The organism is Fibrella aquatica, from assembly GCF_041321135.1.
GTDB classification, from domain to species: domain Bacteria; phylum Bacteroidota; class Bacteroidia; order Cytophagales; family Spirosomataceae; genus Fibrella; species Fibrella aquatica.
On the sequence record NZ_JBGGWF010000015.1, the window covers coordinates 1 to 57671 of the forward strand.

Below are 57671 nucleotides of genomic sequence, written 5' to 3' on the forward strand. Positions count from 1 at the left end.
GCCCTTCGACAGGCTCAGGGTGACAAGAACGTAAAGAATGTAGATGACGAACTTGGATAGGCTTGTCACCCTGAGCCTGTCGAAGGGCCTACAGCGCGGAGCCTACAGCGCGAAGCCTAGCTCACGGAACCTACCACACCCACCACGAAATATTCTACAAGCTATCCCCTACCGTGTCATCCGATACAGTAGCAAGGCCGCGCGTTGAATTAGCAGTGGGTATTCTTTTAGATTGATGGATTCTTCGATGCTGTGCGCGCCTTTGCCGGAAGCCCCCAACCCATCCAGACAGGGCAGGTATTGGGCTACGAACGAAACATCACCTGCACCACGCGAACCGGGGTCACCGGCCACAACCGGGCCCAACCCCATGTCGCGACTAAGTTGGTCGACTTGTTTGCGAAGGGCCTCGTTGGCGGCAGTAGGTTCCATAGACGGTATGCCGTCACTAAACGTGATCGTTGCTTTGGTAAGCGGCAGACTTTTATCGACGATCTCACGCATGCGGGTGCGGGCACTTTCTTTTTGCGCTTCGCCCAGAAAACGCAGGTCGCCTTTTACCAGTGCAGAGCCAGCAACGATATTGGTTTTGCCGACGGTTTCGGCCTTAGCCGTTTTGTCGTCGTAACGTACCTCTGAGCCGCCCACCATCAGGCCGGGGTTGAAGGTGAGGTTAGGCTCCTGCCCCAGCGCCCTCCGGAATTCGGTCAGAATACGCGACGCTTCGTAAATGGCCCCGTAGCCCAGATCGTTGAAGATGCGCGACGAATGACCGGTACGGGCTTTCACGGTCAACGTCCAACTACTCGACCCCCGCCGACCGGTTGTTACGGTGCGTAGTCCCTGTGCCGTTTCAAAAGCCAAAGCCACGTCGCAGCGTTTGGCGCGCTCAATAAAATCCCGCCGACTTTCTGATCCACCCGAACTCTCTTCGTCACCAGTGAAATAAACCGTGATCGATGTATCGTCGAGCAGTTTCTGAGCGTGTAAGGCTTTCAGGGCGGCAATCACCAGCACGTCGCCACCTTTGATGTCGTTCACCCCCTGGCCCGACGCGGTTGAGTCGTTTTCCCGTTTGAATGGCTCCATCGGCAGGCTTTTCTCGAAAACCGTATCGAGGTGACCGATCAGAAAGAGTTTTTTGCCGCGCTTGCCCTGCCGGGTGGCCACCAGATGGCCGGCGCGGTTGAGCGAATCGGGCAGGGTGACCCACTCCGTTTTGAAGCCGAGTTTATCCAGTTCGTCGGCCATCAGCTTGCCTACGGTTCTCACCCCTTCTTTGTTCAGTGTGCCGCTGTTAATGTTCACAACCTTTTCCAGAAACGCTTCCGTTTCGGGTTGCTGCTTCCGTACGGTGGCCAAAATGCTTTTCTCTGCCGTCGACAGCGTTTGCGCGAAGGCACCGGAGCTAATCAGAATGATAAAGAATAAACCAACAATTTTTTGTGGAGACATGAGTAAATAGGGGAGTTTGTGACAGCATATTAGCGAAAAACATCATTAGATGCTTATTCTATGTTGCTTCGCACAGTACTGTATGGCCGACGCCTGACCCATTCGCCAGACGTGCCCGATATCCCAAAGCCAAACCAACCGCTCCACCATGAGAAATCTTCTCCTATTCGTCGCCCTTTCACTCGTCACTAGCTCACTCTTCGCCCAAAATCCGGCCTGGAAAGGCAAAAAATGCGCGGTGGCACTGACCTACGACGATGGATTGCAGGTACACCTCGACAATGTAGTTCCCGCTCTGGATTCGCTGGGGTTTAAAGGCACATTCTACCTGTCGGGCAGCTTTCCGGGTGTAACCGCGCGCATTGCTGATTGGAAAAAAGCGGCGACCCACGGGCACGAACTCGCCAACCATACGCTGTTTCACCCCTGCACCGGTGGCCCCGGTCGTGAGTGGGTGAAACCCGACCGCGATCTGAGCACCTACACCATGCCGCGCATTGTGGATGAGATCAGAATGACGAATACCCTGCTGGAAGCCCTCGATGGCAAGACGCAGCGCACCTTTGCTTACCCCTGCGGTGATCGTACCATTGGCGGCGAAAATTATTTCGACAAGGTTAAAAACGACTTTGTTGCGGCGCGGGGCACCGTCAGTGAAATGCGTAAATCCACAGATGTAGACTTGGCCAATGTAGGTGCCTATGGCATCAACGGGCAAACGGGCGAACAAATGATTGCGCTGGTAAAGCAAGCCATGGCCACCAATTCGGTGCTGGTGTTCCTCTTTCACGGCGTGGGGGGCGAACATAATCTGAACGTAGCTCTGCCCGAACACCGCAAGCTGCTCCAGTTCCTGAAACAGCACGAAAACGAAATCTGGATCGCTCCATTCATCGATGTGGCGCAATCAGTGAAGCCGAAGACAAAGTAGCGCAGACGAACGGTTAGTATCAGGCCCTTGTAGGTGCGTAAACAGCTTTTTCTAATGCCTACAATTCATATAGACTAAAATAGCAACGTTGCGCCGTACCTTTGCGCTATGAAATCCGCGTTGGCTCTTTTTCTGGGCGTGCTCATGCTAGCTGGCAGTCTGTTTCCGCAGACCGACGTGGAAGAGGTGTTCAAAATACCCGGCCTGATTGCCCACTACAAACTGCACAAGCAGGCGGCGGGAAACAACTTCGATGTCTGGCAGTTTCTGGACCTGCATTACAACACAGCGTCGAAACATGCCCAAACACCGCATGAGGGCACTAAACTGCCCATGTACAATCACCTTTCGGTGGGTTTCGTCTTTATCATTTCGCAGTTACATTGGCTCCCTTCAGCTTATTCGGGCCTGATTCTGCACGTACCTGGCCGATTCTCCTACGAGAATCTGTACTCCTTCCAGTCAGCATCCTGGCTGTTTCAACCGCCCCGCTTAGGGTAACTCCCCGTTTCGATTAGTAGGCCATGCTGACCTGTGTTCACGACACGGGCTCGGCTTGTTGGCCTTTATCTATCAACGAGTTACCCGTTTATGCTGCAAAAAATCATTCAGTTCAGCGTCCATCAGAAACTGATGGTGGCGCTGGGTGTCGTGGCGTTGATTGCCTGGGGGAGTTATGCCCTGCGCCAACTGCCCATCGATGCCATTCCCGACATTACCAACAATCAGGTTCAGGTCATCACGCAGGTACCGTCGCTGGCCGCCCAGGAAACCGAGCAGTTCGTCACCTTCCCCCTCGAATCGACCCTCAGGAACGTACCTGGCGTTACCGAAATCCGGTCCATCTCCCGCTTCGGGCTGTCAGTCATCACCGTGGTGTTCGACGATGATACGCCCACCTTCCAGGCCCGGCAACTCGTTACCGAACAACTCAAAGCCGCCGAATCGCAACTTTCTGCCGGTACGCCGCAACTGGCCCCCATTACCACGGGACTAGGCGAAATTTATCAGTACGTAATCCGACCTAAAGAGGGCTTCGAGACCAAGTACACCGCCACCGACCTACGCACGATTCAGGACTGGATTGTAAAACGGCAACTGGCGGGCGTACCCGGCGTGGTAGAGGTCAGCAGCCTGGGCGGTTATCTGAAAGAATACGAAGTACAGATCGACCCTGAACGGCTACGGGGCATGAGTACCACCCTGACCGAAGTAGTCGACGCCATATCGGCCAACAACGCAAATACGGGCGGCAGCTACATCGAAAAAGGGCCGGAAGCGTTCTTTATCCGGGGCGAAGGCATGGTAAAAACGCCGGAAGAGATTGGGCAGATTGTGGTCAGAAACGAAGGCCCGACGCCCATTCTGGTCCGTGATGTAGCCCGCGTCGGCGTTGGCCATGCAGTGCGCTACGGAGCCATGACCCGCAACGGCCACGGCGAGGTAGTGGGCGGTATCGTGCTGATGCTCAAGGGCGCATCGTCGGAAAAGACGATCGAAGGCGTGAAGACGCGCATTGCCGAGATTCAGAAAAGCTTACCGACGGGCCTCACCATCGAACCGTTCCTGGACCGCAAAGTCCTCATTGACAAGGCGATTCATACCGTAGCCAAAAACTTGCTCGAAGGTGGCCTGATCGTGATGGCTGTGTTGTTGCTATTGCTGGGTAACTGGCGGGCGGGGCTGGTGGTGGCGTCGGTTATTCCGCTGTGTATGCTGTTTGCGCTGGGTATGATGCACGTCTTCGGCGTATCGGCCAACCTGATGAGCCTCGGGGCCATCGACTTCGGCCTGCTGGTCGACGGGGCGGTGATCATCGTGGAGAGCATGATTTTCCAGATCGTGCACACCCAGGCGGCACGTACCCAGTCGATGGACGAAATCGCACTGGATTCGTCGAGCCGGCTGATGCGCTCAGCGCTCTTTGGTCAACTCATTATCCTGATCGTGTACGTACCCATTCTGTCGCTGACGGGTATTGAAGGCAAGATGTTCCGGCCGATGGCGTTGACCGTGGGCTTTGCCATTGTGGGGGCTATGATCCTCTGCGTCACCTACGTACCCATGATGGCCGCCACGCTGCTGCGGAAAGACATAAAGGAAGAAGGCACACTGGCCGACCGGATCATGAAATTCCTGTACCGGCTATATGCGCCCCTGCTCAACGGCGCCCTGCGCTGGCGAAAAACTGTGCTGGCGTCGTCGGTAGTGTTGCTGGCCGGGGCAGTTTGGCTGTTTACCACGATGGGCGGCGAGTTTATCCCCAACCTCGACGAAGGCGATATTGCCATCAGCCTCACGCTGAAACCGGGCTCGTCGCTCTCGCAAACGGTAGAAACAACACGCCGTATCGAGACGATTCTCAAGAACGGTTTTCCTGAAGTCAATCAGGTGATTTCAAAGATCGGTACCGCCGAAATACCGACCGATCCCATGCCCATCGAAGCGGCCGACGTGATGGTACTGCTGAAAGAACCCGGCGACTGGACCACAGCGAAAACGAAGGAAGAACTGATTCAGAAAATGGAACGGGCGCTTAGCGTATTACCCGGCCTGAACCTGGAATTTACGCAACCCATCCAACTGCGGTTCAACGAGTTAATGACGGGTGTTAAATCAGATATTGCCGTGAAGATCTACGGCGAAGACCTGGGTACGTTGTTCACCAAAGCCAATCAGGCGGCGGCGAAACTGAAGTCGATTCCCGGCGTGGGCGATTTGAAAGTAGAGCAGATCAGCGGATTACCGCAAATGCTGGTGTCGTATAACCGGGCGCGGCTGGCGCAGTACGGCGTGTCGGTGGCGGGGCTGAACCGCATCCTGAAAACAGCCTTCGCGGGCGAAACCGCCGGGGTTGTGTTCGAAGGCGAAAAACGGTTCGACCTCGTCGTCCGCCTCGACAGCACCTACCGGCAGGACATCGACAACATCCGGCAACTGTATGTCGATTTGCCCAACGGGCAACAGGTACCGCTGGAGCAACTGGCCAACATCCGCTACCAGGACGCACCCATGCAGATCTCACGCGATAATGCCCGGCGGCGCATTACCATCGGCATCAACGTGCGGGGCCGGGATGTGGAGAGTCTGGTGGGCGAGATGAAGACGGTACTGGAACGCGACGTTCCCTTACCGGCGGGGTACAGCTACACCTTTGGCGGTCAGTTCGAGAACCTGATGAAGGCGAAAGAACGGTTGGGCGTAGCCGTGCCGCTGGCGCTGGTGCTGATCGGGCTACTGCTGTTTTTCACGTTCGGCTCGTTTTCGCAGGCGCTCATGATCTTCACGGCCATTCCGCTCTCGGCTATTGGCGGCGTGCTGGCACTCTGGCTACGGGGCATGCCGTTCAGTATTTCGGCGGGCGTGGGGTTCATCGCGCTTTTTGGCATCGCTGTGCTCAACGGCATCGTGCTCATCAGCTATTTCAATCAGCTTGAATCAGAAGGTGTCACCAATGTGCTGGAACGCGTAAAGCAGGGCACGGCGGTTCGTTTCAGGCCGGTGGTGATGACAGCGGCGGTGGCCTCGATGGGTTTTCTGCCGATGGCGTTGTCGACCTCAGCCGGGGCCGAAGTGCAAAAACCCCTCGCTACCGTAGTCATTGGCGGACTGGTATCGGCCACACTACTAACGCTGGTGGTGTTGCCAGTGCTCTACAGTCTGGTAGCAGCCCGAAAGGCTCGCTCTAAAGAACGGCTGGCCGACCCTGTTGAGTCGCAGGTGGTTCCGTGCATCCTCTGGCTATTGCTCGGCCTGGGCAGCATCGGCGTGGCACAGGCGCAGACGTCGGCTCCCCTCTCGGCCGAAAAAGCCATTGATGTAGCTCTGCGAACCAACGGCGCGCTTCAGGCAACGTACCTGGACATCAACGTGGCGGCGCAGTTGACAAAAACAGCCTGGGATATTCCCCGCACTACCGTGGATTACCAGCGTGGGCAGATTCAGTCATACCCGATCGACTACACCGTTTCGGTCATGCAATCGCTGGCCATGCCGTCGGTCTATGTGGCGCAGAGACGCGTTGGGCAGGCACAACAGCGGGTGGTTCAGCAACAGGTGGCCGTGAGTCGGGTCGAGCTGGTGCGGCAGGTACGTCTCACGTTTTATCAACTCCGGCTCGACTACGAACGGCTGAAGCTCCTGCAAGCCCAGGACACGCTCTACCGCCGGGCCGCCAAAGCTGCTCAGGTACGTTATCGAACCGGCGAAACCAACCAGTTGGAACGCGTAACGGCCGAAACCCGCCAACGCGACATTCAAAACCGGATAACGGTCCTGCAAACGGACCTGTCGATCGGGCAACAGCGGCTGGCCATTTTGCTGCAACAAACCGATCCTGTATCGATCGACACCACCGGCTCGCTGAAAGCCCGACAACCCGGCCCGCAACTCGCGCTGGACAGCAACCCGATTCTGGCCTTGCAGCGGCAACAGGTCGATGCCAGCCGGCAACAGATAAACCTGGAAAAGCAACGGTTCTGGCCCGATGTGCGGCTGGGTTATCTGTCGCAGTCGATCGAGAAAAAGAGCGGATTTGGCGTGTATCAGATCGGCCTGTCGTTGCCCCTCGTGCAGGCTCCTTTACGGGCGCGGCTGGAAGTTTCCAGGCTACAAAGCCAGATTGCCGAACGGCAGTTGGCCTATCAACAGCGGCGACTGACCGGCGAACTGGCTATTCGGGAACAGCAATACGGGCAGTCGCTCAACACGCTGGCATACTACGAAACATCGGCCCTGCCACAAGCCAGCCTGATTCTTCGCACGGCCGAAAAAAGCTACCTCAGCGGCGACATCGAGTACCTCGAATTTGTACAGAGCACCACACAAGCGTGGCTCATTCGCGAGCAGTACCTGGAAGCAGTTGCCCAATACAATCAATCCATCATTGAACAGGAAGCGCTGGCTGGTTTTGCCCCCACGGCTCCTTAACCAACATACCGTATGACAACGAATCTGATCACAATGCTTCTGGCCGGTATGCTCATGGCCGGACTGTTCGGCTGCTCATCAGCGCCCGATAAATCACCGGACAAACCGGCCGATGCCGCGTCGGACGCGGCCGGTACGGTGACCATCAGCGAGGCGCAATTCCGCGAAACAGGCATTCAACTGGGTGGTCCCGACACATTGACGCTGGGCAAAACCATTCAGGCAACGGGTAAACTCGAGGCCCCGCCCGACCAATGGGCCACCATCAGCGCGCCAATGGGCGGCTTTGTGCGGTCGGCGAAGCTGGTAGAGGGTGATTTCGTGCGAAAAGGGCAGGTACTAGCCGTGCTGGAACACCCTGACTACGTGAAACTTCAGCAGGAATATTTACAGGCCATTGCCCGGAGCCAGTTTGAACGGCAGGAACTGGACCGCCAGACGGAGCTGAATCGCGAGGAGGTGGGCGCCCGGCGAAAATTGCAACAATCGACGGCTGATTTTGCGTCGACGCGTGCCCTGCTGACGTCGCTGGAAGCCCAACTGGCGCAGTTACATATTCCGCTTGAATCGCTTCGCAAAGGGCAGATCAGCCGAACGATCCCGTTGATTTCGCCGATCAGTGGGTACGTCGATAAGGTCAACCTACGGCTTGGTCAGTTCGTTGGCACCACCGATATGCTGGCCGAGATTGTGGGTAAAGAACATCTGTACCTCGAATTACGGGTCTTTGAAAGTGATATCCGCCAGATCCGGGAGGGGCAGCAGGTACGTTTCACAGTACCTCAGCAACAGACCGGCGAGATGAAAGCAACGGTCTACCGGGTAGGGCAAGCATTCGATGCCCAAACCAAAACGGTGCTCGTCCACGCCAACCTGACCAGCGGCCAATACGACCGGCTCTTCGCAGGTTCATACGTACGCGCCACGATCCTGGCCGCGCCCCGGCAGGTAGTTGCGCTGCCGGACGATGCGCTGGTAAAAGAAGGAAATCAGACGTTTGTGTACGTCCGGGAGCCGGGTAGCGCGTCGGGTACGTACCGGTTTAGCATGGTCCCGATACGAACGGGCATAACCCAAAACCACCGTACGGAAGTTACACTACCAGCCACGCTTAACCCGGCATCTATCGTGCGGCAAGGCGCGTATTTCATTAGTGCTGAACGCGTTAAAACGGCGGGGTGATTTGGGCTGCGCAGTTAGTACGGCTGGCGCGAGTACACACTCGCGCCAGCCGCTATCAAATTATTAACAAAAACTCAACAAAATGGAAGCACCGCTTAAACCAAGTCAGGCCGAACGGGGTCAGCAATCGACGCTGGTGGGCATTGCCGTAAACATTGGCCTGGTGCTGGTAAAGGGCATTGCCGGCTGGCTGGGTAACTCCTATGCCCTCATTGCCGACGCGATGGAATCAGGCACCGATATTGTCACGTCTATTTTTGTCTGGTTTGGCCTGCGCACCGCCGCTAAAGCGCCCGACGAAGATCACCCCTACGGCCACGGAAAGGCCGAACCGATGGCCGCCATCGTGGTGGCTATGGCGCTGGTAGGTGCGGCTATTCTGATTGCGGTACAAAGCATCAAGAACATTCAGATTCCGCACGAAACACCGGCTCCTTTTACGCTGGCGGTACTGGCGGGTGTGGTCATCGTGAAAGAAGTGCTCTTCCGGCGCGTTGCCAAAGTGGGTGCCGAAGTAGAGAGCAGCGCTGTGAAAGCCGATGCCTGGCACCACCGCAGCGACGCCATCACATCGCTCACCGCGTTTGTCGGCATCAGCATCGCCCTGATTGGCGGACCAGGTTACGAAAGCGCCGACGACTGGGCCGCTCTACTGGCATCGGGCTTCATTGTGTTCAACGCCTACCTCATTTTTCGCCCCTCATTCGGCGAAATCATGGACGAAGCCCCCGCCGGCGACTGGCGCAATGAACTCGAAACGATCGCTTTGACAGTGCCTCAGGTACGTGGTATCGATAAGTTTCGCGTACGCAAAACCGGCTTCGAGTTTTTCGTTGATCTACACGTTCAAGTGCCAGGCGATCTGACCGTAAAGCAGGGCCACGACATCGCCCACGCCGTAAAAGCCGCGATCCTGAAAGCCAAACCCGCGGTTTACGACGTGCTGGTGCATATCGAGCCGGTGCGGGTGTAGTGGTTAGCTAGTTTTTGGCTTCGCGGCTGGCACGAGTGTGTACTCGTGCCTTTTATATCGCAAGCATTTGCTTGCACAGCGCGAAAGCGCAATATGGTAGCTTGAATACTCTTCGCTATGGAATAGGCTCTACCGTATTGCCCTGACGGGCAGCAAGCGGATCGGTCCGGCGTCCCGGCTTGCGACATAAAAGGCACGAGGAAATCCTCGCGCCAGCTTCGGAAGGCACAAACACACACTCGCGCCAGCTTCGCGGCCGCTTACGCACTATCCCGAAATGACCGTCCCCAACAACCGCGCGATCTCTACGTCGACGCGCTTGAAGTGCATGTAATCGGCCATGAGTTGGTCGGATTCTACGGGGTCTTTGACGGTACGGATTTTTTGCAGCAGATCATGCATCCGCTCTTCGGCGATCAGTTTTTTCAGGCGCAGAATATTGCCGTAGGCCGCTTCGGCCAGAACACCGATATCTTCTTCGGAGGGCACAAAAATGTGGAATTTGTCCTGCCACTGATGGCTGATTTCGTACCGCTGCGTGGTGAGGCTAATGGCCTGATATTGAAGCCCGTTTGCTTGCTGAGGTGTGATCGGATTTTCGCTGACGGTTGGTCGCTGTTGCACAAAATCGTCGGCGGTCAGGGTATCGCCCCGGCTGAAGGCTTCGCGAAAGAGCGTCAGGATCAGGTCGTAGGGCGCGTGCTGGAAATCAATATCGTTCAGTTCGCTTAGGATGTAGTGGCAGAGCGTAATACCCGGTTCCAGTTCGCGGGTGCCGTAGTTCATCAGCAGCCGAATACATTCTTCTTCCTGATACGCCAGCGGCGGACGGGCGGCATCCGGCGTCTTGAGGCTTGGCGTAGGTTTGGCCCCGCTGGCTCCAGACGACGTTTGCCCCGCTCCCGGCTGGTCGGCAGGTACGTTGTCTTCTCTGGGTGCGGGCGAAATACCGGCTTCGTCGAGGAAATCGTTGAAGAAATCGTCGGGCGGGAAGTCGTTAGGACCGGGCCTTGAGGCGGGGGCCTGGCCACGGCCAGGTACGTTGCCACCATCGCGGGCAGCGTTTCGGGCATCGCGTTCCTGTTGGCGTTCGTAGTCTTTAACCTGCGTATCGTGCTGTTTCCGAAGCAGGCGGTTGCTTTCCGAAATCAGGGTTTGCTCATCGACACTCAGTTGACGGGCGGTCGATTGGAAAAAGACCTGCCGCTTGATGGGGTCGGGGATGCGAGTGATGCTGCCTACTATTTCGGTGATCACCTCAGCGCGTTTGAACGGATTGTCGCCCGCATCTTTCAGCAGCGCCGCCGTTTTAAACGCGATAAAATCCTGCGTGTATTGACTCAGGTACGCCTTGAAGGCTTCGGCACCCACTTTCCGAACATAACTATCCGGGTCGTCACCGTTCGGGAAGGTAGCCACACTGACGTTCAAGCCTTCTTCCAGCACCATATCCAGTCCGCGCAGGGCCGCTTTTACGCCCGCCGCATCACCATCATACAGAATCGTGACGTTCTGCGTAAATCGGCTGATGAGCCGGATTTGCTCGATAGTCAGCGACGTACCCGACGAGGCCACCACGTTTTTGATGCCCGCCTGGTGTAGCGAAATCACGTCGGTATAGCCTTCTGTCAGGTAACAAACGTCTTCCTGCCGAATGGTCTGCTTGGCCTGAAAGATGCCGTACAGCACCTGACTTTTGTGGTAGGCTTCGGTTTCGGGCGAGTTGAGGTATTTCGGCGCTTTCGGATCGGGTTTCAGAATACGTGCTCCGAACGCGATGACCCGTCCCGATACGTTATGGATCGGGAACATGACCCGCCCCCGAAACCGGTCGAAAATTTTCCCCGATTCTTCCCGCGTGACGGTCAGACCCGCTTTGTTGAGCAGTTCGGGGTTATAACCTTTCGTTTGGGCGTCTTTGAGTAGCGCGTCCCACTGGTCGGGGCTATAGCCAAGGTCGAAAGCGGCAATGGTGGGGTCGGAGAAACCGCGTTCGCGGAAATAGCTTAGGCCAATGCCACGCCCTTCTTCCGATTTCAGCAGGTGATCCTGAAAGAACGTTTTGGCGTAGTTGAGCACGATATACAGACTTTCACGCTCCGTATGCTTCAGCTGTTCTTCGGGCGTAACCTCCTGTTCTTCAATCTCGATGTTGTATTTTTTGGCCAGGTAGCGCAAGGCTTCGCCATAGCCCAGGTTTTCTACGTCCATAACAAACCGGACCGAGTCACCCGCTTTTCCGCAGCCAAAACACTTGTAAATCTGCCGCGCCGGATTGACGTTAAACGAGGGGGATTTCTCGTTGTGGAACGGGCAACAGGCAATGTAGTTACTCCCACGCCGCTTCAACGACACAAAATCGCCCACCACTTCCAGTATATCGGCAGCCTGCCGAATTCGCTCGACAGTATCTTCAGGAATACGCATAGACGAAGATACGAAAGAGTCAGAGAGTCGGGAGTCGTAAGTCGGGGAGTTTCCCCTCACCCCCAACCCCTCCCGCAGCGGCGGACCGCCCACGTTGGGAGAGGGGAGCTACTCTACAGCAGCTTCGCTAATTAGCAGCGCTACGCCAAAGCGGCTCCCCTCTCCTTATTTCAAGGAGAGGGGTTGGGGGTGAGGGGAATACGGTTATCTTACCGCCTTGTTACCGTAACACCTAACCTATACAGTTATTTTATGCGTAATTTTTCCCTCCGTATAATTTGTGTTGCTTCAATTTGGCTAGCGTTACTACCGAGTTCGCTGCTGGCACAAACCGCTGACGTTCCATTCTACGAAAACCCGAAAATTTCCAGTCAGAACACCGAAACGCCGCACACGACAATCTGGCCGTTTGCGACAGAACAACAAGCCATTACGAATGACCGGGGTACATCGCCACGCATTCAATCGCTCAACGGGGTCTGGAAATTCAAGTGGGTGAAGAACCCCAAACTTGTCAACGCCGATTTTAGCGCGTCTGCTACCCGCGATCAGGACTGGGATAACCTGCCGGTGCCGTCGAACTGGCAGGTGGTTGGGGCACGCGAAGGTCGCCCCTATGACCGGCCCATTTTCACCAACATTATTCACCCATTTCCAGCCAAACCGCCACTCATCCAGGCCGATACGAACGCTGTGGGCCTATATCGAAAGCGCTTTACGATACCTGCCGACTGGGCCGATCGCGAAACGTTTTTGCACTTCGCGGGGGTGCAGTCTACCTGCCGCGTTTTCCTGAATGGCACCTACATCGGCTACCACGAAGACAGCATGACGCCCGCCGAATTTCGAATCACTGACGCGCTGCGACCCGGCGAGAATATACTGGCGGTAGAGGTCATCAACTGGTCAGACGCGAGTTACCTGGAGGATCAGGATTTCTGGCGATTATCAGGCATTTTTCGCGATGTCCTGCTGCTCAGCCGACCCAAACTTCACCTGCGCGATCTACAGGTTATCACCGATCTGGATGAACCGACCTATCGGAGCGGCACGCTAAAAATGACCGCTTATGTCCGCAATATGGTCAGTCAGCAAATGCCGCGTTACCGGTTAAAAGCGACGCTGTATGACTCTAAAAAGCAACCCATCTTCACGGAAATCCTGGCTTCAGAAACAGCAGTGGGTTCGGCACAGGAAGGCGTTTTTCGATTCAGCAAAGCCATAGAGAATCCACAGTTATGGTCGGCCGAGCTGCCCAATCTGTACACGCTTACGATGCAACTGCTCAACGCTGACGGAGCACCGATAGAAGCCGTCAGTCAGAAAATCGGGTTCCGCGAAGTAACCATGCGCAGTGGGCAATTGCTGGTGAACGGTCAGCGAGTGACGTTTAAAGGCGTGAACCGGCATGAGTTCGATACCAATACGGGCCGTGTGATCAGCCGCGAAAGCATGGTCCAGGACATTAAGTTGATGAAGCAGTTCAACATCAACGCCGTGCGAACGAGCCATTACCCGAACGTAACGGACTGGTACGACCTCTGCGACGAATATGGCCTTTACGTCATCGACGAAGCCAACATCGAAAGCCATGATCTCTGGCAGAAAGGGTATGAACTAGCCGACCGGCCGGAATGGCGCGATGCGTTTGTGGCACGGGGTCGGGCCATGGTAGAGCGCGATAAGAACCACGCGTCAATTGTGATCTGGTCGCTCGGTAACGAAACGGGCATGGGCCAGAATTTCACGGACATGGCCACGATTATCAAACTCGTTGACCCGACACGACCCATTCATTACGAGGGTCGTAAACCCTATACGCAATCGACGCTCAGCAGTTTCGACATCATCGCCACCATGTATCCGTCGGTCGATGAAATGGTGAAGCTGATGGAAAAAGACCCAACGCGGCCGGTTATTGTGTGCGAATATGCCCACGCGATGGGCAACAGTGTGGGTAACCTGAAAGACTACTGGGCGGCCATCGACAAATACCCACGCCTGCAAGGTGGTTTCATCTGGGACTGGGCCGATCAGGGCTTGACCCTCCGCGATAAGCAGGGTAATTTCTACGTCGATCACATCAATTACATCGACGGGGCCAACGCCTGCGACGGACTGGTGAATCCCGACCGAACGCCACAACCCGAATTGAACGAGGTAAAGCGGGCCTACAGCTACGTGAAGTTCATGCTGCCCGAACCGTTATCGGGTACGCAAACGAAGGTTAACTTAAAGAATACCTATAGTTTCCAGAATTTCGACAACCTGAAACTCGTTTGCAAACTAATGCGCAACGGCGAAATAGTGCAGCAAGGCACCGTAGCTACGCTAACCGCCCGCCCCGGCCAAACCATTCAGGTGACAGTTCCGTACACGATACCGGCCGTCCGGGAACCGGGCAGCGAGTATTTTCTGGTGCTGAGTGTGCAGCTCAAAGAAGCCACGCCCTGGGCAGCGGCCGGCCACGAAGTAGCCGCCGAGCAATTTCTTATTCAAACCGACATTCCAATGCCTCCCGTTATTGGCGTATCCCGCATTCCGGCATTGAAGTCGGCACCAACAGCTACTGGACTGTCGCTGGCTGGAACAGACTTTGCCCTGGTGTTCAGCCGAACAACGGGCGGTCTTAGCCAATGGCTTTTCAAAGGAAAGGACCTGTTGGCAGGCCAGAAAGAGACCATGGGCGGTTTGTTACAACCCAATTTCTACCGCGTTCCAACCGATAACGATGAAGGAGGCGGGGCCAGCTCGTTTGCCAGCCGCTGGCGGAAAGCGGGTGTAGATCAGCCAACGGTAACGCCGATCGATATGCGCGTGGAGAAGTTGGGGACGCAACGGGTGCGGGTCACGTGCGTCAACGATCTGGTCATGGCGGGCGGCTCTGTTCGCCAAACAACAGAATACCTTGTGTATGGCACGGGTGATGTATTGGTGTCGACGACCTGCACGATAGGTACGTTGGTGACGGGTGCAAGCCTGCCACCACTGGCTCGTGTGGGTACGCAACTCAGTCTGCCCGCCAGCATGAGTGCACTGACCTGGTACGGGCGTGGGCCATTCGAAAGTTATCAGGATCGGAAAGATGCGGCATTTGTGGGGCAGTATTCAGGCGCAGTGGCTGATCAATATTTCCCGTATGTGATGGCGCAGGAAAATGGCAACAAAACCGACGTTCGCTGGGCGCACCTCACCAACGGGGCCAACCCGGCAATAGGGCTGCTCATTATGGCAGAACCCAATGGCAGCGGGTCGGGCCTGCTGAACGTCAATGCCCGCGATTACACCGACGCGGCCTTACTGGCGGCGAAAAACCCGCACGCACAGACCGTAGAACGGGGTAATGCAACGGTTGTGAACATCGATTTTCAGCAGATGGGCCTTGGTGGCGACGATAGCTGGACCCCACGTACCCACGCGGAATACCAGCTACCAGCCAACAAAACGTACACCTACAGTTTTCGCCTCCGCCCCACCGATTCCCGCACCGACCGCAAGGCAATAGTGAACATGATTTTACCAAGGTGAACAGTAAACTCCTTTACAGCGTCATTTCCCACCCTTTCTCGTACGTTCTTGCCCACAGTTTCACGGCCTCTTTGTCGTTGAGGATATGTCCGTTTGCCGGATTGCAGGTCAGCGTTCGGTTAGTCCGGTAAGCAATATTACCAAGTTGGGGGAGTAACGTGGATTTGTGCCCTTCGGCAATGGGGGCCGTCAGTTGGCTTTTACCCCGAATCGATTCCACGAAATTTTGGAGAACAAGGCTGTCCAGCTTTTCGCCCATGCCCATGGTGTTGGTGCCTTTTACTTCCTGTAAATCTGTTTTTACAGATTTGATCAGTTTGTTACCCAAATCATACACCTTGTAGTCGTCGCCACCGGGGATGACCATAGTGCCTTTGTCGCCGTAAAAGATAACGCCCCGCCCAGGCCCTTCCGTGTCGAAACCGTTGCAGCTGCGGCCTTCCCACTGCGCCATTTTATTGCCGGGAAACATAAAGGAAATGGTTTGCGTATCGGGCGTTTCCCAGTCGTCGGTATAGGCAAATCGCCCGCCCATCGACGTAACCTGCGTTGGATAATCGACGCCCAGCCCCCACCGGATCACATCCAGCTCATGGGTACCGTTGTTTAGGGCTTCGCCGGTGCCCCAATGCCAGAACCAATGCCAGTTGTACGGCACCAGGTTATCCTGATAAGGGCGGCGGGGAGCTGGCCCCTGCCACAGGTCGAAGTTTAACGTACCTGGCGCCGCTATTCGCTTCCCTGTACCAATCGGCTTGCGGGCATTGGCATACCAGCCTTTGGCAAAATACACCCGGCCAATAATTCCTTCGTGCAACGACTGAATAGCCTCGATCACTTTCGGGAATGAGCGCCGTTGACTCCCCATCTGCACGAGCCGGTTGTATTTTTTTGCCCCGGCCACCAGCATTTCACCTTCAGCCGGATTATGCGAACAGGGCTTTTCAACATACACATGCTTACCCGCCTTCAGCCCCAGCATAGCCGCTGGGGCATGCCAATGGTCAGGCGCAGCGATCACCAGGGCGTCAAGGTCTTTCACCTCCAGCATTTTACGGACATCAGTAAAAGCTTTCGGTTTCTTGCCAGTCATTTTCTCGATCTCGGCGCTGGTTTTGGCCACTACGTTGGTGTCGACATCACAGACGTAACCCACTTCTACATTGGGTAATTGAGCAAAGAGTTTGGCGATGAAAAAGCCCCGGCTGTTGCTACCCATGGTGCCGATAACCACTTTTTCATTGGGCGATCCTTTAAAAACGGGGATATGAGGCGAGAGCCACAGGCCGGTTCCTGCCAGCGAGGTCTGCCGGATAAATTCGCGACGATTTTGCATTTGATTGTTTATAAGGGTTAGGTGTTGAATACTAGATTTTTCCAGCATTCAACATCTAACGTCCAGCATCTAATATCCCTGATTCTGATCTACTTTAATCTCAATATTGGCGTCGATGAACTTCTGCGGAATCGGGAAGAAAGCATGGTAGGGCTGAATGGTGCCTCCACTCCGCGGATTGTATTTTTTCACCCGTTCTACCAGTTTGTTCATTCGGTTGAGGGTCAGCCGTCGGAGTTCTTCCAGCATCAGTTCCCGTGCCCGTTCGTCGAGGAGGTAATCCAGCGTAACTTCATTGGCTGTTATGGGTTTAGCCTTGGCCCGATTGCGCACCACGTTGATATCGTCGGCTGCTTTTTGCAGGTCGCCTTTCAGTAGGTAAGCTTCGGCGCGCAGCAGGTACGTTTCGGCCAGCCGCATCATGTAAAACTCTTTGAACGTACGCCCGTAGGTAGCACCAGCCAGCGCCTCTCCTTCAATTTTACGGATATACGGGTAGTACCAGTACATGGTATCGAGGTCTTTGGCCGTTCTGGGGTTTACCTTTTGCCCGAAGTATTTCGACGACTTTTCGTTGTAATAGAAGTCGCGCCTGATATTGAAGGCCGAATTACGGATATCGGCCCGGTCGTTCCAGATCGTGTAGTTGAAGTAATTGGTCGGCCTGAACCAGCCAACGGGACGCCCCAGGCTATCAGAGACGGCCATGGCTGTTTTCCCATCCGGATCTTTAATGGCGAAGTAGCGCGGCCCCCAGGCCCGTAGCATACCGTTGCCACCACCCGCTTTCGGAATACCGCCCGGCGTTTGAAATTCAAACTGAAGAGCCCATATCGTTTCTTTGTTGCCCGATGTAGTGCGGTTCTGGTTATTGTCTTTGAATAAGTCGGAGAAAACATCGCCCGGTTGAGCCGTATATTTCCCAAACCGGCTGGTCATCAGTTGATACTGTCCGTCGTTGATTACGGCCGAGGCGCTGGCAATGGCTTTGTCATACTGGCCCACATTGTTATACACTTCGGCCAGCAGGTGATCGGCGGCAGCTTTCACCACGCGCCCGTCCTGCGTGGTTGATTTCGGCAGCCACTGCGCCGCAAACTCCAGGTCTTTCAGCACAAAAGCCAGCACCTCGGCGCGAGTCGACCGTTTGAAATCCAGTTTTGGGCCCGTGGCTACCTGATCAACGATGGGTACGCCACCGTATAGATTTGCCAGAATGTTATAAGCATAGGCCCTTAGGAAACGCGCTTCACCAACCGCCGCATTTTTTTCGGCTTCATCTTTCCAGACAGCGCCCGGTTTGGCGGCGTATTCGATCAGCGTGTTGGCGCGGGGAATCACTTTCAGGTACGCCCATTCCCAGTGGTGGTTGACCTGCCCCGCCGTAGGGGTAACCCAGGTGCGGTAATCGACGTAGGTGTTAATGCCCGGATCACCGTTCATGCCAACATCGGTGCCAACCTGAAAATCCCAGACGTTGGAGCCGTAGCCATAATCATCATTCTCGAAGTAGGCACTTCGCAACACGGCCTGCATCGAGGCTAGATACGTATCGAAACCGGCTTTATTCACCAGCACCACATCAGGGTTCAGGAATGCCAGAGGTACTTCAGTTAGCACATCATCTTTGCAGGCGTTGACAGACAGCAGCAACGTTGAGCAAAGCAGTATTTTTTTCAACCCGGCCGTCAGCGACCCTGGGATGTTATATGTTTTCATAAACTTGACGTTTAGGGAATTGACAACTAGAAACTCAGGTTGATACCACCTGTAATTGACCGGGCAGTTGGGTAACCAGCCCAGTTGTAGCCACTCTCAGGGTCCTGCCCCACGTAGTCGCTGAACGTGTACAGGTTTTTACCACTCACGTAGGCGCGCAACCCATTGACTTTCAACTTCGATACAATTGTCTTCGGAAAATCGTAGGCCAAACTCACATCCTGAATCCTGACAAAATCGCGGGTTGTGTAGTAGCCATAACCCAACGGATTGGTGTAGACAAGTGAGGGGCGTGTGGTCGATTTGTTTTCGGGCGTCCACCAGCCCGCATCGAGCATATTGACCGGACGACTTGGGTAGTTGTTTACCGGGTCGAGCAGATAAAACGATTGATCCCAACCCTGCATGGCGTTTATGAATACAGATAGCGACAGGTTGCCGTAGCGGAATGTGTTGTTGAGTCCCCAGCGGTATTTTGGCTCCCGCTGACTGATTACTGTTCGGTCATTGGCGTCAAATTTCCCGTCGTTATTGAGGTCTTTGAACCGCAGGAAACCCGGTTTATACCCGGCCGGAATCTCGTCACCATCCTGATACACGCCGTCGGCCACGTAATCGTAATTGATGTTGATGGGTTTACCAATGAACCAGCGGTTGCCCAGGTCGTCGTCTTCAATACCGTCGTTGTTGTTATCACTACCGTACAGATGCGTAATCCGGTTTCGGTTAGTGGCGAAGGTCAGGTTGGTCGTCCACTCGAACCGTCCTTTGCGGATGTTGCTGGAGTTCAGCGTGGCCTCAAAACCAACGTTTTTAGTAGCTCCCAGATTGGTCAGCACCTGCGCAAAACCAGTTGGACTCGGTAACGATCGGTTCAGTAGCAGATCGCTGGTGTTCATATCGTAATATTCCAGGGTACCGCCCAGCCTGCCCTTAAACATCTCGAAATCAACGGCTACGTTTTTCGACAAGGTTGTCTCCCAGCGTAGGTTGGGGTTAGCCATTGTAGCCGTATACACCGCGTTGACCGTTGCGCCCCCATCGCCGTACACATACTGAGTAGTGCTAGCCGTACTCAGCGACTGGTAGGGATTGATAGCCTGGTTGCCCACCGACCCGTACGAGAAACGGAATTTCAGCAGGCTGAACAATGACTGTTGCTGCATAAAGGCTTCGTCAGATGCAATCCAGGCCAGGGCTGCCGACGGGAAGGTGCCGTACTTGTGGCTTGCCCCAAATACCGACGTACCATCGCGGCGGGCGGTTAGGGTCAGCAGATAACGGTTTCGGAAACGGTAGTTAAGCCGCGCCATCGACGATATGCCATCGACCCGCTGCGCGTTGGAAAAACTTTGCTGTACCTGAGCCAGGTTCAGGTTATTCCAGCCAAGCACGTCGGTGAAAAAATTCGACCCGTTGGCAGTGGTCGACTCCCAGTAGCGCTGGTTCCGACCGTAGAGCAGAGTCAGGTCCAGTTCGTGGTTGTCGGCCAGTCGGCGGCTGTAGGTCAGAATATTTTCGAGTACCCAGTCGTAGTCTTCGCGGTTGTACTTCGAGGCACTGCCCAGGTTGTTTAAGCCGTTTCGCTTATAGATTGGCGATGACGTATAGCGGTGTTCCCACCGGTAATTGGGCGAAAAGTTGACGCGGTAACTTAACCCGTCCAGGAAAGGCGCATCGACTACGGCATAAAAATTGGCGAACAGATTGTGTTTGATATCCTCGTCTTTGTCGATGATTGGGTAGAGCAGCGGGCTCCGCTGAATCTGATCATCGACCGGATAGGGGACCGGATCGGTTTTGGCTTCGTCGAAAAACAGCTTCCCGAAGGGACTTAAGGTGTATCCCTGCCCCGTGTCGGACTCTTTGCCAGACAGGTCACGCCGGGCGTACTGCGAGTTGACGCCCACCCGCAGCCAGTCGGTAATGTTATTTTCCAAGTTGATTCGAAACGACGTACGGTTGGCGTTATCGTTAAAAATCAGTCCTTTCTCGTAAACCTGAGCCGTAGAGATAAAGTACGAGGTACGTCCGGTACGACCCGATACGCTCACGTCGTATGACTGAATAGACCCTTGCTGCGAAATTTCTTCCCAGGGATCGATCGATATACCGTTGCGGTAATTTTCAGCCTCGGTGTTTTGCAGATAGTTGGTGATCTGGGCCGGATCGGCCGCCTGACCACTCTGCCGCCGAACATCCAGCGTTTTTTCTATGTAACGCTCAGGGCTTAACAACTTCATCCGGCGGCTCCAGTCCGACAGGCCGGCGTAGGCGTTGAAACGAATGACAGGTTTTTCGGTCGTTCCTTTTTTAGAGCTGATCAGAATAACCCCGTTGGCCGCCCGAGATCCGTAGATAGCCGCCGACGAGGCATCTTTCAAAATCTCCATCGTTTCGATGTCGTTCGGATTGATGTCGGCCAGGTTTCCGTTATAAAACACACCATCCAGAATGATAAGCGGGTCGTTGGAGGCCGTGATAGACCGTGTGCCCCGCACCAGAATACTCCCTCCCTGACCGGGGCGGCCATTGTCGGTAAACTGTACCCCCGCCACCCGGCCGCGCAACGCCTGGGTTACGTTGGTGTTGGGCAAGTTCTCTACCTGCTTCATGTCGACCTTTGCTACCGAGCCCGTCACGTTTCGCCGGGACTGAATCCCGTAGCCAACTACCACCACTTCGCTCAGTGCTTTCACATCGGCTTTCAGGCTAAGGTCTACGACCGAGCGGCTGCCCACCACAACCTCTTGCGGTTCGTAGCCAACGAAGCTGAACACCAGCACCGATTCTGCCGACACCACCGATATGGTGTAGCTACCATTAGCATCGGTGGTGGTTCCCTTCTGGGTACCTTTCACCACTACGCTGACACCCGGTAAGGTGCTGCCTTTCTCGTCGGTTACTGTTCCAGAAATAGTCTGTTCGGCGGGCACTTCAGCGGCCAGTAACGGCCTGTTATTAGTACTGGCTTCTTCGACCGGCAGACTGGCACGCGGCAACACTCTCAAAATAATCTGGTTACCCACCATGCTGTAGGTCAGTTGCAGCGTTGGCAGAAGTTTGCCCAGAATACCGCCCAACGTTTCGTTATCGGCATTCAGCGATACTTTCCGGTTCGACTGTACAATTTGTGGGCTGTAGGAGAACTTGACGTTTACTGATTTCTCAATTGTTGTCAGGATACTCTTCACTTTTTCATTACGAACCTGTAAGGTTAACCGCCGGTCGAGCAGTTCCTGCGCCGACACGTCGGTTGCCCAGGAGACACCCGCAAAAATGCAGGCGATCAGGACTTGCCCCAACGAGAGTTTCATACATTGGATCAGATAAAATTTACTTTTTTCCATACTTTTGGAAGGTTTGTTCGGGTTTCTAGACAATTCGGACAATAGGTTCCCGGTCAGCCCGTTGGGCTGTGCTTTGTGGCAGTAGGGGATTTCAAGCGGATGGTTGTGCAAGAACCATCCGCTTTTTTCATGACGTCTTCTTACGATCTCTTCATGCAGTAGGCGGTTTAGGATTGACTAACAGATCACTTCAGTTGGCGCTACAACCTTTTCCGCTGATGAGCACCTGCCCATCCACCACTTCGTAGCTGGCATCGATGGACTGAACAATGATGTCTAGTTTCTGAAACAGGGTTTCATCTGTCAGCGAGGCTGTCAGCTGACAAGCACTCAACTGGTCTTCGTTATAGACAATATTGATACCGTACGCCTTCTCAAGGCGCTGAAACACCGTTTTCACCGGCGTTTCGTCGAACACAAAGCTGATTGGAATCGCTTGGTCAACGTCTACCCGCTGCGGTGCCTGCACCAGTGATTTGGCAAATGTTTCGGTCTCGCGGGAGAAAACAACCTGCTGATTTGGGAGTAATAGTACCCCCTGCAAGGTCTTGGCAGTTGGTTGCTGACTGGTTACCGGCTCGCCCTTGTACACACTTACCTGGCCATGCTGTACCTGTACCAGCACCTGCTTGTCGCGCTCGAACGAGCGTACCACAAACTTTGTCCCCAACACTTTGGTAACCACCTCATTGGCATAGACAAAAAAAGGTTTCTGAGGATCTTTGGCTACATCAAAAGTAGCTTCGCCCAGCAAGTAGACCGACCGGTTCTGCTGACCGTAATCGCTCGGGTAAAGCAGACGGCTTTGGGGTGCCAGTATTACCGACGATCCATCGGGCAACCGAACAAGCTCGGGCTTCGTGGTCTGGTTGATTCGTTCGGTATTGGTCTTCTGTAGTTTTGCGATCTGTTGTTGATAGAGCGAAGGCGGCGCCACAGCAAACCTCCGAATGCCCCAGTAGCCCGCCAGCAGCAGACAGGCCGCTGCCGCCCAATACGCCCATCGGTGATTTTGAAAGGAGTGAATACGAACGGGTTCGGCCTGCTCGCTGTTCGTGGCTCTGATGCGGGCCAGCAGTCGCGCCTCTGCTTCCGGCGTCAGGTACGTTCGGGCGTAGTCACTCAGCCCGGTCTGAACAGCCTCCAGCAACTGCCTCCCCAGCAGCCACTGTGCTTCCTGCTCATGATGGTCTTGTAGCCAAACAGTCCAGAATTGGTCTGATTGGGGAGTTGGGGCCAGGTAATGCGCCAGGAAAGCATCATCGCAGGCAAATTCGGCAGCAGTAAAGGAGTTGTAAGGCTTTTGCACAACCGGGGTATTTTTTGTCAGTAGATGACATACGCCCCGTTACCATACTCAGTTTGTTCAAAAAAAACTAAGAAAAAGCAAAAAAGTACCTATTAGCCACTGCCGTAGTTTCTCCATACCCCGAAAAACCAGGTTCTGAGCCGACTGCCGATTGATGGCCAGCACATCAGCTATTTCGCTGTAATCCAGTTCTTCAACAAACCGGAGTCGGAGAGCTTCCTGCTGACGTGGAGGTAGCTGACTGATTAGTTTCTGAATAAGGGCCTCCCGATTGACACTCTCTTCCTGCTCTGAAAACAACTCCTCGACGGATGGTTCAGCCCACAAGTCATCAAAATCAGTCTGCGCTACTACCTGATGGGGTCTTTGCTGCCGCTGAAGCAAGTGAACAATTCTGACCTTCAACGATTTAAGCAGATAATACCGAATATTATCGGGCACCGAGAGCCGTTCCCGCTTCGCCCAGATTTCGGTGAAGACATCATGAATACAATCAAACACAAACGATTCGGATACCGCCACAAGGCTCATCCCATAGCGGTACATTGCCCGCACGTGCGTTCGATAAAGCACCGTGTAAGCGGCCTCATCGCCCTGCTGAAAAGACAGCCAAATCTGCGTGTCGGAATCCTGTGTTGCCAATGATCTCTGCTTAAAAACGGACGGAAATTTGGTAGGATTACAAGTAAGGCGACTACAGTATCTGGCTACTCATTGGCTTTATCTCTAATTTCTGCAACACAGTTACGCATAGAAATGTAGTTTAACCTATGTTCATTGCGGAAACAATAAGCCAAGCGCAGTTCGCGAATAGTAGCAGCTTTTGGATAACTGGTCGTACACCGAAACAGAAAACAGTAAACAGAAAACTGTAAACTTGCAGGATGACTTCTTCCGAATACCGCCAACAAGATGCCCTTGGCCTGGCCGATCTGGTTCGCAAAGGTGCTGTTACTCCTCTGGAACTGCTCGATGCTGCCATTGCCGAAGCTGAAGTTCAGAACCCGGCCATCAACGCCATTGTGACGCCGCTGTACGAGCAAGGACGGCGGATGCTTGATCAGTTGCCCGATGGTCAGGCAGGAGCAGCAATGCCCTTTCGGGGGGTGCCTTTCCTGTTGAAAGACCTTGGCCTGGAATGGGCTGGCACTCCGTTGAAGTCAGGTTGCCGAGGCTATGCTGGGTACGTGTCTTCGGAAGACAGTTTCGATGTGGCCAGGTACAAGCAGGCCGGATTGATCTTCTTCGGCAAGACCAACACACCCGAGTTTGGGTTAACGCCCTACACCGAATCACAGTTGTACGGCCCGGCCCGTAACCCCTGGAATCTGGCTCATTCGCCGGGTGGCAGCAGCGGTGGCGCAGCAGCGGCCGTAGCAGCAGGTATTGTACCGGCAGCGTCGGCCAGTGACGGTGGAGGAAGTATCCGAATACCCTCGTCGTGTTGCGGCCTGTTTGGCATGATTCCGTCGCGGGGGCGGGCATCGTTGGGGCCGCGTTTTGGCGAAATGTGGCAGGGCGCCGTGCGCAACCACGTCATCTCCCGCACCGTTCGCGACAGCGCCGCCTTCCTGGACGTTATTGCCGGTACGTCGCCGGGCGATCCGTATACGATGGGGATGCCCAGTGAATCGTTTCTGAGTCAGGTCGGTAAACAGCCGGGGAAACTCCGCATTGCGTTTACTGCGCAGAATCCGTTCCCGACCCACCAGACCCATGCCGAATGCGTAGCCGCGGTTCACAAAACGGCTAAACTGCTTGAAAGTCTGGGTCATACCGTAGAAGAGGTTGCGTTGCCTTATGACCATACCGTGCTGAGCGAGATGTATCTGACCATGGTTTTGGGCGAAACTGGTGCCACCATTCGTGAACTGAGCGAGTACCTCAAACGCCCCGCTCGCCGCGACGATATGGAGATGAACACCTGGGCATTGTCGCGCATTTCGGAAGCTTATTCGGCCGCTGATTTTTCATACCAGAATCGCCGCTGGAACCTGCTCGCCCGCCGCATGGGGCAATTACACGAGACGTATGATCTCCTGCTGATGCCCACATTGTCGCGTCCGCCCATCCGCATCGGTGAACTGCAAAATACATCGTCCGAAAACCAGTTGATGAAGGTTGTCGACGCCGTTGGTGGCCTGAAACTACTGAAAGGTAGCAAGCAGATTGACCAACTGGCCGAAAAAGCGTTCGGCTACATTCCCTTCCCTCCCATCGCCAACATGACCGGTCAACCATCGATGTCGGTACCGCTTCATATGTCGGCCGATGGGTTACCAATTGGATCTATGTTAACGGCAGCACTGGGTAACGAAGCGTTATTATTCCAGATAGCCGCTCAATTGGAGCAGGCACAGCCATGGGCCGAAAACCGGCCAGGTACATTAGCGTAAGCTCTTCAGATACAGTCCTTCAACGCGTTGGCGTGCCCAGTCGGTTTTGCGCAGGAAGGTTAGGCTCGATTTGATGCTGGGGTTTGTTTTGAAACAGTTGATCGGTATCCGTTCAGCCAGTTCTTCCCAGCCGTAACGTTCAACGAGGTGTTCCAGAATCGTATCCAGCCTCAAGCCGTGTAGTGGGTTGTTAGGTTGTGCGTCGGGCATATGTTAAAAAAAGTGGTCATTAAGTGGTCATTGGTAGTCATTAGGTAGTCATTTGGTAGTCATTAGGTAGTCCTTCATTGCGCTGGCTGGCGCGAGGATTTCCTCGTGCCTATAATTTGCAAGCATTCGCTTGCTGCCCGTCAGGGCAATACGGTAGAGCAAAAACTATTCTCGCTACCATATTGCCCTGACTGGCTGTGTAAGCAGATGCTTGCAAATTATAGGCACGAGCACATGCTCGCGCCAGCTACGCCAGTGACAACCAACAGACCTACAAAGTAACAACAACAAAATGGCCCACAACTGATTGCTGCGGGCCATTTTTGCTTTACTGAGTTCAGGTACGTTACACGTCGCAGAGGTTGACGGCTTCGCGGAGGCTGGTGAGTGGGTCGCGCTTGGGGACGAACTCCTGCGCTACGTAGCCTTTGAAACCCGTGGCAACAATAGCTTTCATCACAGCCGGGTAGTAGATCTCCTGCGTTTCGTCGATCTCATTCCGGCCGGGATTACCGCCAGTGTGGTAATGCCCGATGTACTGGTGCGAACTACGGATAGTACGGATGATGTCGCCCTCCATGATCTGCATGTGGTAGATGTCGTAGAGCAGTTTAAACTTATCTGATCCTACTTTTTTGCAGAGTTCAACGCCCCAGGCCGTGTGGTCGCACATATAGTCTTTATGATCGACCTTACTGTTGAGCAGTTCCATGATCATCGTGATGCCGTACTTTTCGGCACTGGGCATCAGGCGTTTCAGGCCTACCGCGCAGTTTTCGAGGCCCTGGGCATCTGACATTCCTTTTCGATTGCCCGAAAAGCAAATAACGGTGGTGAGGCCGGCCGCCTGTAGCTTGGGGAAAATAGCCTCGTAGCTGGCCACTAATTCATCATGGAGTTTCGGGTCGTTAAACCCATCGTTGATGCCTTTGCCAGCGCCCCAGGGCAACGCCGACGTAAGGCCATATTTTTTCAGCACAGGCCATTCATCCGGACCAACCAGTTCGATCGATTTAATCCCGATCGACTGAGCGGCTTTACACAGGTCTTCGAGGGGTACTTTGCTGTAGCACCACCGGCATACTGAGTGGTTAATATTTCCTTTCAGGGCAGTAACTACCGCCTCGGTTGGAGCCGTAGGTTCACGGTCTTTCATGAGTTGTGCAAAAGACGGTACAGCGCTTAGTGACAGGGCGGTACCAGTTAAGTTTCGGAGGGCTCGACGGCGGTGCATAATAGATAGATTGATAGATACGCAACATATTGCGTATCTACTATAATTCGCGGATACGGATGTTGCGGTACCAAACCTGATTACCGTGGTCTTGCAGGGCAATTTTCCCAGTCGGGTATTTGCCAAAGCCTTCCCATCCTTTGAATTTACTTTCAGAAACCATCTTGTCCCATTCAGGCCCGGAGGTAGGATACTCGGCGGTTTTCTTTCCGTTCAGGTACTGTTCGGCTTTGCCATCTTTGATCACCAACCGAGCCTTATTCCATTCACCGGCTGGTTTGGCAGCGTTTGGTGTGACCGGCTTCTGCAAGTCATACAACGAGCCGGCAGTGCGGTTACCATCACGACCCGCCTTGGCATCGGGGTGGCGTTCGTTGTCGAGCACCTGCATTTCGGGGCCTGTCTGGTAGGTAGCCTTGAACTTCGGGTCTTCCTGAACATGGTAAATGATACCGCTATTTCCCCCTTCAGCAATTTTCCAGTCGACTTCCAATTCAAAATCGCCGTACGCTTTATCGGTTACCAGGTCACCTACGCCGCCCGCAGTTAAATGAATGGCGCCGTCCTGAACAACCCATTTCTCTGTGACAGGCTGTCCGGGTTTCTGGTAGATATGCCAGCCCGACAGGGTTTTACCGTCGAATAGCGTTTCCCACGGTTTCCGCGCGTTACGATCAACTGGTCGTGTAGCATACTGTCCATTAGACAGTTGAGTAGAAGGACCATCATTGGCCATCAGGCCAGGTACGTTGACAAGCAGGGTCAGCGCAATCGCTCCTGCAGTAGTGACTTGTTTACTATTCATTGAAGAAAAGACGTTGGTTTCAACTGGATCAAGACGTCATTCAGCAAAAGTGATTAATACCGCGCTTTTACCCACACGAAAAAAGCGACAGCCTGGAGATTCTAAATGAATTCTCCAGGCTGTCGCTCTGTAAAGCGCTTAAATACGCTCAATTAACCAACTGGCTATTCTTCCTTTCCGGCTTTACTGTCATAGCCTTTATTGTGGGGATCATAAGACTGAGTTGGGTCATCACCCTGCTCCAGGTATGTGGCATCTCCCCGGTGGAAAAGTGCTTCGTCGGACGGATTATCGGGCAGTGACTCCAGCTTTTTCGCTTCGGCATCAGTCATTCCTTTCGGTTCTTTGTCGGGGTTCAGCGAGTCCGGATTAATGTCCCACGCCTGATGAGTTCCCAGACTTTCGCCGCTGGGTGCTGCCGGGTGATTGGTACCGAAATTTTCTTCTTTAGAAGTGGTCACATAATCACGGTTCTGTCCTTCCATGTCGGCGCCAGAGGTGCTGGAGTTATGTGTATTGTTACCAACCCCTTCAGATTCCTGACCATAGTCGGACTTTTGCTCGTTGTGGGGGTTGTGTGCGTAAAATTCAGGGTCGACGTTATCGGGGTCGAAAGGCGATTGGGTTGCCATAGCGTTGAGGGATTTGTTTCCCTCTATAACCCGGCCTGTTCATGACTTGTTTTAACCCGGTCAAATTGCCCGTATCAGCCTTTTCGATCGGTAAATTATATTTCAACTAAAACATATGCCGTTTCAGCAATCTCCTGCCTGAGACAAGTGGCCTAAACAGGCGCATATAAAGGCTTTTTCGTGGTCTCTGAGAACACAAGGCCGGTCAAATCGAGAGGAACGTCGGGGAACTTTTACAAGCGTTCTTAGACGCTAAAAAACGGATACTATATTTTTATATTTGACTAACTATGCGTATCTTTAATACCAATAAACAACACCTCTATAAAAGGCAAAAGGGGTCTCAACCGGACCCCCTGCTCGAACAGTAAACAACAAATACTAATGAACACGCAAAGCAAGAACACAATCGAGACATTTCAAAACATTGAGGTACTGAAACCGTACCAAATGATTCACGAAGGGACGGGCGAAGTGGTCAGTCGGTACAAGTATCTGGAGGGTCATCCGCGTCAATATCGGTTCGATGCCAAGGAGGGTGTGTTTAACATCAATGGGGCCGAGAAGTTGGGCCGTACGCTTACCTTCCAGCCCATAGCCTGGCGCATTTTTACGGATAACATCCTGAATATGGGCACAAAGAACTGGGCCGAGCTCTTTTTCATCGACGAAAAAAATTGCGTTTCAGCCGTCCTTTTTCACGGCTATTCGGTCGATAATATTTTCCGATTGATCGAGCCGCTCTATTACGACGACCTCACGCTGGCCGACGTGGTGATCACGGCGGTGGCTGAAAAAAAAGAGAATAATAAAATTCAGCCCAAGGGGGTTTATTACATCGCCAACTTCTCCTACAAGATGGCTACTCCTGAGAAATCAGCCGAGTTGAAACTGTTTGCTCAGGATTACAAGGTGTTCCGCCAGGAAACACTAACCGACATCGCAAACATAAAAACGGCGTTCAATTACTACAACCCGTTTGCCCATGCCATTGAAGAACCATCTGCCACCGGCTTACTTGCGGTGGGCGTGGAGTAGGGGCTATTGTAGGTTCAACGTCTAAACCTTACTCACCTATGACTTCATCCCTTCAATATGAGCAGATGCCTCCGAGGAGCTTACTACCCGGATCGGCATTGATTTCCCGCGACGCTGGCCTTGACTATCGCGCTCTGCCGCGTATCTCCAATTCAGACCTGACCCGCATTAAAGAAGAGCAGTTAGGCTATCATCAGTTGTCGACAGGCTGGGGCGCTGAGCAGGCGCGGTCGTTTGGCAAAGCGTTTCATCAGCACCTGCTTGAACCCGAAACAGTGGGTACGGTGCTGGAACAACTCCTGCCCGACCTGACCAACAACCGCCTGGCAAGCGGCGAAATCAATAAGCTCGACGTGCTGATGGATACGGTGCGGCGTGATCCGTTTTGCCGCCGCTACCTCCGAATGTCGGAGCGGAAACAGACAGGGCAACTAGCAGACCAGGAGGTCGGCGAAGCTCAACGGGAACGGGTTGTTCTGTTTACTGATCCAGCGACGAAACTAGCCTGTAAGTCCCGCCTTGATCTGGTTTACACAAGTCCGAAACGAAAACACGCGCTGATTTTAGATTTTAAAACAACGTCGGCACGTACCCAGGCCCAGTTTCTTCAAAGTTGCTACGATTACGACTACGACCGGCAGGCGGCCTTTTACCTCGACAGCCTTCGCTATGCCGACGGACATGAATGGGCAACCACCCAACAATTTCGACATGTGTTCATTGGCGTAATGAAAGAAGAGCCCCACCGCCTCTTTGCTGTTGATGCTACATCATTGCCGGGGTTCGTCGAATACGGTCGAAAAAAATATCGATTCTGGCTTAAGAAGTGGCAGGAAACCAACGGGTTAACGGATTAATCAACGTGGTTTTTTGTTCTATAGAAACAACAGTCTATGAACGAAATAACGTCACCATCAACCCCCACAGTGGCCCGCCTAACCGACACCGCCGCGCTCAAAGCGCTGCTGTTTTCGGTCAGGCCATCACCGATTCAGTTCGACTGGGGGACCGACAAACTAGTGCTGTGGATCGAGGATCTCAGCATCACAGGTACGTTACTCGATGATATGCGGGAGGTGATTAGCCGGGTGGCTTTCGCTATTGAACTGGAAACCGCCTGGGACCACCGCACCGACGAGTCTACGTATCACCCGCTCTACGGCTATCGCATACTCCTGCGCGATGCTTACGGCCTCTGGCACGGTGTTCGGGTTAGCCCAGCCGGGGAGTTTGTCGATACGCTTCCGCTGCAGGAGATGCACTACGAAATCGCCTACGATAAGGTGATGTGGATTGATTAAAGGGGTTCAAAAGTTCAAGGTCTAACGTCTAAAGTTGCTCTGCATTCGACTACCCGCGGAGCAACTTTAGACGTTAGACCTTAAACTTTTGAACCCTTTTTTACTCCCCTGAAATGACACATACGGGAGCGGGAATTTTTAGTTCTTGGCCAGCGGGCGTCAGCATACCTGTGTTGGCGTTGCGCCGGAAGACGACAAGGTTGTCCGTGTCTTGATTGGCAACGATCACAAACTGACCCCGGGGGTCGAGCCAGAAATTGCGGGGCGTTTTTCCACCCGTGGGTACGTGTCCGATCAGGGCGGGCACACCTTTACTGTTTAACTTCAACACAGCCAGGGCATTATGCCCCCGGTTCGACTGGTAGATATATTTCCCCGACGCATCGATGTGAATATCAGCCGAGGTATTTTGCCCGGTGAAATCGGCGGGTAGTGTTTTGATTCCGTCTTGAATCAGCGTGAGTGTACCCGTTTTCGTGTCGCGGGCAAACACAGCCATTGACGAGATTAGTTCTTCGACCAGATAAGCGAACTTGCCATTGGGGTGAAACGCCATATGGCGCGGGCCCGACCCTTTTTTCACGGTCACAAAGGGGGTTGCGTTGGGTTCGGGTTTACTACCGCCAATGTTGTAGATGTAGACCCGATCATTTCCCAGATCGGCAACGTATACATGCTTACCGTCGGGCGAAACCGTGGCCGAATGCGCGTGAGGTCCATCCTGGCGGGAATTTTCGGGATTATTACCAGTATACTTGATCCGTTCAACCAACGTACCCAGTTTACCGTCGGCACCAACAGGCAGAGCCGTAAAGACACCACCACCATAGGCCGATACAAACGCCATTTTCCCCGCTTTATCCACACTAATATGGCATGGTCCTGAACCGTCGGTTGCCTGCTGATTCAGCAGTTGCAACGTACCTGTGCTTTTATCAATGGCGTAGGCGTTGCTTGCCGCTTTTCCACCACTGGCTTCATTCACCGCGTATAAGAACTTTTTGGTAGGATGAAGCGCCAGAAACGATGGATTCTCCTTGTTTTGAGCCGTGCCAGCCAGCGTTAGTGCCCCCGTTTTCCGATCGAGCTGAACAATATAAATGCCTTCGCTTCCCCGCGTTGAGTACGTACCCACGTATAGCCTCTCGGCAGTTGACGGAGACTGAGCCCGTGTATCAGACATAGTACCGATGGCTAAAAGGCCAATAAAAAAAGCAAAGCATTTCATGAGCGTGATTGTTACTAAAAAGTAAGTTAAAAGTCTTATTCAGGCGGGTTTTGTCGAAACAGTTCACAACCTTGCCTTATCTATCAAACATACACGTATGACACACAACCTGTTTACCTTGTCCAAACTAACTGTAGCCTGCCTGCTGCTAAGCACGGCAAGTACTTTTGCTCAGTTCGGTACGTTACCCAAAGCAATTTCCAAGACCTCGGGCACAACGGCTATAGTTGGCGCAACATCGGCCGCCGATTCAGCAGCGATAAAACTTGACCAGGCGATTATGGCTAGTGACAAGGGCGACAAAACGGCTACTGTAAACGCGCTCAATGACGGCATTGCAGCGGCTGAGGTACAAGCTGCAACCAGTAAAGGCGATTTCAAGGACAAGCTAATGAGCCAGACCAGCAATCTAAAGAAATTGATTCCGGGCGTGGCGAGTGGTGCCGTATCGGGCAATGTGTTGACGAAAGCTGTTTCGCTAGTGAAAATGGCACTGGGGGCCAACCAGGTCAGCAACTTACTGGGTGGCGGCGGAAGCCTGCTTGGCTCGGTAGGGGCGCTTACCGGCGGCCTGAATCTGATGAAAGGAGCGCTGCCTTCACTAGGTGGGCAGGCCAGTTCAACGGGCAGCTCACTGATTGGCAGTGCCCTCTCGGGCGTTGGCAAACTCGGCGGAATGGGTGGTGCCGCCGCCGAACCCGCCGTTAAAAATCAACTAGGCAGTGTACTGAACTTCGCGAAGGGGATTTTGTAAGGTTCAATGTCTAATGTTTAAAGTCCAATGGGCTCTGCGAATTCACAAACGTGTGAACCAGCAGAGCCCATTGGACTTTAAACGTTAGACATTGAACTAATTTACTCGACTGGTGAATCAACGATGCTGATGATTTTCCAGATGCCGCGCAGGTCTTTGTGACCTACCGTGACACTGCCGCCGAGTGGGTTATCTGAATGGAGCGTCAGATAGCGCTTGGTCATCAGCTCGTTGTCGCGAATGCGTTTTACCACAAAATAATCGCGGTACATCACCGCATATATCCCGCCCGACTGGTATTCCCAGTTGCTTTGGTCAACCTGTTCGGCCAGTACTTTGGCCCCGTTGCCCAACTGAGGCGTCATGCTATTCCCCGAAATCTCGATCACAACCACCGGCTTGTTCGACCGAACCGATGAGCTACGTACCCGGTAGGTATCCATGTCCATTTTTCGGAAGCCTTCGGTGTAGGTTTCTACGAAGCTGGCGTAAAACTTAATGGGTACAAACGGCACCTCGATCAGGTTCTCGTCGGTCACAATGAATTTGCTGTTTCCCCCATCGGTAGTGCCATCGGCCAGTACAGGCAGAATGCCCCGAAGCAGAAAATCGGCCCGAATCTGTGGGTAGCAGGCCAGCAAACTCATGATGGTATCGTAAGACGGTTTTGCCCGGCCACTCAGGATGTTATAAAACTTAGAAGGGTTCTCACCTAAATCTTTGGAAATCTGATAGATGGTCATTCCCAACGCATCAAACACTTGCTTGAGCCGATCCTGAATTGTTTCTACTGCCTCGATATTCACTGCACATTCTTCCATTTTTATGATATAAAATTTGGATAGTGTGTTATAACTAAAATATATTGCACCGTTCCTATGCAAGTTTACGACAAAATACTATCAAAAGGAAAGCATATTCTGTGAGTTTTAGCTGATATTTCATGAATGACAACCGCCTGCGTACCCATCTTGAGCCAACGGTGCTTTTTGTCGATATGAACAGCTTTTTCGCCAGTTGCGAACAGCAGGATAACTATTGGTTACGCGGGCGACCGATAGCGGTATGCGTATACACCGGGGCGCGGGGCTGCGTAATTGCTCCTTCGATTGAAGCCAAGCAAAAGGGAGTGAAAACTGGTATGCGCCTCGACGAAGCCATGGCCCTTTGCCCCGATCTGGTGCCGGTTGAAACAAGCCCCGACCGATACCGCGCTTACCACGTAAAACTCATCAACGTGTTTAAATGGTTTTCCGACGACGTGCTTCCCAAGAGCATCGACGAAGCCGTTATTGATCTGACCCGTTATCAACTGGCCTACAAAAGCATGCCCGAGGTAGCGCAACGCATCAAACAGGCTATTCGCAGCGATGTGGGCGACTATCTGCGCTGTTCGATCGGCATTGCTCCTAATGCGTTTCTGGCAAAACTGGCCTCGAACCTCAAAAAGCCGGACGGGCTGGTCACTATTTCACCCGCCAACATTGATGAAGTGCTGGGTACGTTGAGCTTAACCGATCTGCCTGGCATTGGCCATAATATGGCTGCCCGGCTCCAGGCAGGTGGTATCAATACACCCCTCGAACTACGCTACGCCTCGCCCGACCGCCTGAAACTGGTTTGCAAAAGCATTATTGGTTGGCATTGGCACCTGCGGCTCAATTTTGGCGGCGAAGTTGACCTAGCTACGCATGCCTACAAACAGATGCAGGCTATTCGGTCGGTGTCGTCGGCGCAACGAACTTCGAGCGAAGCTCTGGAAACGATTCTACGTACCCTTTGCCTGACGTTGGAACGTCGCATGGTACATCAGCAGTTTTTTTGCCGGCGGTTGCAGGGATGGGTACGTTACCACAACGACAAGCGCTACGAAGACGGCCTAACCTTTACCATCCCGATGCAGGATGGCATTGACCTCTTCGATCTGCTTCGTAGCCGAATGCGACGCTATGAGGACGCGCACCGCTGTGGCCCTCTGCTGAATAATGACGTACGACAGATTGGCGTGGGCGTCGGTGACTTTATTCCGGCCGATCACATTCAGTATACGCTGTTTGAAGACAATACCCGGAAAGACAAGTTCAGACAAACGCTGCACGCCATCAACGATCGGTTCGGGAAGAATAGCATCATGCGCGCTACCGAACTCCGCGACGACAAGCTAACAGACCTCATCGGGTTTGGCTCTATCAAAGACCTGCACGATTGGTAATTCTTGCCTCAAACTAGCAACGCTTTTGTCATCCCGACCAGTCCGCCGGTGCGGTCAGGACGACAAAAGCGTTGCTGTTTCAGATAGTTAACGTAGCAGACTACTGTACTTAGAATGAGATGACCAGTTTACCAATCGTGGTTCCCGATTCAAGTTGTGCGTGGGCCTGTTTCAGGGTGTCGGCCGTTAAACCGTACAGGGTTTGGGTCAGCGTTGGCTCCAGCACACCCTCATCGAGCAAGTCGGCCACGCGATTCAGAATACGATGTTGCTCGATCATATCGTCGGTCTGGAACGAAGAGCGCGTGAACATCAATTCCCATGAGAAGCTAACGCTTTTACTTTTGAGTTTATTCAGCACCACAGGCGCAGCGCTTCCGGTAATAGAGGCAATATGGCCCTGTGGCTTGATCAACTCGGCCATGGCATCCCAATAGGCGTTGGTATCCACAAAATCAACGATGTAATCGACCTGCTTAAAACCGGCGTTGCGAACTTCATCGACGAGATTTCGGTGGTTCACAACCAGATCGGCACCCATCTTTTTACACCACTCACTGGTTTCGGGGCGCGACGCGGTAGCGATCACGTGCAGGCCAAGTAGTTTTTTGGCCAGCTGAATGGCGATAGACCCTACGCCCCCGGCTCCGCCAATAATAAGCAACGTCTTGTTCCGGTCGCGCTCGGGCGACAGCCGCATCCGGTCGAAGAAAATTTCCCAGGCCGTCAGGGCCGTCAACGGCATGGCGGCAGCCGCTTCGTCTGACAACGTACCTGGCTTTTTGCCCACAATTCGCTCGTCGATCACCTGGTATTCGGCATTGCTACCCGATTTAGTGATATCACCAGCGTAATACACGGCGTCGCCCACCTTGAACAGCGTTACGGCACTGCCTACGGCCTCAACAATACCAACGGCATCCCAGCCAATGATTTTGGGCTGCTCCAGTACCGTGTCTTTGGCTGAGTTCTGCCGAATTTTAAAATCGACCGGGTTGACCGATACGGCACTGATCTTCACCTGCAAATCGCGGTCACCCGGAACGGGCTTGTCAATCTCGACGTCGATAAAACTGGCGTCGTCGGTAATGGGCAATGATGTTTTGAATCCTACTGCTTTCATATGTGTTTGTATTGATCTCAGTGCTTGAATCAACACAAATAGCCAGCAAATGAATCGTCGGTAGTGAGAGATTAGGAGTAGGACAGATTTGTTTTTGGTAAGCCTATTTGATGGCCAGCACTTTGAACTCGGTGCGCCGGTTGCGCTGATGTTCGTTTTCGGTGCAGATTACGCCATCCGTACAATTGTTGACCAACATCGACTCGCCATAACCCGAGGCCATCATCCGGCTACGGCTGATGCCTTTTGAGGCCAGATAGTCAACCACCGCCCTTGCCCGGCGCGTTGATAATTCTTTATTGGCCGCCGCTTCGCCCCGGCTGTCGGTATGCGACCGAATTTCGATAACCAGCGACGGATACCGGCGCATGGTAGCCAGCATCTTGTTTATTTCGCGGGCAGCGTCGGGGCGGATCGTTGCATTACCAAGGTCGTAGTAGATATTATCCATCGATACTACGTCGCCCACGTGCAGCATTTTAACCGTTTTCACAAACTCTTTCGGCTTCGATTTTTTGGCCACCCGGGCTACCTTACTGACGCTGGTTCCATAGAGTGGCTTACTGGCGGTAAGGGTGTAGTCGCAACCTTCCAGGATATCAAATTCGTAGGTACCATCGGAGCCAGTCGTCACAAAGTCGATCTTCCCGGTACAGTCATTTTTGAGCCGCATGATGACCCCTTCAATCGGAGACCCGTCGCGTTCGCCAAGCACTACGCCTCGAATTCGTGAACTGGTGAGCGGACGAGATGGCTTAACAGCTTCCGTGAACACGGTATCGATAATCATGGTCGGTTTCATCATCGAGATCTCGAGCCGCGAAGGCTGATCATCGGTGAGGGCCAGGGTCGACAGGCCAATAGTGCTGTTGATGTAGCCATCGCGCGAGGCGGTGAAGAGATAGTCGCTCTCGGCCTCTACACACAAGCGTACCATACCGTCGGCATCAACGACAAGCACCTGATCGGTTTGGCCAACGCGTTTTGCTTTGGCGGTTACCACGGCACTATCGACGGGCATATCGGTGGCCACATCGAACACCCGGATGGTGAGGTCACGGCACCCGAAAAGTGAACTCTCGCGGGTAAACCGAAATACATCGTCAGATCCGTTACGGTTACTGCTGAAATAGCCTGTGCGGCGCATACCGTCGGTAATGAGGCCATAATCGTCGGCATTGGTGTTGATGGGCGCATCGATTGTTTCTATAGCTTTCACCGTGATACCCTCCATGGCGGCGTAGAAAACGTCCAGTCCACCCAGTCCGCGCCGGCCATCACTTGAGAAATACAGATTCCCGTTTTCGTCGGCAAACGGGAACAACTCGTTTCCTTTTGTATTGATGGTTGGCCCCAGATTGACTGGTTCGCTCCAGCGGTTGTTAATCCAGCGCGACACGTACAAGTCGGTTCCGCCTATTCCACCGGGCATATTCGAAACAAAGTACAGCAACTGATCGGGTGTACCGTCACGGCCTTTACACAACGCCGGATGCCCCACCGCATAATCGTCGCTATTGAAGGGAAGCTCAGTTATGTCGGCCCATGCACCGTTGACTTGTCGGGCAGTGTACAGCTTCAGCGTGTTAACATTCTCTTCGCTGGTTTTGGCTTTGCCGTTATTGTAGTTGTTACGGGTAAAGATGATCTGCTCGCCGTTGGCCGAAAAAGTAGCCGGTCCTTCGTGGTATTTCGTATTCAGCGACTGCTCAAACTGTTTATCGGCGGCCATTGGCCTCTTATCGTAACCAAGCCCCTGCGCCACTTTGATGCCCCCGTCGAAATTGCCCGCCGTACGCGAGTCGTTGGCCGTACGTGACGTGTATTGATCGGTACCAAGTCGGTTACCTGCTGTTGCCCGCGCGGCCGGTTCTTTTTTGATCGGCACCACTTCGCCATCGGCATTGAATTTCCGTTTGGCCGTAAGCTGCGCCAGGCTGGGTACGTAAACCAAATCGAGGTAACCGGCACCACCGCCACTACCACTGGTTTCAATGGTAGAACCTCCTTTGCTACCAGCCACATACACGAGTCCGTCGCGGTAAAACATAGGGCTGAACTCTTCGTTGCTCGTGTTGAGGCTAAGGTCTTCGATTTCATACCGCACCACTTCGCCACGGGCACCCGCAGGGCGACCACCGGCGGCGGTGGGTATGGTAGGCAAACGGCGGGTACGTTGTTGCTCTTTAAGCACTTCGTAGCGATCAAACTGTGCCTGGGCTTCCTTGAATTTACCGTTACTGGCCAGCGTTTGCGCATAAGCAAGCATCACCGCAGGTTGTTCCTGACCGGTACCTACGGCCGTTGCCCACTCCCGAAACATACGCTCGGCTTTTACGTTGTCGCCAACTGCCCGGTAGGCCTGCGCCAGTGAGGACTGCACACCACTGCGTTGCGCTGACGTCAATTTAGGATGACTAAGCAACTGAGTATAGAGATCTATCGCACGCCCATACGCTTTATAGCTCAGCATCCGGTCGGCCTGAATAAGCAATGAGTCGGGTTGGGGGGTTTGGCCAGCAACACGTAGGCCGGAACCCAACAAAAGCAGGCAGATAGTTAGATAAAAAAACCGTCTCATAGGTACTGATTCAAGGTTAATCTCGTCGTGCTATAACGTTAATAAAAAGAACAGCACTCAAAATTAACGAGTTTGTCTAAAGGTTTAGTCGGATATACGATTAACGGGCTATAGTTAAAAAACGGACATACTCGCGACCGTCGCTGATGCGTACTACATAGAAGTAGGTTCCATCGGGCAGTCCCTGACTCGATGTCGGGCGAATCCCCTGATTTGCCTGGCCTTCCCAGTCGTTTTTATAGTTGGCATCGGCATAAACCTGGTGCCCCCACCGATTAAAGATGGTCAGGTCAACGGTGGCCATTGCCGGTACGCCCTGAATGACAAAACGGTCGTTGATACCATCGCCATTGGGGGAAAAGCCTTCCGGAATAAATACACGACCAACTTCCGGCTCGTCAGGGAGTTTGATCACCACATTGGTGCTATCTGGGTTTACCAGAGCCGATCCCGACAGCACTACGGCCAACCGGGCGGCACCCGGTACACAGGGGCCAGCCCCATCGGGGTCGGGTGTGTTAATGGCAAACGTTACCGTTCCTTTTTGCCGGTCTGCTTCTGAAGCAACATAACGGGGTTGCAACGTTTGCTGGCCCGTAAACAGGCCCGTTCCCGAGCAAGTCCAGGCCGAGTCTAGTTGAATATCCGTTGCATTCATGCCCCGCAGGCGCGCTTTCAGGCACACCAGACCCCGCTTCTGATCCAGCGTATCGAGCGACAGACTAAGCGTAGGCGGGTTACTGAGGCAAGGCGCAATACCGTTGGCACAGGGCGTAATCACAACCGACACGGCTACGGGCCGGCTTAGGCAACCTTCGAACGTACGCGCTGATATGTAATAAATACCCGACAGCACCGCTCCCGGCGACGATACCTCGGCAGCGTCGGGCGCAGGGCCTGTTCTGAAGGTGTAGGTCAAGGCCGGTTGAAACGACTCACCAATGGCCTGGGCCAAATCGGCTGTCAGAAAAGGGCATACATTCTGTACCGTAGTACGCAGCAGTGGAGTGACGCGCGCGGGCTGCACCGAAATGGTCAGCACGTTAGAACTATCGCTCTGGCACGTACCTACCCGGCACACAGCCCTAAGGCGCAGCGTTTGGCTAGCGGTTAAGGTACGGTCTACGCCAAGGCCACCGTCAGACCAGCGCACCTCACCGGCACACTGCCCGGCGTTTAACTGCACAGACTGCCCGGTACAAACCTCGTTTCCGCCCGATAACCTCGTTAGCACGGGTACAGTGGGCATTGATACGCGCAGGGTTAAAGGCGCAGAAGGGGAGCTTGCACAGCCCGCTTTGACGCAGGTAGCCTGAAAAACCGTCGTTTGTTCCACCTGCACCGTCCGACTGCTTCCAATCAAAGAGCCATCTGACCATTGAACAGTACCGCTACAATTGGCGGCAACCAGCGTGGCGGCATCTCCCGCACAAATCACCGGAGTCTCTGTAGTTACTTTAGGCGCTTCGGGAGTACCCACCGTAACGGTATACGCTTCGGCGAAACAACTGACGCACCCATCGGGTAGCCGACAAACGGCGGTATAGCGTGTTGTTTGATAGGGTGTTACCCGAACACCTGCCCCCTGCTCTCCCGTTGACCAGATCACAGTACCTAAACAGCCCGTAGCGGTTAAAGCGACGGTTTCTCCCCGACATACGGTAGCCCGTTCCCCATTTATGATGGGAGGACCGGGAGGCTGACACGTAAGTGAACCGGGCGCCGTGCCGGTTGGTAGTTCCCCAGCCAACACAGCGGTAGCCATAGCTAGCCAGCCGAGTATCGTCAACCAAATAACCTTTAATGTATATGTTTTCACCAAGCCTTTACTGATTTACACTTACCTACTATTACTGTGACGAAAATTCATGCCAAGCTTACACAGATAGGGTGTTAACAGGCTCTACGAGTGTATAAGTGGCTATTCGCTCCATTTAACCATAACAACCTGCTCTGATAGCTGACCTACTTCCGGGTGCGCCAGAACATCATAAACCATGCCAGAGGAATTTTAGTCTCTCTACCTATTCAATAGATCAACAAAATGTATCTACATGTACTTTAAATGCAATCGACTAACTCTATTATACCAGTCTATTGCCCAAATTGGTCAGTATCGCCTCAGTGTGGGCACCCACCATTGGGGCGGGTCCGGCGGGGTGGGCGGGCGTTACCGAAAATTTGATAGGCACCCCAACACCCGCCACCGGCCCGGCTACCGGGTGATGCTGTGTTACCACCATTTGGCGGGCTTGCAGGTGCGGATCATCAGCCAGTTGGTCGAGCGTCAGAACGGGCGTGATGAGCAGGTCATGGTCAATACCCAGTTGCACCCATTCAGCCTGGGTACGTTCAGCCATCAGGGTCTGAATCTGTCTGCGGCATTCTGCGACCTCGCTGGGCGGCTGTGGCAACATAAAGCCCAGCCAGTTGGGTCGGTTGGTAAGGGCACAGAATTTCTGCCAGAATTTTGGCTCCAGTGTACCCAATGCCACGTACCTGGGCGTGGCCTCACCGTCATCGTTGCAACACCGGTAGACGCCATAGTTGGGCTGCCCACCCGATAATGGCATTCGGCCGCGTTCGGGCATAGTCTGTCCCGACTTATCGGGGTCACCCGTTCCGGCAAATAAGGCATAGGCTACCGACAACAGGGGCATCACACAGTCGGTCATCGACACATCGACCTGCTGCCCTTCACCGGTTTGCTGCCTGGCATACACCGCCGCCAGCGTAGCCATCACGCAACCGTATGAGCCACCTGCAATATCGGCCAGTTGAACGCCGGGCACCACCGGTGCCTGGTCTGGTTCGCCCGTTAGGCCAAGCACGCCCGATAGCCCAAGGTAGTTTAGGTCGTGACCAGCCAGATGCGCATACGGCCCCGTTTGGCCATAGCCCGTCACCGATACGTAGATAATTTTCGGATTACGGGCCCGGGCCACAGCGTACCCAAGCCCCAGCCTGTCGAGATGACCAGGCCGAAACTGCTCCACCAATACATCGGCGGTTTCAATCAGTTTCAGAAACTTTTCGCGACCTTCGTTGGTGGTATAATCGAGCAATACGCTCTTTTTTGAGCGGTTATAGGCCAGGTAATGAGCCGACTCTCCATTCAGGTAAGGCGGAAACATGAGTACATAATCGAGACTGTCGGGATGTTCGACCTTGATTACCTCCGCACCCATATCGGCCATGAGCATGGTACCGAGCGGACCAGGCAGCAGTCGGGTAAGGTCGAGAATACGCAGCCCCTGCAACGGGCCTGTAGGGAGAGTTTGTGACATACAGGCAAGTTACGGTATTTCGGATTTGAGATTTTGGGGAGCGAGTGTATTGACTACCCACAAAAAATCCCCGCTGGAATGATTTTCCGGCGGGGATTGCAGGTACGTTTCGAAAGGGTTATTTCTGAAACGAATTAAAGATATAGTCCCAAACAGGCGACGATACGCCGTAGTTACTCTCTGGATTTTTATAGTGGTGTACACTGTGATTGATCCAAAGCTGTTTGAAGAAATTCTTTGGCGGTGGATAAGCATGCACAATGAAGTGAACTGACAGATAGCCTGTATACCCCACCATGAAGCCGGGAAAAAAGGCATAGGCGGCTTCACCCATCAACACGAAAAACAAACCAAAAAACGCCGCGGCAACAATGATCGCCAGCGCCGGAGGCATAGCCAGGCGGGTTTTATCTTTCGGGTATTCGTGGTGAACGCCGTGAAACGTATACTGGATTTTGGCGCGTTGCGGCGTTGTGGGAGCCAGGTGATACAGGTAGCGGTGTAGCACGTATTCAAAAATGGTGAACACAAACAAACCTGTAACGAATAACCCGGCAATACGCCCCGTGGTCATATCGGTATACGTGAAGGCATACCAACCCAGAAAAGCTGACAAGGTCAGCCACATAGTGATAGGCACAGCGATGTGTGTACGCGACAGGTATTCGAGAACCGGATTGTCGAAAAGTTTCTTGGAGCCGTTGTTTTTAGGGCGGCTGTGAATGGCTTTATATTCTTCAAGTTGCATAATGTGAGTCGTTCGGCTTTGGCAAAAATAACCGATTTTGGTTTTTCAATGTTCCAAACAGTCAACCAAATTGACTAAATAGCCTTTGTTTTGGTCACTTCCACCGAATCGTTTAATCGTTCCTTTGGAACATCCAATAAAGATTTCGGTAACTTGGGTTTAATAATTAAACGTAACGATTGATTGTATGTTAAATAATTCCACATCCAGTTGATGAAAATCAGTAAGCGGTTCTTAACACCCAGAATAGCCATCAGGTGTACGAACAGCCAGATAAGCCAGGCCAGAAAACCGCCAAACTTTATGAATGGCAAATCAACCACCGCCAGCCCCCGGCCAATGGTAGCCATTGAACCCAGGTCATTGTAGGTGAACGGCACCGGTTGCCCGCCCCGCGTGAGCAGCGTCAGGTTTTTCGACAGTAGCTTTCCCTGCTGAATAGCGGGCTGAGCTATCTGCGGATGCCCATCGGGCCAGGTTTCACCTTCTGCCATCAGCGCCAGATCACCTACTGCGAATATATCGGTGAATCCCTGCACCTGATTGAACCGATTGACGAGCAGTCGTCCGCCTCTACCAACGGCTTCTGCGGGTATGCCAGTGGGGGTATTAGCCTTTACGCCCGCCGCCCAGATCAGGTTATTGGTGCGTAGCATAGTGCCATCGTTCATGAGCACTGTTCGGCCATCGAAGTCTTTCACGCGGGTGTTGAGCCGCACATCTACGCCCAGTTCCTGCAAGTAATCGAGCGCTCGTTTTTGCGCGTGCTCCGACATAGGCCCCAGCAGTTCACCTCCCGATTCAATGAGGTGAATATCCATGCCCCGGAAGTCCAGTTCGGGATAATCGCGGGGTAACACAGTCTTGCGCAGTTCGGCCAGCGTACCGCAGAGTTCGACGCCCGTTGGTCCGCCGCCGACCACCACCACATCCATGAGGCCGTTTATCTCGTCTTCTGTTTGTGCACACAGCGCTTCTTCAAAATTCTGAAGTAATCGATTTCGCAGGGCAATCGCTTCCTGCACCGATTTCATCGGCAGGGCATGGTCGATGATATTTCGCTGACCAAAAAAATTGGTATCGGCTCCCATCGCCAGCACCAGAAAATCGTAACCGATTGGTCCGATTTCGGTATCAATTTCTTTGTCAGCAGATCGAATGGCCGTCATGCCGGTTACCCGGATATGTACGTTGGGATTATCGCCCAGAGCCGCCCGTAGTGGAAACAGAATGGAGTTTGCTTCCAGCCCGGCCGTAGCTACCTGATAATACAGCGGCTGAAACTCGTGGTAGTTGTGCTTGTTGAGCAAGACCACCTGAAATTCACTGCGGCGTGCCAGATCACGAGCCAGCGTAAACCCTCCAAAGCCCGCGCCGATAATCACCACACGCTTCCGATCCGAAATAGGTATGTTTGGATTCATAGATCAGTGAACAGTTATCAGTAAACAGTAATCAGTAAACAGTAAACAGTTATCAGCGCTGCGACAAGAACGTACCCAAGCAGCGCTGATAACTGTTTACTGATTACTGTTTACTGAATGAAGTACCCGCTCATAGTGAGCTTCGTACATAGGTAGAATAGTTGAAATCTCGAATTGTTTAGCCCGGGCGAGGGCATTGGCCTTAAACTGAGGCAAGCGTTCATCGTCGAGTATATACAACGCATTTTTCACCATATCGGGAATATCACCCAGATTGCTCAAAAAGCCGGTTACCCCGTGAAGGTTAAGCTCCGGCAGTCCGCCCACATTGGTTGAAATAACGGGCACTTCGCAGGCCATTGCTTCCAGGGCGGCCAGACCGAAACTTTCATTTTCAGAAGGCATCAGAAACAGATCGGCCACTGATAGTACCTCTTCCACAGCGTCGAGTTTACCCAGAAAACGAACATCGTCGAGAATACCCAATTCGCGGCAAAGCTGTTGAATACGAGCGCGCTCAGGGCCATCACCAATCAGCAGAAGCTTTACGGGCATGGTTTGCCGAACGTGGAAAAACGTCATTACCGCGTCGTCCATCCGCTTTACCCGCCGGAAATTGGACGTGTGAACAAGTAGCTTTTCACCGTTGGGGCAAATGGCCATTTTGAAGTGGTCTTTCTGCTGCCGTTTAAACCGCGAGAGGTCAATGAAGTTGGGAATGACTTCAATATCGCGCTTAATATCGAAGTGTTCAAAGGTCTCCTGCTTCAAGTTTTCCGACACCGCCGTGACCCCGTCCGATTCGTTGATGCTAAACGTCACTACCGGCTCGTAGGAGGCGTCTTTACCTACCAGCGTTACGTCGGTACCATGCAGCGTGGTGACCACCGGCGTATTTCGTCCGCGTGTTTTCAGCACCATTTTGGCCATGTAGGCCGCCGAGGCATGCGGAATGGCGTAGTGAACGTGCAGCAGATCCACATTTTCGTTGAGCACCACGTTCACCATCGTACTCGTCAGGGCCGACTCGTAGGGCGCATACTGAAAAAGCGGGTACGACGGAATGTTAACCTCGTGATAGAATACGTTCTCGTTGAAAAAATCGAGACGTTGCGGTTGCTGGTAGGTGATAAAATGCACCTGATGGCCATTCTTGGCAAGACCTTTTCCCAACTCTGTGGCTACTACGCCACTTCCCCCGAATGTGGGGTAACAGACTATACCAATTTTCATGCGCCGGGCCGCATTGTGAAGCGGCTCATTCCACAACACCGAAAATAGCCTAAAAGGTTGTGCTCAAAATCATGCGTTTGTTAAGTAGTAGCCAACAATGGCAATCTGCTCCCGGTTTTATGTCATACTACTACACAGTCTATAAACGTTGTAGGAAATGCGTATGAAACAAGTAGTATTAATGGGCTTGCTGAGTGTGTGGCTGATCACGCTGAACGGCTGTCAGCGGGCCTCCCGAACCACCTCGTCTACCGCCAACCGCTCTAAAGCCAGTACCTTACCCGAATCTGAGGCATGGCGCGACAAGCGCAAAACCGGCATTGACTTTGTAGCAGAAGGCATCTCTCCCGCTAGTTGGTCGATGGACATAGATTTCTCGAAGCAAATCATTTTCAAGCCCTTGGGTGGCTCAACGCTACTGGCTACAATGCCTAAACCGAAGCCCATTGGCGGTGGGAACGGCGTCTTGCTGAATGTCCCTTCCGGGTCGGTGCGTAATGAATCAGGTACGCTCATCACCTCACTGGGCAGAAAAATCTCACCAGCCAAACTGGGGGGTGTAAAAGTGTATATTGAACCCGTCATTTTCAGAAACACCACAACGGGACGTACCTATGCGTATACCGTGCGGGTTGAAACCGGAGGCCGCAAATACATTGGCCATGGCGCTTTTATAAAAGGCAGCGACCGACTGAACGGTACCTGGGTGCTAGAGACATTACGGGGGCAACGTGTGCGGGCAGCTCAGTTCCCGAACGGGCAGTTACCACAGCTCGTAATCAATCTGGCGAATAACGCATTGGCAGGAAACACCGGTTGCAACAAGCTGAAAGGCGACGTACAGGCCGAAGGCGACCACATACAGTTTATCATCCAGGATATGGCCTCGAAAAAATGTAGCAGCCCTTTTGAGGCTAATTACCTGGCGGCGCTGGGTCAGGCAAGCCTGTTCCGGATTGGTAAAGACCGGCTTACGCTACTGGCCAACGGCGAATACGTAATGACTTTCCGCACTGAAAATTCTGCTGGCGGGAAAGCAAACTAAGAGGTCAGAGCCCTTTCTTCCTAACTTGCTTCTATGCAACGTACCTACACCCTGTCGGAACGGGGTACGCTACACCGGGCCAGCGACTACCCCGATAAAGACTCGACGCCCGACGATGTGTTGCTGCCCGACGTCGACTTCGACACGGTGAAGCAGCTAGCCACCCGGACAGACAGCACCACCGCTGACGCTTTATTGACTTACAACCTCTACCGAGGGCGCGAGCGAATGACGTGGCGTAACTACGTGGGTCTGCTGGCGTTCACGAACGGGATGTCGCTGGAGGTACGTCCCAAAGCCGGTCACTTGCCAACGCTGCTGCGGCACCTGCCCGAACTGGCGTTTCGTCAACTCGATTCGGGGCAGTTTGGGGCGCAGCAGTTACCCTTGTGGGAAGTGTTTACCAACGCCTTTCTGCGCGAAACGGCCCAGGCACTCGGCCGCGGACTGGCCCGTGATTACGTTGCGCACGACGATACGCTATCTACGTTGCGCGGAAAACTGCGGGTAACCGATCAGGTACGTCGCCCCTACCCTCGCCCTGACCAATTAGCCGTCACCTACGACGAACACACGCCTGATATTGCAGCTAACCGGGTGCTCAAAAAAGCGTTGCAGGTGGTATCGACACGTACCAAGACCACAACAAACCAAACCCGCTGTCGCCAACTGCTGACCACGCTGGCCGAGGTGTCGGAGCCAATCAACCTGCCGCTCGATCTGCAACGTACCCGGCCTGGACTGACCCAGACTAGTACCCGGTTACTGAAGACGTATGAACCCGCGTTGCGCTGGGCCAACTGGCTATTGCGCGGGCAGGGGCCGGGCCTGTGTGCTGGCCCGAACGTGGCGCATTGCCTGCTCTTTCCGATGGAGCGCGTATTTGAGCAATACGTTTCTGCTGGTTTTCGGCGGGCAGGGGCCGACGTGCAGATTCAGCATTCGTCGGCCTGGCTAATCGACGACCACAACGGTGCGCCTCGGTTCAAGCTTCGTCCCGACCTGCTGCTGCGCCATAACGACCGCACCATTGTGCTGGATATGAAGTGGAAAACGCTGGACGCTAATGACCAATCGGGTCACTACGGCATCGAGCAGGCCGACTTGTACCAACTCTACGCTTACGGCAAAAAGTATGACGCTACCGAACTGGTCTTGATTTACCCGGCTCACGATCAATTTCGGGAGCCGCTTCAACTCTTCGGCTACGACGCCAGCCTTCGCCTCCGCGTAGTGCCTTTCGATTTAGATAAACCGCTGAATGATGAGATAGCGGCGTTGTTGGGTTGCCTGGGTTGAGGTTAAGCATTCACGAAACCTCCCTATCTTGGAGGCTCCTAAACCGAATCCTCTGTATGCCTCTTCTGCTCACCTTCGCCGGGATACTGGCGCTGATTGTTCTTATCGCGTATTTTCACCTCGACACGTTCATTGCGTTTATCCTGGTTTCTATCAGCATCGGGCTGGCGGCGGGTATGGATGTCGGAGCCGTTGGTAAATCCATTCAGACGGGTATTGGCGGCACCCTGGGCGATCTGGTGCTGATTGTTGGCTTCGGCGCTATGCTCGGTCGGGTAGTGGCCGAAAGCGGAGCCGCCCGCCGCATCACCAACGTACTCATCGACCTGTTCGGTATCAAGAACATTCGCTGGGGACTGGCGCTGGCGGGCTTTATCATCGGTATTCCGCTGTTCTATAATGCCGGGTTCATCATCGTGGTGCCGCTCATTTTCACCATTGCTGCTTCTACTAAACTACCCATGCTGACCGTGGCTATTCCCATGCTGTCGGCCTTGTCGGTAGCACACGGATATTTGCCGCCGCACCCCTCGCCCGCTGCGCTGGTGGGTCAATTGGGGGCCGATCTGGGCAAAACGTTGTTCTACGGCATTCTGGTGGCTATTCCGGCCATTGTGGTTGCCGGGCCGTTGTTTGGCAAAACACTGGGCCGGTTCAACCCCAAACCCGACCGTGAAGTATTCGACCCGAACGAAATACCTAAAACAGACTTGCCGGGCGCGGGCATCAGCTTTTTCGTAGCCCTGTTGCCCGTGGCGATGCTGACTATTTTTGGCCCATTGCGCGGTTATCTGAAAACACAGGGCCTCGACCAAACCCTTGGCGGCAAGGTGCTGACGTTGCTTGGCGAACCCTATATCGGTATGCTCGTATCGGTACTGGTGGCGGTCTATGCGCTGTCGCTACGGCGGGGCGAAACCATGAAACGGTCGATGAAACTGCTGGAAGAGGCCATCAAAGCAGCCTCCCCTATTTTGCTGGTTATTGCCGGAGCCGGAGCGCTCAAACAGATTTTCAACGACTCGGGAACAAGCGTTTACATTGGGCAACAGTTGGCCGGACTGAATATGCCGCCGCTGGTGCTGGGCTGGGTCATGGCCGCCATTATCCGCGTGTGTGTCGGTTCAGCAACTATTGCAGGTCTGACTACGGCAGGTATTATGATGCCGCTGTTGCAAAGTCAGACGGGGGTTAATCCAGAGCTGATGGTGCTGGCAATCGGGGCGGGAAGCCTCATGCTGTCGCACATCAACGATCCCGGTTTTTGGCTGTTCAAAGAGTATTTCAACCTCAGCATTAACGATACCCTACGTACCTGGACGGTGATGGAAACGATCGTCGGTGTGGTTGGTCTATTGGGCGTGTTGACGCTGAATGCTATTCTGTGATTCCGTCCGCTAAAGCAGACGGCAAACCTCACCGATCATCATGCTAAAAAGACCCGCTTACTTCATCGCAGGATACGCCGTTATCCTGTTCCTGATTTTTCGCTTCATCACCGATCCGGAATTGCCGCTGTACCGAATTGCTATCAAGATAGCAATCGCCAGTTTACTGGTATTTCTGTTCATACGAGGGCTTAGTTTACTGAGGCGGTCAGGCAATTAGCCAACGTTCCTCAGTCGGGTTTGATAACCCATAGCTGGTTCTGTCCGTTATTTCCTTGTATGATTGCGCTTGCCCTATCTACTTTCCTGCTTACTACGCCCCCCGACAGTATTCCGCTTACTGACACGCTACCTGCTGGCCCGGCCAAAACCCGATTCGCCTTTAACCTCGATTTTCGGGACTCTTTCCTCCAACGCCAGCCGGTAAATGTGTGGGGACTCAACGCCGGCATTGAGTTTGGTCAGAAACGGCATCAATTAACGCTTGGGTACTACTGGCTGGGCTACGCTTCGTACCTGCGCCTCATCGACTGGCGACGCAACGCGGCCCAACTCGTCAACCTCAACTATTACACACGGACCGACCTATGGTTCATCAATGCCCAATATCGCATCAACGTCATCAACAACCATCGGTGGCTGGTCAGTGTACCGCTAGAAGCCGGGGGCGGGGTGGCCTATGCTATTCCAAGCACGTTGCGACAGAATGTACAAATTGATCGTACACAACGCAGTTTTTTTGTGCCATTGCAGGTGGGTGCGTTCGGCAACTGGCGTGCTACCCGGTGGGTGGGCTTCAGCGCACAACTAGGTTACCGCTACTCAATATTCCAAACCGATATCAACCAGAATTTCAACGGTACATATTTCAGTGTCGGCGTTACAATTTACCCCGCCCTGGCAACCGACTTCTGGCGATTTCTGACCAAAAAAGACCGCATCTCACCTATTCACCCACCCCGTCCGAGAAAAGAGTCTACGAAAACAAAGGAACGGCCAACCAGATATTAAAAAAGCCGAAACCCGTTCAGGTTTCGGCTTTTTTATGTAGTTCAGCTCAAGTTAACTATTACGACTTCCTCCGCCGAACAGCTTGGATAATAACCAGATAGCTACCGCAATGACGACAATAACGCCAATGATACCCGTGTAGGCTCCAGCTTTGAAGATGCTGCCAATAGCATCGCAGCTGGTCATGAACAGGGTGAAGAAAAAAGCCACAAAGGCTACGGGTAAAAAGCGAAGTAACGTTTTCATACGCGTTGATTGGTTGGTGTAATGAACAATTGGTCACTTTTCGACCACTGCTCAATTAACCGGCTCTGTCTCACTTTGTTCTAAGCGCGGCCCGTTACCTATTCTACAGGCTGAAAAGCAGTTAACGGCTCATGAACTGCTGAAGGGCGTCCATATTCGCTGCTTTGTCGAAAACAGCGCGAACAGGAATTGCAAAACCCGGCACGGCCTTACTGGCAATGGTTTGCTTGATAGTATACGTACCTGCCACTTCGTATTCGTCGGTATCGGCATCAATTGTAAACGACTCGATCTGTTGCCGGAGGGGGTCAACGAGCCAGTACTCGGCTACACCATGCGCGGCGTAGTCGATGAATTTCGTTTCCCGATCATGCTTCTGGGTGCTTTTCGACAATACTTCAACGACCAGATCAGGTGCCGGATAATACAACTGGTCAGGCTGAATCAGCGCTGATTTGGCTGTACCCCAGAAACAAACATCCGGCTCATAGCTGTTGCGAGTCAACTCAACCAACGCTTTCTCCATCCGAACGAGGCCCAGATTTTGCTTTGTGACGAACACATTCAGCAACAAAGAAAGGTTCATCACCGCTTCTGTGTGCCGATTCAGCGCGGGGGAATGCACCACAATTTCACCGTTGATGAACTCGGCTTTCATGTCGTCATCGAGCCATTCGTAGAAAGAGCGACGTTTTTCGTTTTCGTTGTTCAAAATCACCAATGCTTGCTGAATGATCAGCGGAGCTTTCGGGGTGTTCAGTAATTGATACAGTAGTTCAGTCATGGCAGACTACGGTAGTCTATCAAATATACGATTTTTGTCTGACGTGACAGCCGATACGGCTGGTCAACAACGCAGTAAGATCAAGTTCTGCGCCGAAAATTCTGATTGTCCACGTTACCAGCTATACTCGCTACTTATTGTATTACTCCGGAAGTAGTTCTTCTTAGGCTCTTCAGAAAGGCAGTAATCATCTATCTTCTGAGGTAACTGTTTAGGTAATGTGTTGTCAGGTCTCCGACCTGACAGTTATAGGGGTCCCCGACCCATCTACAATAAACTCAACCACCGCAGGTGGATCACTTCTTGCTTGCTCTTCGAGCGCTGAGTAGCCTTTGATCGAGCCGGGGACCCAAAAAAACGTCAGGTCGGGGACCTGACGACACACACTACCTAAACAGCTACCTTCTGAGTAAGCTAAGTGAAACCGACCTTCTAAAAAAGTAGTTGTAGCCTCATAACCAGATGATCAACAGTTTCTCTGATATACATGAAAAATCTAGCCCGCTTTGCCGCTGTGCTTTATTTCGCGGCCGTATTTTTCGTTGTATTTCATAATACTGGGTTTCAGTTACGAGGCTTGTTGGAAACCCGTTTTCTGGTTATGCTACTCATGGGCGGTCTTGGCTTTTTTGCTATTCTGAAGGTCATTCAGGAAGAACCCGACGAGTCGAATTAGCCCCTTACAAGCTTCTGATAGTCAATACCTTTTGGCTTCAATCCGATTCGCCCAGAATTGGACTTCTTATTTCCATGCGCCCTTCGCTTTTTCTTGCCGCCACCCTTCTGCTGGCTAGTTGCCGTAATACCGAACCAACGCTGTTTACGGCCCTCGACGCCGACGATACGCACATCACCTTTGCCAACACCATCACCGAAACGGCTGAGCAAAACGTGTTGCAATACGAGTACACCTATAACGGGGGCGGCGTAGCCATTGGCGATCTGAATAACGACGGGCTGGCCGATGTGTATTTCAGTGGGAATCAGGTTTCCAACAAGCTCTATCTCAACAAAGGAAAATCCGAATCAGCCGGGCTGGTTTTCGATGACATTACCGAAACGGCGGGCGTGGCGGGTCGGCCGGGGCATTGGAAAACGGGCGTGACCATGGCCGACGTAAACGGCGATGGCTGGCTGGATATCTACGTCTGCTACTCGGCACTGAAAGACCCCGCTGCCCGCGCCAACCAGCTCTTTATTAACAACGCAAAACCGGGTGTACCCACCTTCACCGAACGCGCCGCCGAGTACGGCCTCGACGCGCCAGGTACGTTCTCGACCCAGGCCAGCTTTTTCGATTACGACCGCGACGGCGACCTCGACATGTTTCTGGTCAACCACGGCAACATGTTCTATTCGCCGTTTTTCAACACTAACGCCGTCCGCAACAAACGCCACCCGTATTTCGGGAATAGGCTGTATAGGAATGAGGGAGCGCACCCCACCCCTAACCCCTCCCCGTTAGGGAGGGGAACCGCTTCTGTGTCTTCCGAGGATGTTCCCCTCCCTAACGGGGAGGGGCTAGGGGTGGGGTGCCTTTTCACCGACGTCTCCGAAGAAGCGGGTATTCATGGCGGAAGCATTAATTTCGGGTTAGGCGCGGCCGTCAGCGATTTAACCGGTGATGGATGGCCAGACCTGTATGTAGCCAACGACTACGAAGAGCAGGATTATTTCTACGTCAACGACCAGCACGGGCATTTTATCGAATCAACGGAGGCATCGTTTGCCCATATGTCGCGGAATACGATGGGAATCGACATTGCCGACGTGAACAACGACGCCCTGCCCGATGTGGTTACGATGGACATGCTACCCGCCTCCTGGGAACGGCAAAAACTCTTGAAAGGCCCCGACGAATACGACAAGTTCCGCCTCATGGTCGACAGTGGTTACGGCCATCAGCACATGCGGAATATGTTGCACCTGGGGCGGGGAGCGAGAGGCGAAGAACGAAGGGCGAAGGGCGTTCCTCAGCAGAGCCCCCCCAAGCCCCAAGCCCCCAGCCCTATGCCCCACTTTGCCGAAATCGGCCAACTGGCGGGCATTTCGACTACCGATTGGAGTTGGGCGGCGCTGCTGGCTGATTTCGATAACGACGGCCGGAAAGATCTGTATGTGACCAACGGCATCGTACGCGATTTCACGAGTCTGGACTTCCTCAAATATGACGTCGAGGCGGCGAAACAACAGGCTATGGCCGCGGGGAAATCGCTAACCACTGACGATGACATCAAGAAGAATTTGCCCACGGCCGATCTGATTGCCAAACTCCCATCAACCAAGACAGATAACGTGGCCTTTCGAAATCGGGATGGGCTACAGTTCGACGACGTAACCAGCCGCTGGGGCCTGGCCGAAGGGGCCGTTTCGACCGGGGCGGCTTACGGAGATCTGGATAACGACGGTGACCTTGATCTGGTAGTGAACAACACGAACGGGCCAGCCTCGGTTTATCAGAACAACGCCGACACCCAAACGCAACACCAGCACCTGACCATCCGGCTTTCGGGCGAAGGCGGCAACCGATTTGGCGTGGGCGCACTCGTGACCGTCACGCGGGGTGATCTTGTGCAAACGCAGGAACTGGTGCCCACGCGCGGATTTCAGTCGGCCATGGCCCCGGTGCTCACAATGGGTCTGGGAATAAGCACTGGGCCGATTCAGGTGCAGGTACGTTGGCCCAACGGTCGAATCAGCAACGTATCTGACGTTCAGGCCAATTCAACCGTGACCGTTCAGCAGGCAACGGCAAAGCAGCCCGGCGAAACGGATATGCCCATATCCGATGTCTTGTTCGGGCCGGTTACTGACAACCTTATTCCATTTACGCATGCCGAAAACCCCTACGTCGACTTTAAGCAGGAACCGCTGATTCCGTATCAGTTGTCGAAACAGGGGCCCGCCTTAGCCTCAGCCGACGTAAACGGCGACGGGCTTGTCGATGTGTTTGTGGGCGGCGCTACGGGGCAGGCCTCGGGGCTGTTTTTGCAACAACCCAACGGCCAGTTTAAGGCTGCGCCAGGCTGGCAAGCGGGTGAGACAGGCATAAACCCACCCGCCGACGCCGTGGCTGCCCTCTTTTTCGATGCCGATGGCGACCGCGACCCAGACCTATACGTAGTGCGCGGCGGCAATGAATATGCACCGGGCTCCCCCGCCTACCAGGATCAACTTTTCCTGAACACAAACGGACGGCTTACGCTGGCTTCGACGGAATTACCGGTGGAAACTAGCCCCGGCAGTTGCGTAGCCGCCGCCGATTATGACCGCGACGGTGATCTTGATCTGTTTGTTGGCGGAAGAGCCATTCCCGGCCAATTCCCGAATGCGGCTCCGTCGTATCTGCTCAAAAACAACGGAAAAGGTCAGTTTACCGTTGCCCAAACGCTGACGCCAGGCATGGTAACGGGTGCAGTCTGGACCGATGTTGACCGGAACAACGTACCTGACCTGCTGGTTGTTGGCGACTGGATGCCCGTCACGCTCTTCCTGAATCAGAACAGTCAGCTAACGGCTCCCGACCCGCAGGCAACGGGCCTTGCCCAAACGGGTGGCCTCTGGACCTGCATCGTTCCGCACGACCTCGACCAAGATGGTGACACCGACTTTCTGTTGGGAAACCTCGGCACCAATGTGCAATGGAAGGCCAGAGGCGACACAACGCTAACTATACTGGCCGCTGATTTCAACGAAGACGGACGAATTGACCCGCTCCTTTGCCAGCGCGTTGATGGCGTTCATATTCCCCTGGCTTCGCGCGACGAACTACTCGATCAGATCAACGGGTTGCGCAAACAATACGTCCGCTACGCCGATTACGCCAAAGCCACCGTGGAGACGATGTTCGATGCAGGTACGTTGGCCAAAGCGCGCGAATTAACCGTGAACACATTGCAAAGCAGTATGCTGGAGAATCTGGGGCGGGGCGTGTTTAAGCTGAAGCCCTTACCGATCGAAGCGCAGATTGCCCCGGTTCAGGGGTTTGTAGTGCAGGATTTTACTGGTGATGGCATCCACGATGTCTTACTGGCGGGCAACTACTACCCTCTCCGCGTGCAGCAGGGCCGTTGCGATGCCGGGCAGGGCTTACTGCTCAAAGGCACTGGCAAAGCTGGGTACGTCTCCTTACCCGCCACCCAAAGCGGCTTGTTTCTAGCAGGTGATATCCGGCGGCTGATGGCCGTGCCAACCGCTACCGGTCAATCTAAGTCAGGTACGTTAATCGTTGCGGCTCGTAATAACGGGGCCGTGGTAACGCAAGCGAACCGTTGACTGAAGTCAACGGAAATAGACACAAGTTCCTGTTGTACGGCCACTTAGCCTATTTAATTTCGTGAAGCAGCATCGCCTTTGCCATCCCGACGACAGGAGCCGTCCGCCGTTGCGGGATGACAAAAGACGCTAAAATGCCTCTCCATCGAATTCATCGTTACTATCCAGCGCTTTTTGCCAGCGGGCAACGTACTTGGCGCTGTCTGGTCGGCGAGACTGGGAACGTACCTGATCAAGGCTTTGCTGAAAGTGGGGACGTATAACCGGGTGAATCAGCATCGGTTTGCCGTAGAACCATAATTCACGGTCGGTAAATTCTTGCAAGTAGGCGTTGAAATCGACGTACTCGATTCGGCTTTCAACCCAAATTTCATCGTCGTTATCGTCGAACGACATTTCGTTGCTCTCACGCCAAACCGGGGCTAGTGACTCCAACGATTGCGCGTATAGAATTACCGAACCTCCCTCGTAGCCTATTCTGAGCAGTAGGTGACGAGGGTTTTGTGTTTCGTTCGTTGGTGTCATTCGTTGTTGTAGTGCTGAAGCTCCAGCTTCGGTAGTTGCACTAGCTAACTTACAACTACCGAAGCTGGAGCTTCGGCACTACAAGTTGATGAAGAAAATCCTGCTCTGCCTACTCCTATTTCTTGCTGGCCTTGTGGCGGTGCTTTACCGAAGCGACCTAAGCGTGGAAGAATTAGCCATGCGTTACGCAACGCCCGATTCGCGGTTTATGGACCTCGACAGTATGCGGGTGCACTACCGGATTGAAGGCAACGCCAATGACACAGTACCGCTGGTACTGCTTCACGGAACGGGGTCCATGCTACAAACCTGGGACGGTTGGGTGAAAGTACTTGGCCCCGAACGGCGTATTATCCGACTCGATCTACCGGGTTATGCCCTCACCGGGCCACACCCGCAGAACAGGGCTACGAGTATTTATTATGCCGATTTCCTGCATCGGTTTTTGAACCGACTAGGCGTGAACCGGTGCGACCTGGCGGGCAACTCGCTGGGCGGCAACATTGCCTGGCACCTTACCCTGATCCACCCCGTTCAGGTACGTTCCCTCGTGCTGATCGATGCGGCGGGCTATCCGTTTACGCCCAAATCGGTCCCGTTCGGGTTCAAGTTGGCGCGCTTGCGGGGCATTGGCGGGCTGGTAGCCAACCTGACACCCGATGCGCTCTTTCGGAGCAGTCTCGAAAACGTGTATTTCGCCGACAGCCTGGTTACCGACCCGCTGGTACACACCTACGCCGATCTGAACCGGCGCACGGGTAACCGTAAAAACTTTGTGCAACGCCAACCCGTTCTGGATTCGCTCTGGCAGCGAATAAGGCAGATTCGACAACCCACGCTGATTATGTGGGGCCAACATGACAACTTGATTCCAACGACAGTGGCCGATCGATTCCACCGCGACCTACCCAACGATACGCTGATTATGTACCCCAACGCCGGGCATGTACCGATGGAAGAGATTCCCCGACAAACAGCGCATGACTATTGGCGTTGGACTGCTCGCCTGTTCAGCACCCCCAAAGCACCGCTGGCATCCACTGCTATAACAGGTCGAGGTCGTGCCGAAACTGGTCGATAAACTGCTGCTCCTTTTGCGACATTCCTCCGCTGGCATCGGCAATAGTGATGAGCAGCGTAATGAACTGGCTTCTGACCGGTTGCGTCAGTGCCGAGCGATTACTGCCAAACCGGCGCATGGCAAAAGCGTAGGCCTCTTCAGGCGTAGCCTCGCAGTTTTCGAGCAGGAAAAAGGCGTGCAGGGCCAGCCGTCCGTAGGGTTGTTTCTTCAGCACTTGTTGAGCCGCTTTGCTTTCGTGGGCATCAACGCCATTATCAATTTTGGCCAATGCGTATACCAGGTTTCCCAGCCCCAGATAGAGGTCTGCCGGTTCGGCGGGCAATTGATTCTGATTCATCTTCAGTAGGTTGTGTCGGTGGTTTGATTGCCGGTAACGTACCTACCGCCGCAACCGGATGGCCTCGTGCAGAGACAAGCGCGGTGGCGGCGGCAGGTACGTTGACTTACAGATTATCGGGGTTCACCATCAGGGGTGAATCGCCATTGGTGATAATAATTTTACTGTTGGGCGAAGCGGCCAGTTTATTGAACGCTTCGATGGTTTTGAACCGAATAAGCATAGGCGTTAGCCCCTCGTTGATGATCTTCTGAGCATCGCGCGTGCCCTCGGCCTCGATGATCCGGCGTTGAGCCTCCTGCCGCTCTTTGTCGAGCACAAACTGCATCCGTTGC

General features: G+C 53.6%; 45 protein-coding genes (1 of these 45 running past the window's edge). 20 read left to right on the forward strand and 25 right to left on the reverse strand.

Annotated features, from left to right (window positions below; genetic code table 11):
- Window positions 1–168 precede the first annotated feature (168 nt).
- A complete protein-coding gene (locus ACAW87_RS23080) occupies window positions 169–1455 on the reverse strand; it encodes a M20/M25/M40 family metallo-hydrolase (RefSeq protein WP_370726018.1) in 1287 nt (428 codons plus the stop codon).
- Between the two features lie 148 nt (window positions 1456–1603).
- Between ACAW87_RS23080 and ACAW87_RS23085 the strand changes: the two genes are divergently transcribed.
- The 5 genes from ACAW87_RS23085 (at window position 1604) to ACAW87_RS23105 (ending at window position 9470) form a co-directional block, all read left to right on the forward strand.
- Window positions 1604–2386, forward strand: coding sequence for a polysaccharide deacetylase family protein (locus ACAW87_RS23085; RefSeq protein WP_370726019.1), 783 nt, complete (start codon window positions 1604–1606; stop codon window positions 2384–2386).
- Between the two features lie 108 nt (window positions 2387–2494).
- Complete coding sequence (locus ACAW87_RS23090; protein ID WP_370726020.1) at window positions 2495–2887, forward strand: hypothetical protein; 393 nt, start codon at window positions 2495–2497, stop codon at window positions 2885–2887.
- 90 nt (window positions 2888–2977) lie between these two features.
- Complete coding sequence (locus tag ACAW87_RS23095; RefSeq protein WP_370726021.1) at window positions 2978–7315, forward strand: CusA/CzcA family heavy metal efflux RND transporter; 4338 nt, start codon at window positions 2978–2980, stop codon at window positions 7313–7315.
- 12 nt (window positions 7316–7327) lie between these two features.
- On the forward strand, window positions 7328–8497 hold the full coding sequence (locus ACAW87_RS23100; protein WP_370726022.1) for an efflux RND transporter periplasmic adaptor subunit: 1170 nt from the start codon (window positions 7328–7330) through the stop codon (window positions 8495–8497).
- A gap of 82 nt (window positions 8498–8579) precedes the next feature.
- Complete coding sequence (locus tag ACAW87_RS23105; protein ID WP_370726023.1) at window positions 8580–9470, forward strand: cation diffusion facilitator family transporter; 891 nt, start codon at window positions 8580–8582, stop codon at window positions 9468–9470.
- A 267-nt stretch (window positions 9471–9737) separates the two neighbouring features.
- Here the strand turns inward: ACAW87_RS23105 and dnaG are convergent, their stop codons facing one another.
- Entirely contained in the window at window positions 9738–11897 is a 2160-nt protein-coding gene (dnaG, locus tag ACAW87_RS23110; protein WP_370726024.1) for a DNA primase, read from the reverse strand.
- Between the two features lie 252 nt (window positions 11898–12149).
- Between dnaG and lacZ the strand changes: the two genes are divergently transcribed.
- Window positions 12150–15425, forward strand: coding sequence for a beta-galactosidase, LacZ type (gene lacZ / locus ACAW87_RS23115; RefSeq protein ID WP_370726025.1), 3276 nt, complete (start codon window positions 12150–12152; stop codon window positions 15423–15425).
- A gap of 13 nt (window positions 15426–15438) precedes the next feature.
- On the opposite strand, the gene ACAW87_RS23120 is transcribed toward lacZ, so the two are convergent.
- The 5 genes from ACAW87_RS23120 to ACAW87_RS23140 form a co-directional block, all read right to left on the reverse strand.
- Window positions 15439–16761, reverse strand: a complete 1323-nt coding sequence (locus ACAW87_RS23120) for a Gfo/Idh/MocA family protein (protein WP_370726026.1) — start codon at window positions 16759–16761, stop codon at window positions 15439–15441.
- 69 nt (window positions 16762–16830) lie between these two features.
- On the reverse strand, window positions 16831–18480 hold the full coding sequence (locus ACAW87_RS23125) for a RagB/SusD family nutrient uptake outer membrane protein (RefSeq protein ID WP_370726027.1): 1650 nt from the start codon (window positions 18478–18480) through the stop codon (window positions 16831–16833).
- A 26-nt stretch (window positions 18481–18506) separates the two neighbouring features.
- Window positions 18507–21797 carry a TonB-dependent receptor gene (locus ACAW87_RS23130; RefSeq protein WP_370726028.1) on the reverse strand — a complete coding sequence of 1097 codons (3291 nt, stop codon included), beginning with the start codon at window positions 21795–21797 and terminating at the stop codon, window positions 18507–18509.
- A gap of 223 nt (window positions 21798–22020) precedes the next feature.
- The gene (locus ACAW87_RS23135; RefSeq protein WP_370726029.1) at window positions 22021–23139 is read right to left on the reverse strand and encodes a FecR family protein; all 1119 of its coding nucleotides are present in this window, start codon (window positions 23137–23139) and stop codon (window positions 22021–22023) included.
- 57 nt (window positions 23140–23196) lie between these two features.
- Window positions 23197–23781: an RNA polymerase sigma factor gene (locus tag ACAW87_RS23140; protein ID WP_370726030.1), complete on the reverse strand. Its 585-nt coding sequence runs from the start codon at window positions 23779–23781 to the stop codon at window positions 23197–23199.
- 242 nt (window positions 23782–24023) lie between these two features.
- On the opposite strand from ACAW87_RS23140, the gene ACAW87_RS23145 reads away from it, so the two are divergent.
- Complete coding sequence (locus ACAW87_RS23145) at window positions 24024–25535, forward strand: amidase (RefSeq protein ID WP_370726031.1); 1512 nt, start codon at window positions 24024–24026, stop codon at window positions 25533–25535.
- On the opposite strand, the gene ACAW87_RS23150 is transcribed toward ACAW87_RS23145, so the two are convergent.
- From ACAW87_RS23150 to ACAW87_RS23165, 4 genes are all read right to left on the reverse strand, one after another.
- The gene (locus tag ACAW87_RS23150; protein ID WP_370726032.1) at window positions 25527–25745 is read right to left on the reverse strand and encodes a VF530 family protein; all 219 of its coding nucleotides are present in this window, start codon (window positions 25743–25745) and stop codon (window positions 25527–25529) included. The genes ACAW87_RS23145 and ACAW87_RS23150 overlap by 9 nt on opposite strands.
- 346 nt (window positions 25746–26091) lie before the next feature.
- A complete protein-coding gene (locus ACAW87_RS23155) occupies window positions 26092–26979 on the reverse strand; it encodes a hydroxypyruvate isomerase family protein (protein WP_370726033.1) in 888 nt (295 codons plus the stop codon).
- A gap of 40 nt (window positions 26980–27019) precedes the next feature.
- Window positions 27020–27784: a 3-keto-disaccharide hydrolase gene (locus tag ACAW87_RS23160; RefSeq protein WP_370726034.1), complete on the reverse strand. Its 765-nt coding sequence runs from the start codon at window positions 27782–27784 to the stop codon at window positions 27020–27022.
- A gap of 164 nt (window positions 27785–27948) precedes the next feature.
- Entirely contained in the window at window positions 27949–28416 is a 468-nt protein-coding gene (locus ACAW87_RS23165) for a hypothetical protein (RefSeq protein ID WP_370726035.1), read from the reverse strand.
- Between the two features lie 384 nt (window positions 28417–28800).
- Here ACAW87_RS23165 and ACAW87_RS23170 point away from each other — a divergent pair, with 384 nt between their 5' ends.
- From ACAW87_RS23170 to ACAW87_RS23180, 3 genes are read left to right on the forward strand one after another with little or no spacing between them, the layout of a single operon-like run.
- Entirely contained in the window at window positions 28801–29454 is a 654-nt protein-coding gene (locus ACAW87_RS23170; protein WP_370726036.1) for a hypothetical protein, read from the forward strand.
- Between the two features lie 38 nt (window positions 29455–29492).
- The gene (locus ACAW87_RS23175) at window positions 29493–30311 is read left to right on the forward strand and encodes a PD-(D/E)XK nuclease-like domain-containing protein (RefSeq protein WP_370726037.1); all 819 of its coding nucleotides are present in this window, start codon (window positions 29493–29495) and stop codon (window positions 30309–30311) included.
- Window positions 30312–30347: 36 nt separating this feature from the next.
- Entirely contained in the window at window positions 30348–30755 is a 408-nt protein-coding gene (locus ACAW87_RS23180) for a hypothetical protein (protein ID WP_370726038.1), read from the forward strand.
- 100 nt (window positions 30756–30855) lie between these two features.
- On the opposite strand, the gene ACAW87_RS23185 is transcribed toward ACAW87_RS23180, so the two are convergent.
- Window positions 30856–31938: a lactonase family protein gene (locus tag ACAW87_RS23185; protein ID WP_370726039.1), complete on the reverse strand. Its 1083-nt coding sequence runs from the start codon at window positions 31936–31938 to the stop codon at window positions 30856–30858.
- Between the two features lie 142 nt (window positions 31939–32080).
- Here ACAW87_RS23185 and ACAW87_RS23190 point away from each other — a divergent pair, with 142 nt between their 5' ends.
- Entirely contained in the window at window positions 32081–32737 is a 657-nt protein-coding gene (locus tag ACAW87_RS23190) for a hypothetical protein (protein ID WP_370726040.1), read from the forward strand.
- A gap of 101 nt (window positions 32738–32838) precedes the next feature.
- On the opposite strand, the gene ACAW87_RS23195 is transcribed toward ACAW87_RS23190, so the two are convergent.
- Entirely contained in the window at window positions 32839–33558 is a 720-nt protein-coding gene (locus ACAW87_RS23195; RefSeq protein WP_370726041.1) for a LexA family transcriptional regulator, read from the reverse strand.
- A gap of 122 nt (window positions 33559–33680) precedes the next feature.
- Here ACAW87_RS23195 and ACAW87_RS23200 point away from each other — a divergent pair, with 122 nt between their 5' ends.
- The gene (locus tag ACAW87_RS23200) at window positions 33681–34949 is read left to right on the forward strand and encodes a DNA polymerase Y family protein (RefSeq protein WP_370726042.1); all 1269 of its coding nucleotides are present in this window, start codon (window positions 33681–33683) and stop codon (window positions 34947–34949) included.
- Between the two features lie 109 nt (window positions 34950–35058).
- Here ACAW87_RS23200 and ACAW87_RS23205 read toward each other — a convergent pair whose 3' ends face one another.
- From ACAW87_RS23205 to bshA, 7 genes are all read right to left on the reverse strand, one after another.
- Complete coding sequence (locus ACAW87_RS23205; protein ID WP_370726043.1) at window positions 35059–36072, reverse strand: zinc-binding alcohol dehydrogenase family protein; 1014 nt, start codon at window positions 36070–36072, stop codon at window positions 35059–35061.
- Between the two features lie 103 nt (window positions 36073–36175).
- Window positions 36176–38653, reverse strand: a complete 2478-nt coding sequence (locus ACAW87_RS23210) for a carboxypeptidase regulatory-like domain-containing protein (RefSeq protein ID WP_370726044.1) — start codon at window positions 38651–38653, stop codon at window positions 36176–36178.
- A 100-nt stretch (window positions 38654–38753) separates the two neighbouring features.
- Window positions 38754–40418, reverse strand: a complete 1665-nt coding sequence (locus ACAW87_RS23215) for a T9SS type B sorting domain-containing protein (protein WP_370726045.1) — start codon at window positions 40416–40418, stop codon at window positions 38754–38756.
- Window positions 40419–40737: 319 nt separating this feature from the next.
- On the reverse strand, window positions 40738–41940 hold the full coding sequence (locus ACAW87_RS23220; RefSeq protein ID WP_370726046.1) for a CaiB/BaiF CoA transferase family protein: 1203 nt from the start codon (window positions 41938–41940) through the stop codon (window positions 40738–40740).
- A gap of 118 nt (window positions 41941–42058) precedes the next feature.
- Entirely contained in the window at window positions 42059–42688 is a 630-nt protein-coding gene (locus tag ACAW87_RS23225; protein WP_370726047.1) for a sterol desaturase family protein, read from the reverse strand.
- Window positions 42689–42762: 74 nt separating this feature from the next.
- On the reverse strand, window positions 42763–44112 hold the full coding sequence (locus ACAW87_RS23230; RefSeq protein ID WP_370726048.1) for an NAD(P)/FAD-dependent oxidoreductase: 1350 nt from the start codon (window positions 44110–44112) through the stop codon (window positions 42763–42765).
- Between the two features lie 96 nt (window positions 44113–44208).
- Complete coding sequence (gene bshA / locus ACAW87_RS23235) at window positions 44209–45345, reverse strand: N-acetyl-alpha-D-glucosaminyl L-malate synthase BshA (protein WP_370726049.1); 1137 nt, start codon at window positions 45343–45345, stop codon at window positions 44209–44211.
- A 163-nt stretch (window positions 45346–45508) separates the two neighbouring features.
- Between bshA and ACAW87_RS23240 the strand changes: the two genes are divergently transcribed.
- From ACAW87_RS23240 to ACAW87_RS23260, 5 genes are read left to right on the forward strand one after another with little or no spacing between them, the layout of a single operon-like run.
- A complete protein-coding gene (locus tag ACAW87_RS23240; protein WP_370726050.1) occupies window positions 45509–46390 on the forward strand; it encodes an META domain-containing protein in 882 nt (293 codons plus the stop codon).
- Window positions 46391–46423: 33 nt separating this feature from the next.
- Complete coding sequence (locus tag ACAW87_RS23245) at window positions 46424–47689, forward strand: McrC family protein (protein ID WP_370726051.1); 1266 nt, start codon at window positions 46424–46426, stop codon at window positions 47687–47689.
- Window positions 47690–47745: 56 nt separating this feature from the next.
- The gene (locus ACAW87_RS23250; RefSeq protein ID WP_370726052.1) at window positions 47746–49077 is read left to right on the forward strand and encodes a gluconate:H+ symporter; all 1332 of its coding nucleotides are present in this window, start codon (window positions 47746–47748) and stop codon (window positions 49075–49077) included.
- A 40-nt stretch (window positions 49078–49117) separates the two neighbouring features.
- Window positions 49118–49297 (forward strand): hypothetical protein, encoded by a 180-nt coding sequence (locus tag ACAW87_RS23255; RefSeq protein ID WP_370726053.1) that lies wholly within the window; start codon window positions 49118–49120, stop codon window positions 49295–49297.
- 59 nt (window positions 49298–49356) lie between these two features.
- The gene (locus ACAW87_RS23260) at window positions 49357–50088 is read left to right on the forward strand and encodes a hypothetical protein (RefSeq protein ID WP_370726054.1); all 732 of its coding nucleotides are present in this window, start codon (window positions 49357–49359) and stop codon (window positions 50086–50088) included.
- 51 nt (window positions 50089–50139) lie between these two features.
- Here the strand turns inward: ACAW87_RS23260 and ACAW87_RS23265 are convergent, their stop codons facing one another.
- Together ACAW87_RS23265 and ACAW87_RS23270 are read right to left on the reverse strand one after the other, a co-directional pair.
- Window positions 50140–50334, reverse strand: coding sequence for a hypothetical protein (locus ACAW87_RS23265; protein ID WP_370726055.1), 195 nt, complete (start codon window positions 50332–50334; stop codon window positions 50140–50142).
- Between the two features lie 121 nt (window positions 50335–50455).
- Window positions 50456–51118: a Uma2 family endonuclease gene (locus tag ACAW87_RS23270; protein ID WP_370726056.1), complete on the reverse strand. Its 663-nt coding sequence runs from the start codon at window positions 51116–51118 to the stop codon at window positions 50456–50458.
- Window positions 51119–51605: 487 nt separating this feature from the next.
- Between ACAW87_RS23270 and ACAW87_RS23275 the strand changes: the two genes are divergently transcribed.
- Together ACAW87_RS23275 and ACAW87_RS23280 are read left to right on the forward strand one after the other, a co-directional pair.
- Entirely contained in the window at window positions 51606–51794 is a 189-nt protein-coding gene (locus tag ACAW87_RS23275) for a hypothetical protein (protein ID WP_370726057.1), read from the forward strand.
- 74 nt (window positions 51795–51868) lie between these two features.
- A complete protein-coding gene (locus tag ACAW87_RS23280; RefSeq protein ID WP_370726058.1) occupies window positions 51869–55393 on the forward strand; it encodes a VCBS repeat-containing protein in 3525 nt (1174 codons plus the stop codon).
- A gap of 129 nt (window positions 55394–55522) precedes the next feature.
- Here the strand turns inward: ACAW87_RS23280 and ACAW87_RS23285 are convergent, their stop codons facing one another.
- Complete coding sequence (locus tag ACAW87_RS23285) at window positions 55523–55918, reverse strand: hypothetical protein (protein ID WP_370726059.1); 396 nt, start codon at window positions 55916–55918, stop codon at window positions 55523–55525.
- 88 nt (window positions 55919–56006) lie between these two features.
- Between ACAW87_RS23285 and ACAW87_RS23290 the strand changes: the two genes are divergently transcribed.
- Window positions 56007–56999 (forward strand): alpha/beta fold hydrolase, encoded by a 993-nt coding sequence (locus tag ACAW87_RS23290; protein ID WP_370726060.1) that lies wholly within the window; start codon window positions 56007–56009, stop codon window positions 56997–56999.
- On the opposite strand, the gene ACAW87_RS23295 is transcribed toward ACAW87_RS23290, so the two are convergent.
- Both ACAW87_RS23295 and ACAW87_RS23300 read right to left on the reverse strand, forming a co-directional pair.
- On the reverse strand, window positions 56962–57336 hold the full coding sequence (locus tag ACAW87_RS23295; RefSeq protein ID WP_370726061.1) for a tellurite resistance TerB family protein: 375 nt from the start codon (window positions 57334–57336) through the stop codon (window positions 56962–56964). The genes ACAW87_RS23290 and ACAW87_RS23295 overlap by 38 nt on opposite strands.
- A gap of 106 nt (window positions 57337–57442) precedes the next feature.
- Window positions 57443–57671, reverse strand: the 3' end of a protein-coding gene (locus ACAW87_RS23300) for a prohibitin family protein (RefSeq protein ID WP_370726062.1). The gene runs 578 nt beyond the window's last position; the window shows 229 of its 807 coding nt (coding positions 579–807); its start codon lies off the right edge, out of view; the stop codon is at window positions 57443–57445.

Bases quoted from the DNA above. Each gene is read 5' to 3' on its own strand.
- ACAW87_RS23080 (WP_370726018.1), bottom strand. From the start codon at position 1,455: ATGTCTCCACAAAAAATTGTTGGTTTATTCTTTATCATTCTGATTAGC.
- ACAW87_RS23085 (WP_370726019.1), top strand. From the start codon at position 1,604: ATGAGAAATCTTCTCCTATTCGTCGCCCTTTCACTCGTCACTAGCTCA.
- ACAW87_RS23090 (WP_370726020.1), top strand. From the start codon at position 2,495: ATGAAATCCGCGTTGGCTCTTTTTCTGGGCGTGCTCATGCTAGCTGGC.
- ACAW87_RS23095 (WP_370726021.1), top strand. From the start codon at position 2,978: ATGCTGCAAAAAATCATTCAGTTCAGCGTCCATCAGAAACTGATGGTG.
- ACAW87_RS23100 (WP_370726022.1), top strand. From the start codon at position 7,328: ATGACAACGAATCTGATCACAATGCTTCTGGCCGGTATGCTCATGGCC.
- ACAW87_RS23105 (WP_370726023.1), top strand. From the start codon at position 8,580: ATGGAAGCACCGCTTAAACCAAGTCAGGCCGAACGGGGTCAGCAATCG.
- dnaG (WP_370726024.1), bottom strand. From the start codon at position 11,897: ATGCGTATTCCTGAAGATACTGTCGAGCGAATTCGGCAGGCTGCCGAT.
- lacZ (WP_370726025.1), top strand. From the start codon at position 12,150: ATGCGTAATTTTTCCCTCCGTATAATTTGTGTTGCTTCAATTTGGCTA.
- ACAW87_RS23120 (WP_370726026.1), bottom strand. From the start codon at position 16,761: ATGCAAAATCGTCGCGAATTTATCCGGCAGACCTCGCTGGCAGGAACC.
- ACAW87_RS23125 (WP_370726027.1), bottom strand. From the start codon at position 18,480: ATGAAAACATATAACATCCCAGGGTCGCTGACGGCCGGGTTGAAAAAA.
- ACAW87_RS23130 (WP_370726028.1), bottom strand. From the start codon at position 21,797: ATGAAACTCTCGTTGGGGCAAGTCCTGATCGCCTGCATTTTTGCGGGT.
- ACAW87_RS23145 (WP_370726031.1), top strand. From the start codon at position 24,024: ATGACTTCTTCCGAATACCGCCAACAAGATGCCCTTGGCCTGGCCGAT.
- ACAW87_RS23150 (WP_370726032.1), bottom strand. From the start codon at position 25,745: ATGCCCGACGCACAACCTAACAACCCACTACACGGCTTGAGGCTGGAT.
- ACAW87_RS23155 (WP_370726033.1), bottom strand. From the start codon at position 26,979: ATGCACCGCCGTCGAGCCCTCCGAAACTTAACTGGTACCGCCCTGTCA.
- ACAW87_RS23160 (WP_370726034.1), bottom strand. From the start codon at position 27,784: ATGAATAGTAAACAAGTCACTACTGCAGGAGCGATTGCGCTGACCCTG.
- ACAW87_RS23165 (WP_370726035.1), bottom strand. From the start codon at position 28,416: ATGGCAACCCAATCGCCTTTCGACCCCGATAACGTCGACCCTGAATTT.
- ACAW87_RS23170 (WP_370726036.1), top strand. From the start codon at position 28,801: ATGAACACGCAAAGCAAGAACACAATCGAGACATTTCAAAACATTGAG.
- ACAW87_RS23175 (WP_370726037.1), top strand. From the start codon at position 29,493: ATGACTTCATCCCTTCAATATGAGCAGATGCCTCCGAGGAGCTTACTA.
- ACAW87_RS23180 (WP_370726038.1), top strand. From the start codon at position 30,348: ATGAACGAAATAACGTCACCATCAACCCCCACAGTGGCCCGCCTAACC.
- ACAW87_RS23185 (WP_370726039.1), bottom strand. From the start codon at position 31,938: ATGTCTGATACACGGGCTCAGTCTCCGTCAACTGCCGAGAGGCTATAC.
- ACAW87_RS23190 (WP_370726040.1), top strand. From the start codon at position 32,081: ATGACACACAACCTGTTTACCTTGTCCAAACTAACTGTAGCCTGCCTG.
- ACAW87_RS23195 (WP_370726041.1), bottom strand. From the start codon at position 33,558: ATGGAAGAATGTGCAGTGAATATCGAGGCAGTAGAAACAATTCAGGAT.
- ACAW87_RS23200 (WP_370726042.1), top strand. From the start codon at position 33,681: ATGAATGACAACCGCCTGCGTACCCATCTTGAGCCAACGGTGCTTTTT.
- ACAW87_RS23205 (WP_370726043.1), bottom strand. From the start codon at position 36,072: ATGAAAGCAGTAGGATTCAAAACATCATTGCCCATTACCGACGACGCC.
- ACAW87_RS23210 (WP_370726044.1), bottom strand. From the start codon at position 38,653: ATGAGACGGTTTTTTTATCTAACTATCTGCCTGCTTTTGTTGGGTTCC.
- ACAW87_RS23215 (WP_370726045.1), bottom strand. From the start codon at position 40,418: ATGGCTACCGCTGTGTTGGCTGGGGAACTACCAACCGGCACGGCGCCC.
- ACAW87_RS23220 (WP_370726046.1), bottom strand. From the start codon at position 41,940: ATGTCACAAACTCTCCCTACAGGCCCGTTGCAGGGGCTGCGTATTCTC.
- ACAW87_RS23225 (WP_370726047.1), bottom strand. From the start codon at position 42,688: ATGCAACTTGAAGAATATAAAGCCATTCACAGCCGCCCTAAAAACAAC.
- ACAW87_RS23230 (WP_370726048.1), bottom strand. From the start codon at position 44,112: ATGAATCCAAACATACCTATTTCGGATCGGAAGCGTGTGGTGATTATC.
- bshA (WP_370726049.1), bottom strand. From the start codon at position 45,345: ATGAAAATTGGTATAGTCTGTTACCCCACATTCGGGGGAAGTGGCGTA.
- ACAW87_RS23240 (WP_370726050.1), top strand. From the start codon at position 45,509: ATGAAACAAGTAGTATTAATGGGCTTGCTGAGTGTGTGGCTGATCACG.
- ACAW87_RS23245 (WP_370726051.1), top strand. From the start codon at position 46,424: ATGCAACGTACCTACACCCTGTCGGAACGGGGTACGCTACACCGGGCC.
- ACAW87_RS23250 (WP_370726052.1), top strand. From the start codon at position 47,746: ATGCCTCTTCTGCTCACCTTCGCCGGGATACTGGCGCTGATTGTTCTT.
- ACAW87_RS23255 (WP_370726053.1), top strand. From the start codon at position 49,118: ATGCTAAAAAGACCCGCTTACTTCATCGCAGGATACGCCGTTATCCTG.
- ACAW87_RS23260 (WP_370726054.1), top strand. From the start codon at position 49,357: ATGATTGCGCTTGCCCTATCTACTTTCCTGCTTACTACGCCCCCCGAC.
- ACAW87_RS23265 (WP_370726055.1), bottom strand. From the start codon at position 50,334: ATGAAAACGTTACTTCGCTTTTTACCCGTAGCCTTTGTGGCTTTTTTC.
- ACAW87_RS23270 (WP_370726056.1), bottom strand. From the start codon at position 51,118: ATGACTGAACTACTGTATCAATTACTGAACACCCCGAAAGCTCCGCTG.
- ACAW87_RS23275 (WP_370726057.1), top strand. From the start codon at position 51,606: ATGAAAAATCTAGCCCGCTTTGCCGCTGTGCTTTATTTCGCGGCCGTA.
- ACAW87_RS23280 (WP_370726058.1), top strand. From the start codon at position 51,869: ATGCGCCCTTCGCTTTTTCTTGCCGCCACCCTTCTGCTGGCTAGTTGC.
- ACAW87_RS23285 (WP_370726059.1), bottom strand. From the start codon at position 55,918: ATGACACCAACGAACGAAACACAAAACCCTCGTCACCTACTGCTCAGA.
- ACAW87_RS23290 (WP_370726060.1), top strand. From the start codon at position 56,007: ATGAAGAAAATCCTGCTCTGCCTACTCCTATTTCTTGCTGGCCTTGTG.
- ACAW87_RS23295 (WP_370726061.1), bottom strand. From the start codon at position 57,336: ATGAATCAGAATCAATTGCCCGCCGAACCGGCAGACCTCTATCTGGGG.